The organism is Micromonospora sp. NPDC049004 (assembly GCF_040649315.1).
In the GTDB taxonomy this organism is placed as follows: Bacteria; Actinomycetota; Actinomycetes; order Mycobacteriales; family Micromonosporaceae; genus Micromonospora.
In genome coordinates this window covers 55,817-111,327 of the sequence record NZ_JBEZFG010000007.1, presented here as the reverse complement: position 1 = coordinate 111,327, position 55,511 = coordinate 55,817, and the positions used below count along the sequence as shown (strand labels likewise).

The 55,511-nt window shown below is 72.7% G+C and carries 58 protein-coding genes and 2 tRNA genes (1 of these 60 cut by a window edge); 27 read left to right on the top strand and 33 right to left on the bottom strand.

Translation table 11 applies throughout. From position 1 onward, the window contains the following. Positions 1-96 precede the first annotated feature (96 nt). Complete coding sequence (locus AB0B97_RS21645) at positions 97-1,215, bottom strand: NAD(P)/FAD-dependent oxidoreductase (protein ID WP_357495880.1); 1,119 nt, start codon at positions 1,213-1,215, stop codon at positions 97-99. Between the two features lie 101 nt (positions 1,216-1,316). Between AB0B97_RS21645 and AB0B97_RS21640 the strand changes: the two genes are divergently transcribed. The 3 genes from AB0B97_RS21640 (at position 1,317) to AB0B97_RS21630 (ending at position 5,279) form a co-directional block, all read left to right on the top strand. Further along, positions 1,317-2,009, top strand: coding sequence for a TetR/AcrR family transcriptional regulator C-terminal domain-containing protein (locus tag AB0B97_RS21640; protein ID WP_357495878.1), 693 nt, complete (start codon positions 1,317-1,319; stop codon positions 2,007-2,009). Between the two features lie 79 nt (positions 2,010-2,088). Next, positions 2,089-4,167, top strand: a complete 2,079-nt coding sequence (gene pta, locus AB0B97_RS21635; protein ID WP_357495876.1) for a phosphate acetyltransferase — start codon at positions 2,089-2,091, stop codon at positions 4,165-4,167. Next, complete coding sequence (locus AB0B97_RS21630) at positions 4,164-5,279, top strand: acetate kinase (RefSeq protein WP_357495874.1); 1,116 nt, start codon at positions 4,164-4,166, stop codon at positions 5,277-5,279. The genes pta and AB0B97_RS21630 overlap by 4 nt, the downstream gene beginning before the upstream one ends. Positions 5,280-5,333: 54 nt before the next feature. Here AB0B97_RS21630 and AB0B97_RS21625 read toward each other — a convergent pair whose 3' ends face one another. Continuing rightward, complete coding sequence (locus AB0B97_RS21625) at positions 5,334-5,507, bottom strand: hypothetical protein (protein ID WP_234588635.1); 174 nt, start codon at positions 5,505-5,507, stop codon at positions 5,334-5,336. A 157-nt stretch (positions 5,508-5,664) separates the two neighbouring features. On the opposite strand from AB0B97_RS21625, the gene AB0B97_RS21620 reads away from it, so the two are divergent. Then, positions 5,665-6,555, top strand: coding sequence for an alpha/beta hydrolase (locus tag AB0B97_RS21620; protein ID WP_357495872.1), 891 nt, complete (start codon positions 5,665-5,667; stop codon positions 6,553-6,555). 47 nt (positions 6,556-6,602) lie between these two features. Then, positions 6,603-7,148, top strand: a complete 546-nt coding sequence (locus tag AB0B97_RS21615) for an aminoglycoside adenylyltransferase (protein WP_357495870.1) — start codon at positions 6,603-6,605, stop codon at positions 7,146-7,148. Here AB0B97_RS21615 and AB0B97_RS21610 read toward each other — a convergent pair. Next, positions 7,030-7,491 carry a MerR family transcriptional regulator gene (locus tag AB0B97_RS21610; protein ID WP_357495868.1) on the bottom strand — a complete coding sequence of 154 codons (462 nt, stop codon included), beginning with the start codon at positions 7,489-7,491 and terminating at the stop codon, positions 7,030-7,032. The two genes, AB0B97_RS21615 and AB0B97_RS21610, sit on opposite strands and share 119 nt — an antisense overlap. A 90-nt stretch (positions 7,492-7,581) precedes the next feature. Here AB0B97_RS21610 and AB0B97_RS21605 point away from each other — a divergent pair, with 90 nt between their 5' ends. Continuing rightward, on the top strand, positions 7,582-8,631 hold the full coding sequence (locus AB0B97_RS21605; protein WP_357495866.1) for an aldo/keto reductase: 1,050 nt from the start codon (positions 7,582-7,584) through the stop codon (positions 8,629-8,631). Between the two features lie 98 nt (positions 8,632-8,729). Beyond that, complete coding sequence (locus AB0B97_RS21600; RefSeq protein WP_357495864.1) at positions 8,730-9,698, top strand: chlorophyllase; 969 nt, start codon at positions 8,730-8,732, stop codon at positions 9,696-9,698. A gap of 114 nt (positions 9,699-9,812) precedes the next feature. Here AB0B97_RS21600 and AB0B97_RS21595 read toward each other — a convergent pair whose 3' ends face one another. The 3 genes from AB0B97_RS21595 to AB0B97_RS21585 form a co-directional block, all read right to left on the bottom strand. Then, entirely contained in the window at positions 9,813-10,775 is a 963-nt protein-coding gene (locus tag AB0B97_RS21595; RefSeq protein ID WP_234588641.1) for a zinc-binding dehydrogenase, read from the bottom strand. A gap of 146 nt (positions 10,776-10,921) precedes the next feature. Next, positions 10,922-12,100: an NADP-dependent malic enzyme gene (locus tag AB0B97_RS21590; RefSeq protein ID WP_357495862.1), complete on the bottom strand. Its 1,179-nt coding sequence runs from the start codon at positions 12,098-12,100 to the stop codon at positions 10,922-10,924. Positions 12,101-12,244: 144 nt separating this feature from the next. Beyond that, entirely contained in the window at positions 12,245-12,595 is a 351-nt protein-coding gene (locus AB0B97_RS21585) for a S24/S26 family peptidase (RefSeq protein ID WP_357495860.1), read from the bottom strand. A gap of 84 nt (positions 12,596-12,679) precedes the next feature. On the opposite strand from AB0B97_RS21585, the gene sodN reads away from it, so the two are divergent. Genes sodN through AB0B97_RS21570 form a run of 3 tightly spaced genes read left to right on the top strand, consistent with a single transcriptional unit; the run spans position 12,680 to position 14,096 of the window. After that, positions 12,680-13,084, top strand: a complete 405-nt coding sequence (gene sodN / locus AB0B97_RS21580) for a superoxide dismutase, Ni (RefSeq protein ID WP_007464694.1) — start codon at positions 12,680-12,682, stop codon at positions 13,082-13,084. Next, positions 13,081-13,656, top strand: a complete 576-nt coding sequence (locus AB0B97_RS21575; RefSeq protein WP_357495858.1) for a GNAT family N-acetyltransferase — start codon at positions 13,081-13,083, stop codon at positions 13,654-13,656. Before sodN ends, AB0B97_RS21575 begins: the two co-directional genes overlap by 4 nt. Before the next feature lie 32 nt (positions 13,657-13,688). Beyond that, a complete protein-coding gene (locus tag AB0B97_RS21570) occupies positions 13,689-14,096 on the top strand; it encodes an ATP-binding protein (RefSeq protein ID WP_234588647.1) in 408 nt (135 codons plus the stop codon). 72 nt (positions 14,097-14,168) lie between these two features. Here AB0B97_RS21570 and AB0B97_RS21565 read toward each other — a convergent pair whose 3' ends face one another. Continuing rightward, positions 14,169-14,558 carry a hypothetical protein gene (locus AB0B97_RS21565; protein WP_234588649.1) on the bottom strand — a complete coding sequence of 130 codons (390 nt, stop codon included), beginning with the start codon at positions 14,556-14,558 and terminating at the stop codon, positions 14,169-14,171. Between the two features lie 43 nt (positions 14,559-14,601). On the opposite strand from AB0B97_RS21565, the gene AB0B97_RS21560 reads away from it, so the two are divergent. Further along, on the top strand, positions 14,602-15,552 hold the full coding sequence (locus AB0B97_RS21560) for a diacylglycerol kinase family protein (RefSeq protein ID WP_357495855.1): 951 nt from the start codon (positions 14,602-14,604) through the stop codon (positions 15,550-15,552). A gap of 447 nt (positions 15,553-15,999) precedes the next feature. Beyond that, on the top strand, positions 16,000-16,257 hold the full coding sequence (locus AB0B97_RS21555) for a WhiB family transcriptional regulator (RefSeq protein WP_007072794.1): 258 nt from the start codon (positions 16,000-16,002) through the stop codon (positions 16,255-16,257). Between the two features lie 87 nt (positions 16,258-16,344). Here the strand turns inward: AB0B97_RS21555 and AB0B97_RS21550 are convergent, their stop codons facing one another. The 5 genes from AB0B97_RS21550 to AB0B97_RS21530 form a co-directional block, all read right to left on the bottom strand. After that, entirely contained in the window at positions 16,345-17,133 is a 789-nt protein-coding gene (locus AB0B97_RS21550) for a CbiX/SirB N-terminal domain-containing protein (RefSeq protein ID WP_357496245.1), read from the bottom strand. Next, positions 17,130-17,891, bottom strand: a complete 762-nt coding sequence (locus AB0B97_RS21545) for a phosphoadenylyl-sulfate reductase (protein ID WP_357495853.1) — start codon at positions 17,889-17,891, stop codon at positions 17,130-17,132. The genes AB0B97_RS21550 and AB0B97_RS21545 overlap by 4 nt, the downstream gene beginning before the upstream one ends. Continuing rightward, entirely contained in the window at positions 17,888-18,049 is a 162-nt protein-coding gene (locus AB0B97_RS21540; RefSeq protein WP_234588653.1) for a hypothetical protein, read from the bottom strand. The genes AB0B97_RS21545 and AB0B97_RS21540 overlap by 4 nt, the downstream gene beginning before the upstream one ends. Further along, positions 18,046-19,758 carry a nitrite/sulfite reductase gene (locus AB0B97_RS21535; protein ID WP_357495851.1) on the bottom strand — a complete coding sequence of 571 codons (1,713 nt, stop codon included), beginning with the start codon at positions 19,756-19,758 and terminating at the stop codon, positions 18,046-18,048. The genes AB0B97_RS21540 and AB0B97_RS21535 overlap by 4 nt, the downstream gene beginning before the upstream one ends. A gap of 292 nt (positions 19,759-20,050) precedes the next feature. Continuing rightward, positions 20,051-20,962 (bottom strand): helix-turn-helix domain-containing protein, encoded by a 912-nt coding sequence (locus AB0B97_RS21530; protein ID WP_357495849.1) that lies wholly within the window; start codon positions 20,960-20,962, stop codon positions 20,051-20,053. Positions 20,963-21,024: 62 nt separating this feature from the next. On the opposite strand from AB0B97_RS21530, the gene AB0B97_RS21525 reads away from it, so the two are divergent. Next, entirely contained in the window at positions 21,025-22,050 is a 1,026-nt protein-coding gene (locus AB0B97_RS21525) for an aldo/keto reductase family protein (protein ID WP_357495847.1), read from the top strand. 36 nt (positions 22,051-22,086) lie between these two features. Next, positions 22,087-23,670: a glycosyltransferase family 39 protein gene (locus AB0B97_RS21520; RefSeq protein ID WP_357495845.1), complete on the top strand. Its 1,584-nt coding sequence runs from the start codon at positions 22,087-22,089 to the stop codon at positions 23,668-23,670. A gap of 168 nt (positions 23,671-23,838) precedes the next feature. On the opposite strand, the gene AB0B97_RS21515 is transcribed toward AB0B97_RS21520, so the two are convergent. Both AB0B97_RS21515 and AB0B97_RS21510 read right to left on the bottom strand, forming a co-directional pair. Further along, the gene (locus AB0B97_RS21515) at positions 23,839-25,431 is read right to left on the bottom strand and encodes a histidine kinase N-terminal domain-containing protein (RefSeq protein ID WP_357495843.1); all 1,593 of its coding nucleotides are present in this window, start codon (positions 25,429-25,431) and stop codon (positions 23,839-23,841) included. A 30-nt stretch (positions 25,432-25,461) separates the two neighbouring features. Continuing rightward, positions 25,462-26,493 (bottom strand): SIS domain-containing protein, encoded by a 1,032-nt coding sequence (locus AB0B97_RS21510; protein WP_357496243.1) that lies wholly within the window; start codon positions 26,491-26,493, stop codon positions 25,462-25,464. Positions 26,494-26,677: 184 nt separating this feature from the next. Here AB0B97_RS21510 and AB0B97_RS21505 point away from each other — a divergent pair, with 184 nt between their 5' ends. Further along, positions 26,678-28,507 carry a tetratricopeptide repeat protein gene (locus AB0B97_RS21505; RefSeq protein ID WP_357495841.1) on the top strand — a complete coding sequence of 610 codons (1,830 nt, stop codon included), beginning with the start codon at positions 26,678-26,680 and terminating at the stop codon, positions 28,505-28,507. A gap of 219 nt (positions 28,508-28,726) precedes the next feature. Here AB0B97_RS21505 and AB0B97_RS21500 read toward each other — a convergent pair whose 3' ends face one another. Beyond that, positions 28,727-30,307 carry an MDR family MFS transporter gene (locus AB0B97_RS21500; RefSeq protein WP_357495839.1) on the bottom strand — a complete coding sequence of 527 codons (1,581 nt, stop codon included), beginning with the start codon at positions 30,305-30,307 and terminating at the stop codon, positions 28,727-28,729. 112 nt (positions 30,308-30,419) lie between these two features. Here AB0B97_RS21500 and AB0B97_RS21495 point away from each other — a divergent pair, with 112 nt between their 5' ends. Further along, complete coding sequence (locus AB0B97_RS21495; RefSeq protein ID WP_234588662.1) at positions 30,420-31,022, top strand: TetR/AcrR family transcriptional regulator; 603 nt, start codon at positions 30,420-30,422, stop codon at positions 31,020-31,022. 10 nt (positions 31,023-31,032) lie between these two features. Here the strand turns inward: AB0B97_RS21495 and AB0B97_RS21490 are convergent, their stop codons facing one another. Together AB0B97_RS21490 and AB0B97_RS21485 are read right to left on the bottom strand one after the other, a co-directional pair. Then, positions 31,033-31,542, bottom strand: a complete 510-nt coding sequence (locus tag AB0B97_RS21490) for a GNAT family N-acetyltransferase (RefSeq protein ID WP_357495836.1) — start codon at positions 31,540-31,542, stop codon at positions 31,033-31,035. Continuing rightward, complete coding sequence (locus AB0B97_RS21485; protein WP_007464729.1) at positions 31,539-31,760, bottom strand: biotin/lipoyl-binding carrier protein; 222 nt, start codon at positions 31,758-31,760, stop codon at positions 31,539-31,541. Before AB0B97_RS21485 ends, AB0B97_RS21490 begins: the two co-directional genes overlap by 4 nt. A 165-nt stretch (positions 31,761-31,925) precedes the next feature. Between AB0B97_RS21485 and AB0B97_RS21480 the strand changes: the two genes are divergently transcribed. Then, a complete protein-coding gene (locus AB0B97_RS21480; RefSeq protein WP_255787660.1) occupies positions 31,926-32,057 on the top strand; it encodes a hypothetical protein in 132 nt (43 codons plus the stop codon). Positions 32,058-32,181: 124 nt separating this feature from the next. On the opposite strand, the gene rsrA is transcribed toward AB0B97_RS21480, so the two are convergent. From rsrA to AB0B97_RS21455, 5 genes are all read right to left on the bottom strand, one after another. Beyond that, complete coding sequence (gene rsrA / locus AB0B97_RS21475; protein WP_007464731.1) at positions 32,182-32,469, bottom strand: mycothiol system anti-sigma-R factor; 288 nt, start codon at positions 32,467-32,469, stop codon at positions 32,182-32,184. Position 32,470: 1 nt separating this feature from the next. Continuing rightward, positions 32,471-33,298 carry a sigma-70 family RNA polymerase sigma factor gene (locus AB0B97_RS21470; protein WP_354861333.1) on the bottom strand — a complete coding sequence of 276 codons (828 nt, stop codon included), beginning with the start codon at positions 33,296-33,298 and terminating at the stop codon, positions 32,471-32,473. Between the two features lie 216 nt (positions 33,299-33,514). Further along, positions 33,515-34,132, bottom strand: coding sequence for an alpha/beta family hydrolase (locus tag AB0B97_RS21465; protein ID WP_357495833.1), 618 nt, complete (start codon positions 34,130-34,132; stop codon positions 33,515-33,517). Positions 34,133-34,185: 53 nt separating this feature from the next. After that, on the bottom strand, positions 34,186-34,578 hold the full coding sequence (locus AB0B97_RS21460; RefSeq protein ID WP_234587627.1) for a WhiB family transcriptional regulator: 393 nt from the start codon (positions 34,576-34,578) through the stop codon (positions 34,186-34,188). A gap of 197 nt (positions 34,579-34,775) precedes the next feature. Then, positions 34,776-35,486, bottom strand: a complete 711-nt coding sequence (locus AB0B97_RS21455; RefSeq protein ID WP_357495831.1) for an SOS response-associated peptidase — start codon at positions 35,484-35,486, stop codon at positions 34,776-34,778. Positions 35,487-35,588: 102 nt separating this feature from the next. Here AB0B97_RS21455 and aroA point away from each other — a divergent pair, with 102 nt between their 5' ends. The 4 genes from aroA to AB0B97_RS21435 all read left to right on the top strand — a co-directional run bounded on the left by aroA (position 35,589) and on the right by AB0B97_RS21435 (position 39,948). Continuing rightward, complete coding sequence (gene aroA / locus AB0B97_RS21450) at positions 35,589-36,887, top strand: 3-phosphoshikimate 1-carboxyvinyltransferase (RefSeq protein WP_234587629.1); 1,299 nt, start codon at positions 35,589-35,591, stop codon at positions 36,885-36,887. 187 nt (positions 36,888-37,074) lie between these two features. Beyond that, entirely contained in the window at positions 37,075-38,187 is a 1,113-nt protein-coding gene (gene rsgA / locus AB0B97_RS21445) for a ribosome small subunit-dependent GTPase A (RefSeq protein ID WP_357496241.1), read from the top strand. Between the two features lie 28 nt (positions 38,188-38,215). Next, positions 38,216-39,034 (top strand): histidinol-phosphatase, encoded by an 819-nt coding sequence (gene hisN / locus AB0B97_RS21440; RefSeq protein ID WP_357495828.1) that lies wholly within the window; start codon positions 38,216-38,218, stop codon positions 39,032-39,034. Between the two features lie 59 nt (positions 39,035-39,093). Continuing rightward, entirely contained in the window at positions 39,094-39,948 is an 855-nt protein-coding gene (locus AB0B97_RS21435; protein ID WP_357496239.1) for a hypothetical protein, read from the top strand. Positions 39,949-39,976: 28 nt separating this feature from the next. Here the strand turns inward: AB0B97_RS21435 and AB0B97_RS21430 are convergent, their stop codons facing one another. After that, positions 39,977-41,176: a glycosyltransferase gene (locus tag AB0B97_RS21430; protein ID WP_234587631.1), complete on the bottom strand. Its 1,200-nt coding sequence runs from the start codon at positions 41,174-41,176 to the stop codon at positions 39,977-39,979. Positions 41,177-41,405: 229 nt separating this feature from the next. On the opposite strand from AB0B97_RS21430, the gene AB0B97_RS21425 reads away from it, so the two are divergent. The 3 genes from AB0B97_RS21425 (at position 41,406) to AB0B97_RS21415 (ending at position 43,868) form a co-directional block, all read left to right on the top strand. After that, entirely contained in the window at positions 41,406-42,401 is a 996-nt protein-coding gene (locus tag AB0B97_RS21425; protein ID WP_357495826.1) for an SDR family oxidoreductase, read from the top strand. Beyond that, the gene (locus AB0B97_RS21420) at positions 42,401-43,207 is read left to right on the top strand and encodes an ATP-binding protein (protein WP_357495824.1); all 807 of its coding nucleotides are present in this window, start codon (positions 42,401-42,403) and stop codon (positions 43,205-43,207) included. The genes AB0B97_RS21425 and AB0B97_RS21420 overlap by 1 nt, the downstream gene beginning before the upstream one ends. An 88-nt stretch (positions 43,208-43,295) precedes the next feature. Continuing rightward, positions 43,296-43,868, top strand: coding sequence for a DUF5709 domain-containing protein (locus AB0B97_RS21415; RefSeq protein ID WP_354861350.1), 573 nt, complete (start codon positions 43,296-43,298; stop codon positions 43,866-43,868). Between the two features lie 5 nt (positions 43,869-43,873). On the opposite strand, the gene AB0B97_RS21410 is transcribed toward AB0B97_RS21415, so the two are convergent. Next, on the bottom strand, positions 43,874-44,521 hold the full coding sequence (locus tag AB0B97_RS21410) for a response regulator transcription factor (RefSeq protein WP_357496237.1): 648 nt from the start codon (positions 44,519-44,521) through the stop codon (positions 43,874-43,876). A 20-nt stretch (positions 44,522-44,541) separates the two neighbouring features. After that, positions 44,542-45,657, bottom strand: a complete 1,116-nt coding sequence (locus AB0B97_RS21405; protein WP_357495822.1) for a DUF5931 domain-containing protein — start codon at positions 45,655-45,657, stop codon at positions 44,542-44,544. 118 nt (positions 45,658-45,775) lie between these two features. On the opposite strand from AB0B97_RS21405, the gene AB0B97_RS21400 reads away from it, so the two are divergent. Next, entirely contained in the window at positions 45,776-46,231 is a 456-nt protein-coding gene (locus AB0B97_RS21400; RefSeq protein ID WP_357495819.1) for an ATP-binding protein, read from the top strand. A gap of 23 nt (positions 46,232-46,254) precedes the next feature. Here AB0B97_RS21400 and AB0B97_RS21395 read toward each other — a convergent pair whose 3' ends face one another. Continuing rightward, the gene (locus AB0B97_RS21395) at positions 46,255-47,193 is read right to left on the bottom strand and encodes a ribose-phosphate pyrophosphokinase (protein ID WP_357495817.1); all 939 of its coding nucleotides are present in this window, start codon (positions 47,191-47,193) and stop codon (positions 46,255-46,257) included. A gap of 77 nt (positions 47,194-47,270) precedes the next feature. Between AB0B97_RS21395 and glpK the strand changes: the two genes are divergently transcribed. Further along, on the top strand, positions 47,271-48,755 hold the full coding sequence (gene glpK, locus AB0B97_RS21390) for a glycerol kinase GlpK (RefSeq protein ID WP_357495815.1): 1,485 nt from the start codon (positions 47,271-47,273) through the stop codon (positions 48,753-48,755). Between the two features lie 397 nt (positions 48,756-49,152). Here the strand turns inward: glpK and AB0B97_RS21385 are convergent, their stop codons facing one another. Further along, on the bottom strand, positions 49,153-49,986 hold the full coding sequence (locus AB0B97_RS21385; protein WP_357495813.1) for a phosphoribosylaminoimidazolesuccinocarboxamide synthase: 834 nt from the start codon (positions 49,984-49,986) through the stop codon (positions 49,153-49,155). A gap of 146 nt (positions 49,987-50,132) precedes the next feature. Here AB0B97_RS21385 and AB0B97_RS21380 point away from each other — a divergent pair, with 146 nt between their 5' ends. Next, positions 50,133-51,464 (top strand): extracellular solute-binding protein, encoded by a 1,332-nt coding sequence (locus AB0B97_RS21380; protein ID WP_357495811.1) that lies wholly within the window; start codon positions 50,133-50,135, stop codon positions 51,462-51,464. Between the two features lie 97 nt (positions 51,465-51,561). On the opposite strand, the gene AB0B97_RS21375 is transcribed toward AB0B97_RS21380, so the two are convergent. From AB0B97_RS21375 to AB0B97_RS21350, 6 genes are all read right to left on the bottom strand, one after another. Further along, a complete protein-coding gene (locus AB0B97_RS21375; protein WP_089019121.1) occupies positions 51,562-51,813 on the bottom strand; it encodes a hypothetical protein in 252 nt (83 codons plus the stop codon). Between the two features lie 205 nt (positions 51,814-52,018). After that, positions 52,019-52,095, bottom strand: a tRNA-Met gene (locus AB0B97_RS21370). Positions 52,096-52,231: 136 nt separating this feature from the next. Then, positions 52,232-52,305: transfer RNA gene (locus AB0B97_RS21365), tRNA-Met, on the bottom strand. Positions 52,306-52,365: 60 nt separating this feature from the next. Beyond that, a complete protein-coding gene (locus tag AB0B97_RS21360) occupies positions 52,366-53,307 on the bottom strand; it encodes a hypothetical protein (protein ID WP_357495808.1) in 942 nt (313 codons plus the stop codon). After that, positions 53,297-53,806: a SigE family RNA polymerase sigma factor gene (locus AB0B97_RS21355; protein ID WP_234587648.1), complete on the bottom strand. Its 510-nt coding sequence runs from the start codon at positions 53,804-53,806 to the stop codon at positions 53,297-53,299. Before AB0B97_RS21355 ends, AB0B97_RS21360 begins: the two co-directional genes overlap by 11 nt. Positions 53,807-53,993: 187 nt before the next feature. Beyond that, a protein-coding gene (locus AB0B97_RS21350; RefSeq protein ID WP_357495806.1) for a UPF0182 family protein crosses the window boundary here: on the bottom strand, positions 53,994-55,511 show its 3' portion. Its footprint extends 1,470 nt past the window's final position; only the last 1,518 of its 2,988 coding nucleotides appear in the window; its start codon lies beyond the right edge, outside the window; the stop codon is at positions 53,994-53,996.

Below are 55,511 nucleotides of genomic sequence, written 5' to 3'. Positions count from 1 at the left end.
AGGTGAGACGCCTACCGCACCGCCGACCGAGCGCCTGCTACCTGCCTGGCCCCGCCGGAACGACGCCGACGCCTGGGCCGCAGGCCGCAGGCCGCCTCAGCTTCCGGTGAAAGCCTTGATCAACGTGTCAGGTGTGCCGTCGCCAAGCATGTCCTGAAGGTCGGGGGCCTCGGCGTTGGCCGTGGCACTTCGCACGGACATGGCCTGCTCGTACGCGGTGAGCGCGGTCTCGATGTCGTCGGGGTGCGCGGCGATGGCCGTGCCGAGGTCGGCGCCGTCGAGAAGGGCCAGGTTGGCGCCTTCGCCGTTGGGTGCCGCCAGGTGCGCGGCGTCGCCGAGCAGGGTCACTCCGGGCCTCCGGTCCCACCGGTGTCCGGCGGGCAGGGTGAAGATGTGGCGCAGGACCGGCGGGGTCTCGCCGTCGGTGACCAGGGCGGTGAGCTCCGGCGCCCAGCCGTCGAACTCCCGCACGATCCGCGCGATGGCCGCGTCGGGGTCGGCGAAGTCGATGGCGGCGAACCAGTCCTGCGGCCTGGCGAGCATCACCCAGGTGTGGAGGTTCCCGTCGCGCTCCCGATGGGCCAGGATCCCCCTGCCCGGCTCCAGCACCATCATCGCTCCGCTGCCGACGGTTTCCGCGCTGGTCGGGTGCCGGGTGTCGCCGTCGAACAGGTGGGTCTCGATGAATGAGAAGCCGGTGTACCCGGGTGTGGCCTCGGAGAGCAGCGGTCGGACCCGGGACCAGGCGCCGTCCGCGCCGACCAGCAGGCTCGTGACGACTGCGGTGTCGTTGGTGAAGGCCACTTCGTGGCGGCCCTCGCCGAGGGCGCGCACGCCGCTGACCTTGTGACCCCACCGGACGGTGCCGGCCGGGAGTGAGTCGAGCAGCATCTGCCGCAGTTCGCCGCGCTGCACCTCCGGGCTGCCACCGGTGCCGTCGTCGGGCACGTCGAGCAGGACGTTCCGGTGCCGGTCCAACAGGCGCATCGCCTGACGCCCCTCGAGGACGAGCTTGCGGAACTCCTCGGTCAGGCCAGCCGTCTCCAACGCGGGCTGGCCGTTGTAGTCGCGGATGTCGAGCAGTCCGCCCTGCGTACGCGTCGCCGAGGACGCCTCCGCCTCGTACACGGTGGACGGGATGCCGTGCACGTGCAGCACGCGGGCCAGCAGCAGGCCGCCCAGGCCGGCTCCGATGATCGTGACCGGTGTCGTCATGGTGGTCCCCCAGGTCTACAGGACGAGCCGTTTTGGATCGCCGCTCCAACGAACGCTAGCACGGCTTTGGAGCAACAATCCAACCGTGCGACACTGGGCTCATGGCACAGCGAACCGCTCACGGATCCGGGCCGACCCCGCGCCGCACGGACAGCCTGTCCAGGGACCTGATCATTCGGACCGCCACCGAGATCCTGGACGGCGGCGGCGAGAGCGCTCTGACGCTGCGTGCGCTCACGGTGCGCCTGAAGACCGGATACGGCGCGATCTACCACCACGTCGCGGACAAGAACGACCTGCTCGCGGCGGCCACCGACGACGTCATCACCGGTGTGCTGTCCCGCACGGCCACCACCGGCGGTCCTCGCGAGACCCTGCGCCTGCTCGCCCTGGGCCTGTTCGACGCGATCGACGCCCACCCCTGGGTCGGTGCGGAACTCTCCCGGCAACCGTGGCGCCCCGCGCTGCTGGACTTCTACGAGAGCATCGGCAGGCTGCTGGACGCGCTCGCCGTGCCCGAGGGAGCGCGCTTCGACGCGGCCGGGACGCTCGTGAACTACGTCCTCGGTGTCGCCGTCCAGAACGCCGCAAACGCCCGGCACCTCAGCGGCGGCGGCACGGACCGCGGGACGTTCCTGGACACCACCGCCGCGAAGTGGGCGCAACTGGACCCCGCCAGGTACCCGTTCGTGCACGCGACAGTGACGCAGCTGCGCGATCATGACGACCGTGAGCAGTTCCTGGCCGGCATCGACATCTTCCTGACCGGCATCGCGGCCCTGCGCCCCGCGTGACCCACCTGCCGGAAGCGGCCGGCGGGGCCCGGGACGGAGGGCCGTAGGGCCCGGGTGGGGAGACTCGCGATCTTCTAGGGTGGGGGCTGTGGCTCGCAGCGTGTATCTGACCAGCGTCGGTTCGGGCGGAGGCAAGTCGACGATCGCCCTCGGGCTGGCCGAGTTGCTGTCCCGCCAGGTCGGGCGGATCGGCGTGTTCCGACCGCTGGTGGCCGACACCGGCCCGGACCCGATCCTCGCGCTGCTGAGCGAGCGGTACCGGGTCGAGGTGCCGCTCGCCGACCTGGCCGGCTCCACGTACGCCGAGGCGGCCCGGCTGGTCGCCGACGGCCGACGGGAAGAGCTGATCTCCGCTGTCGTCCAGCGGTACCGGGCGGTGGAGCGGCAGTGCCCGGCGGTCGTCGTGGTGGGCAGTGACTTCGACGAGCCGGGCGACCCTGCGCACCCCCGCGAGCTGGCCTTCAACGCCCGACTGGCCACCGAGTTCGGCAGCGTGGTGGTGCCGGTGGTCGACGGCTACGAGCAGGAGCCGGCGGCCGTCGCGGCGGCCATGCGCGGGGCGTACCACGATGTGGCCGACCTGGGCGCGACGGTGCTCGCGGTGATCGCCAACCGGGTGTCCGAGCCGATGACGCTGCCGGAGCTGCCCGTGCCGGCGTACGCCATCCCGGAGGTGCCGAGCGTGTCGGCGCCGACGGTGGCCGAGGTGGCGGCGGCGCTCGGCGCCACCCTGCTGGCCGGCGACGACGCGGCGCTCGGCCGGGACGTGCTGGACTACGTGGTCGGGGCGGCACACGTGCCGACACTGCTGGGCCACCTCACCGAGGGCGCTCTGGTGATCACCCCCGGGGACCGGGCCGACCTGCTCGTCGCGGCCAGCGCGGCACACGTGGCCGGGCAGGTGTCGGTGGCCGGGCTCGTGCTCACCCTCGGCGAGCAACCCGACCCCCGGGTGATGCGGCTGGTGGAGGGCCTGAACACCGGCCTGGCCGTGCTCTCCGTCGGCAGCGACAGCTACGACACGGTCGAGGCGTCCAGCCGGATCGAGGGGCGGCCCAGCGTGGCCAACCCGCGCAAGGTGGAGGCCGCGCTGGGCGCGTTCGAGCGCTGCGTGGACACCGACGACCTGGCCCGCCGGCTGCGGGTCAGCCGGTCGACGCGGGTCACCCCGCTGATGTTCGAGAACGAGCTGATCGACCGGGCCCGCTCCAGGCCCCGGCACCTGGTGCTGCCCGAGGGCGCCGAGGAGCGCATCCTGCGGGCGGCGGAGATCCTGCTGCGCCGGGGCGTCGCCGAGCTGACCCTGCTCGGGCGGCCGGACGACATCGCCAGGCGCACCCGCGAGCTGGGCATCGACCTCGGCGACGCGCGGTTGGTCGACCCGGCCACCAGCGGGTGGCGCGACGAGTTCACCGCCGAGTACGCGCGGCTGCGCGCCCACCGGGGCGTCACCGCCGAGCTGGCGCACGACATCGTGGCCCAGCCCAACTACTTCGGGACGCTCATGGTGGCGGCCGGGTACGCCGACGGCATGGTCTCGGGCGCCACGCACACCACCGCCGCGACCATCCTGCCCGCGTTCGAGATCATCCGTACCGTGCCGGAGGTCTCGGTGGCCTCCAGCGTCTTCTTCATGCTGCTCGCCGACCGGGTGCTGGTCTACGGAGACTGTGCCGTCAACCGCGACCCGGACGCCGCCCAGCTCGCCGACATCGCGATCTCGTCGGCCGACACCGCCGCCCGCTTCGGCATCGAACCCCGGATCGCCATGCTGTCGTACTCCACCGGCAGCTCCGGTGCGGGCGCGGACGTGGAGAAGGTCGCCGCGGCCACCGCGCTGGTCCGGGAGCGTCGGCCCGACCTGCTGGTCGAGGGGCCGATCCAGTACGACGCGGCAATCGACCCCGCAGTGGCCGCGACGAAGCTGCCCGACAGCCCGGTCGCCGGCCAGGCCACGGTCTTCATCTTCCCGGACCTCAACACGGGCAACAACACGTACAAGGCGGTGCAACGCTCGGCCGGGGCGGTCGCCGTCGGCCCGGTCATGCAGGGCCTGCGCCGGCCGGTGAACGACCTGTCCCGGGGCGCGACAGTGCCGGACATCGTCAACACGGTGGCGATCACCGCCATCCAGGCGGCCGCCGAGGAGGCGTCATGAGTCGGGTACTGGTGCTCAACTGCGGGTCGTCGTCGGTGAAGTGGCGGCACTACGACGGGGACCGGACCGTCGACCAGGGCACCGTCGAGCGGGTCGGTGAGCCCGGCGGCGGCCCGGCGGACCACGCCAGCGCCGTCCGGCAGATCCTGGCCGGACTGGACCTGACCGGACTGGCGGCGGTCGGGCACCGGGTGGTGCACGGCGGCCGGAAGTTCACCACCCCGGTCCTCATCGACGACGCGGTGCTGGCCGCGATCAAGGATCTGGTACCGCTGGCCCCGCTGCACAACCCGGCCAACCTGGCCGGCATCGAGGTGGCCCGCGCGGCGCTGCCGGACGTCCCGCAGGTCGCCGTCTTCGACACGGCGTTCCACCACACCCTGCCCGAGGCCGCCGCGACCTACGCGATCGACCTGGACACCGCCCAGCGGTACGGCATCCGCAGGTACGGCTTCCACGGCACCTCGCACGCGTACGTCTCCCGGCGTACCGCCGAACTGCTGGGCCGCCCGTACGAGCAGCTCAACACCATCACCCTGCACCTGGGCAACGGGGCCAGCGCCTGCGCGGTCGCGAACGGCCGCAGCGTCGCCACCTCGATGGGGATGTCACCCCTGCAGGGGCTGGTGATGGGCACCCGCAGCGGCGACCTCGACCCGACAGTCATCTTCCACCTGCGGCGGGAGGGCGGGATGTCGGTCGACGACATCGACGACCTGCTCAACCACCGCAGCGGGCTGCTCGGGCTGACCGGCGTCAACGACATGCGCGAGGTGCTCCAGCGCCGGGCGGCCGGGGATCCGGCCGCCGCGCTGGCCTTCGACGTGTACTGCCGGCGGATCACCGGGTACGTCGGCGCGTACTACGCGCTGCTCGGCCACGTGGACGCGATCGCGTTCACCGCCGGCGTAGGCGAGCACGCCGCGCCCGTCCGGGCCGCCGCGCTGGCCGGACTGGCCCGGCTCGGCATCACCGTCGACGAGGCGCGCAACAACGGCGACGGCGACCGGCTGATCTCGCCGGACGACGCCGAGGTGAGCGTCTGTGTCATCCGTACCGATGAGGAACGGGAGATCGCCCGGCAGACCCGGGACGTGGTCGGGGCGCACTGACGTCGCCCCGACCACGTGGAGTCGGGCCCGCTCAGCGCATCGCCGCGCGCCGGCTCAGCGCATCGCCAGCCAGGCGACGAGGGCCACCAGCAGCACGACGACGACCGCCGCACCGACGATGAGCGGCAGGCGGGACGGCGCGTCGGCCGGACCGGCGGCCTCCGGCGTCTGGGTGAAGGCGCGGAACGCCTCGGTGTTGCCGCTGGGGTCGGTGTAGTTCTCAGCCATGTCGGTGACCCTAGCGAAGCCGGTCGCGGAGCACCGCCCCCGTCTGTGCCGTCCCACCGGGTCGAGCCGGCCGGCGGAGGCGACCCGACCGGGTGGCGGCCAGAGCCGGGCCGGACGGCGGGGCCGCTGGACATGTCCGGGCACCTACGGTGAAACGGTGGGGGTTCGACGGCTGGTCGCCGTACTGGTGACGGCGCTGCTGGCCGGTTGTGCGCCGGCAACCGCCGTGGCGGGTGGGTCCGCCGGGCCGCCGTCCGCGCGCCGGGCGCCCGAGGGGTCGTACGTCGTCGGCGTGCGTACGCTCACCCTCGATCCGCGCTCGGCGCGTCCCCTGCCGGTGACCATCTGGTATCCGGCCGGCACCGACGGGGTGGCCGCCGGGCGGTTCCCGGTGGTGATCTACAGCCACGGTCTGCACAGCCGACCCGAGCTGCACGCCGGGCTGACCACCCGCTGGGCGGCGGCCGGTTTCGTGGTGGCCGCGCCCGCGTACCCGCACACCCGTGCGGGTGCCGCGCACTTCACCCGGGCCGACGTGCGCAACCAGCCCGCCGACGGTTGGCGGCTGATCCGGCACCTGGGCCGCCTCGACGGCGACCCGGCTGATCCGCTCGCCGGCCACCTGGACCTCACGTCGATCGCCGCCGCCGGTCACTCGGCGGGCGGCTTCACCACCTCCGGCATGTTCACCGAGGGCCACCCGGCCCGGCTGCGCGGGGGCATCGTGATCGCCGGCGGCGGGCTGCCGGGCAGCTTCGCCGGACCGACCGCACCGGTGCTCTTCGTGCACGGCACGGCCGACCCGGTGGTGCCGGTGACGGTGGGCCGGGCGGCGTACGCGCGTACCCCGGGACCTGCGGTGTTCGTCAGCGTGCTCGGCCAGGACCATGGCGCGTACCTCACGCCGGGCAACCCCGGATTCGCCGCCGTTCTCGCCACCACCACCGACTTCCTACGCTGGACCCTCTACGGCGACCGGACCGCCGGCGCCCGCCTGCCCGCCGACGCGCGCACGCCCGGCACCCGCTACGAGTCCCGCCCGGCCTAGGGTCTTCGCCCGGGTGTCACGGCGGTGCCCCCGGCTAGAGTGCCCGGGTGGACGACCTCGCGCGCCGCCAGTTGGCGAGCATCGCCGACGTGGTCGAGGTGGCCGGGTCGGCCGGCATCGCGGTGTGGTTGCGGGGCGGCTGGGCGATGGACTTCCAGCTCGGCGAGGTGTCCCGACCGCACGTCGACGTCGACTGGTACTGCTGGCGCGAGGACGCGGCCCAGCTGGCCGCCCTGCTGCTGGCCCGGGGCTGGCGCCCCGATCCCCGGATGCCTGTGGAGTTGCAGCTCGACCTGTTCGCCGACGACGTGGAGGTGAGCGTCGCGTACCTGGGTCGGGACGACGCCGGTCGCCCGACGGTGGGCGCCGGGTCCTGGGCCGGCACACCACTGCCGGCCGGGATGCTGGACGCGCCATCCGGCCGGATCGGCCCGTTGACCGTGCCGACGATCTCGGTGCCGGCGCAGATCGAGTTCAAGCAGATGTACCCGGTGTGGATGCCGGAGCGGCCTCGCCGTCCGAAGGACGCGGACGACCTGGCTCGACTGCGGGCCGCGCCTCGTCGAGCAGGTCCTCGTACACCCCGACCTTGAAGCCGATCAGGTCCAGGCACTGGGTGAGCCTGCCGATCTGGCCGGTGACGCGCTCCTGGTGCTCGCGCATCAGGGCGAGACGTTCCTCCTCGTTGCCGGCACCCTCCCGGACGAGGTTGGCGTACCGGCGCAGCGCGGGCAACGGCATGCCCGAGGTACGGAGAATGATGCAGACGGTCAGCCAGTCGACGTCGTCCTGGCTGTAGACGCGACGCCCGCCGGGCCCACGGCGTACCGGATCGACGAAGACGCCCTCCTGCTCGTAGAAGCGCAGGGCGTGCACGCTCAAGCCGGTGCGTTCGGCGACCTGCCCGATGCTCAGACTCACGATGTCCTCGGCCATGCCGAGCAGGGTAACGAGGCTTGACCTAGAGCCGACTCCAGCTCCTAGGGTCCCCCGTGATCGTCACGACATCGCCAGAGGAGCATCGGCATGCGCTATCGCACACTCGGCGGGACCGGCATCGAGGTGAGCACCCACTGCCTCGGAACCATGATGTTCGGTGCCGTCGGAAACCCGGACCACGACGACTGCGTCCGCATCGTCCACGCGGCCCTGGACCAGGGCATCAACTGCGTCGACACCGCCGACATGTACGGCCAGGGTGAGTCCGAGCAGATCGTGGGCAAGGCGCTGCGGGGGCGCCGGGACGACGTCGTCCTCGCCACCAAGGTGCACTTTCCGATGGGTGCGGGACCCAACCAGGGTGGCAACTCGCGGCGCTGGATCCTCAAGGCCGTCGAAGGGAGCCTGCGGCGTCTGGGCACCGACTGGATCGACCTCTACCAGGTCCACCGCCCCGACCCCGCTACCGACATCGAGGAGACGCTCTCGGTGCTCACCGACCTCGTCCGCGACGGAAAGATCCGCGCCTTCGGGTGCTCGACGTTCCCCGCCGAGGAGATCGTCGAGGCGCACCAGGTCTCCGAGCGTCGCGGCCTCGGCCGGCTGCGCACCGAGCAGCCGCCGTACTCGATCCTGGCCCGTGGGGTCGAGGCGTCGACCCTGCCGGTCTGCCAGCGCTACGGCATGGGGGTCCTGGTCTGGAGCCCGCTCGCCTTCGGGTTCCTCAGCGGGAAGTACCGCAGGGACCGGCCCGTCGACCTGTCGACCGGGCGTGCCGTGCTCCGGCCGGCGCAGTTCGATCCCACGCTCGCCGAGAACGCCGCCAAGCTCGACATCGTCGAGCAGCTCGTCGACCTCGCGGCGGGCATCGGCTGCACGCTCCCGCAGCTCGCCATCGCCTTCACGGTGGCCCATCCGGCGGTCACCTCGGCGATCATCGGACCGCGGACCATGGCGCACCTGGAGGACCTGCTCAAGGGCGCCACGCTCACCCTGGACGACGCGACCCTCGACCGGATCGACGAGATCGTGCCGCCCGGAACCAACCGGTACGACCCCAACGCCGCCTTCCCGCCGCGCTCCCTGACCGACACCGCCCGGCGGCGACGCCCGCTCCCCGAACGCGCCGCGGCCTGAACGACCGGTCACGCCCGGTCCGGGCAGCCGGTCACGGCGTGGGCACCGCGCGTCGAACCGCGCCGAGCCGGCCGGCGCGGCAGGGCACAATTGGCTTCATGTCGCGTCGCGTCACCCCCACGCTGCTGGCCAGCGCCCTGCTCATGGCCGGCCTGGTCGGCTGCTCCGCCGACGCCCGCAAGACCGAGGGCTGGCAGGCGCCCGCCGAGCCACCGCCCGCCGCCGCCACGCCGACGCCGCAGGTACCCTCCGGGACCGCCCCGAAGAGCGCCTTCGGCGTCGGCGTACGCCAGCTCAAGCTGAACCGGGACGGCCGTGCGCTGCCGACGACGATCTGGTATCCGGCGGCCGGGAAGGCCGGCGGCGCGGTCAAGCGGTCCGCTGCGGCGGCGCAGGGCCGGTTTCCGGTGGTGATGTTCAGCCACGGTCTTACCGGGCTGCCGGAGGACTACGCCACCCTGCTGACCCGCTGGGCGGCGGCGGGCTTCGTGGTGGCCGCGCCGACCTTCCCGCACACCTCCAAGGGCGCCGACGGCAACATCCTCGACGTGCTCAACCAGCCGGCCGACGTGTCGTACGCCCTGACCCAGGTGCTGGCGCTCGACGGCAAGGCCGGCGACGGGCTGCGCGGCCGGTTGGCCACCGACCGGGTCGGCGCGGCCGGGCACTCGGCCGGCGGGGTGACCACCATCGGCCTCTTCACCGCCAGCCGGGACGAGCGGCTGGACGCCGGGGTGGTCTTCGCCGGTACGGCAGTCGGCGTGGGTACGGCGTTCGCGGGCGCGACCGCGCCGCAGCTGTTCGTGCACGGCGAGCTGGACGAGGTGGTCGACTACGCGGCGGGCAAGGCGGCGTACGACAAGGTGCCCTGGCCGAAGGCGATGCTCAGCCTGCCCAAGGGCGACCACGGGCGGGCGCTGCTCGGCGACGCCAAGACGTTGCGGGTCGTCTCGGACACGTCCGTCGAGTTCCTGCGCTGGTCGCTGTACGGCGACGCGGAGGCCAAGAAGCGCATCTCCACCGACGCGACGCGCAACGACATCGCCACCTTCGACAACCACCTCTAACCCACGCCCCCACCCCCTCCCCCCTCCGCGATCTTGCACTTACTGTCGGGGCATAACGGGATATTTTCCGTGAATCGTCGACAGAAAGTGCAAGATCGCGAGAGGGAAGCGGGGTCAGGCGGTGTGATCGATGACGATCTTGCCGAAGGCGTCGCCGGAGTGCAGGCGGGCGAAGGCGTCCTCGACCCGGCTGAACGGGACCACGGCGTCGATCACCGGACGGACCTCGTTCTCGGCGCAGAACGCCAGCAGCTCGTACAGCTCCCCCGGCGTGCCCATCGAGGTGCCCAGGATCTCCAGCTGCATGGCGAAGACCCGGCGCAGGTTGACCGACGGCTGGTGGCCGGCCGTGGCGCCGGAGACCACGATCCGGGCCATCGGCGCGGCCGACTTCAACGAGTGGTCGAACGTCGCCGCGCCCACCGTCTCGATCACCACGTCGACCCGCTCCGGCAGCCGGGCACCGGACTCCAGGGCGGTCGCCCCGAGGGCGGTGATCCGCTCCCGCTTGGCGGCGTCCCGGCTGGTCGCGTACACCCGCTTGCCCATCGCGAGGGCGAGCGCGACGGCCGCGGTCGCGACGCCGCCGCCGGCGCCCTGCACCAGCACGCTGTCGGCGTCCGCGACGCGGCCCTTGGTGGTCAGCATCCGCCACGCGGTCAGCCAGGCCGTGGGCAGGCACGCCGCGTCGGTCGCCGCCATGCCGTCGGGCAGGGGGATCAGGTTCGACCGGGGTACGGCGACCCGCTCGGCGAGCGTCCCGGCGAAGTGCTCGGACAGGATGGAGACCCCGCGCGGGTCACCCGGCGTGACGACGACCGGGTAGACGACCATCTCGTTGCCGTGCTCGTCCACGCCGACCGCGTCGCAGCCGAGGATCATCGGCAGCTGGGCGTCGGTGAGGCCGACCCCGCGCAGCGACCAGAGGTCGTGGTGGTTGAGCGAGGTGGCCCGCACCTGCACGGTCACCCAGTCGTCCTCCGGGTGGGTCGGCTCGGGCCGCTCACCGACGGTGAGGGCGGCGAGCGGATCGGCATCGTCGAGGCGGGAGGCGAAGGCGGCACGCATGATCGGCACGGTAACAAGCTGAGCGCCCGTTAAGAAGGGGCCCGCCGCCGGGCCACGCCGTCACGCGTACCCCGGGCCACCGCGCCGCGCCTGGCGGCGGGGCTCCTGCCGTCGCGCCTACCGCCGCGCCACGCCGGCGGGCCGCGCTGTCGCGTTCACCGGCGGGCTACTCCGTCGCGGCGGGCCGCTTCGGCGACGGCCTCGGCGACGGCCGGGGCGACCCGCGGGTCGAGCGGCGACGGGACTATCGCGTCGGCGGTCAGCGACTCGGCCACCACGCCGGCGATGGCGTCGGCGGCGGCGACCTTCATCCCCTCGGTGATCCGGGTGGCCCGCGCATCCAGCGCGCCCCGGAACACGCCGGGGAACGCCAGCACGTTGTTGATCTGGTTGGGATAGTCGCTGCGGCCGGTCGCGACCACCGCGACGTGCCGGGCGGCCACCTCGGGGTGCACCTCAGGAGTCGGGTTGGCCAGGGCGAACACGATCCCGCCCGGGGCCATCTGAGCGACGGCCGCCTCGGGGATCTGCCCGCCGGAGACCCCGATCAGCACGTCCGCGTCGCGCAGCGCCTCGGTGATGTCGCCCTGGCGGCCGTCGGCGTTGGTGCTCGCCGCCAGCTCGGCCTTGGTGCCCGTCAGCTCGTCGCGGTGCCGGCCGATGATCCCCTTGGAGTCGCACACGACCACCTGGTCGGGGTTGACCCCACCGGCGACAAGCATCTTCGTCACGGCCACGCCGGCCGCGCCCGCGCCGCTCACCGCGACCCGCAGGTCACCGAGCTTGCGGTTGAGCAGGGTGGCGGCGTTGCGCAGCGCGGCGAGCACCACGATGGCGGTGCCGTGCTGGTCGTCGTGGAAGACCGGGATGTCCAGCGCCTCGTCGAGTCGCCGCTCCACCTCGAAGCAGCGCGGCGCGCTGATGTCCTCCAGGTTGATGCCGCCGAACGACGGGGCCAGCGCCCGCACCACCGCGACGATCTCGTCCACGTCCTGGGTGTCCAGGCAGACCGGCACCGCGTCCACCCCCGCGAACTGCTTGAACAGCACCGCCTTGCCCTCCATCACCGGCAGCGCGGCGCGCGGCCCGATGTTGCCGAGCCCGAGCACCGCCGAGCCGTCGGTCACGACGGCCACGGCGTGCGACGCCCAGGTGTAGTCGTCGGCCAGGTCGGGGTCGGCGGCGATCGCCTCACACACCCGGGCGACACCCGGGGTGTACGCGAGGGAGAGGTCCTCGCGGCTGGTGAGCGGGACCGTCGAGGCGACGGCCATCTTGCCGCCGCGGTGCAGTTGGAAGACGGGATCAGCAGGGTCCACGGAGGACGAAGACATGGCGGTGACTCCAGGATCTGTCGAGCAGACGGGGCGGCCGGGCCCGGCCGCGAGGTGGGCGGCGAGCGGTGGCACGCGGTGCGGGGGGTCACCCGGGCACTTTCCGAGCATAGTGTCGGCACTGCCCCTCGGATGTGAGCAGGGTCATAACGGCCGACGGGGCACCCGTCCGGGGCGGGGCCAGTAGCGGAACACCACCCTCGCGCGCACGTCCGCCACCCCGTACGCACGGGAGTCGTCGGTGACCAGATCGTTGTCGCCGCGCAGCCACCAGCCGCCGTCCTGCGGCCGTACCGCCCGCTTCACGACCAGCAGCTCGGGACGCGTGCGGAACACGGCGACCACCACGTCACCGGGCCGGATCGGGCGCCCGCCCGAGCGGACCAGCACCGCGTCGCCGTGCCGCAGCGTCGGCGCCATGGACGGGCCGGTCACCGAAACGGGCGTCAGCGGCCCGCGCAGGTGCGGCGTCTCCGCCGGGTGATCGGCTCGCACTGGTTTCACCTCCACCCGGTTCGGGGAGCCTTCCCAGGAGTAATGTCGCCTTTGATCATCGCAAACTTCCCATGGAGGATCCCGATGCGACTTCCGCGCATCCTTGCGCCCCGCGTCACCGCGAGCGCTCACTGCGACCTGCCGTGCGGCGTCTACGACCCGGCCCAGGCCCGGATCGAGGCCGAGTCGGTCAAAATGATCTGCGAGAAGTACCAGGCGAACACCGACCCGGAGTTCCGTACCCGGGCGGTCATCATCAAGGAGCAGCGCGCCGAGCTGGTCAAGCACCACCTGTGGGTGCTCTGGACCGACTACTTCAAGGCGCCGCACTTCGAGAAGTACCCGAACCTGCACACCCTGTTCAACGAGGCCACCAAGCTCGCCGGCGCCGGTGGCGTCAAGGGCAGCCTCGACCCGGCCACCGCCGACAAGCTCCTCGCGAAGATCGACGAGATCGCCAAGATCTTCTGGGAGACCAAGAAGGCGTGACCGACCCGGTCATCCCGACGATCCGGCCGGTACGTCCCGAGGACGTGCCGGCCGTCGTCGCCATGGTGCACGAGCTGGCGGAGTACGAACGCGCTCCCGACCAGTGCCACCTCACCACCGAGCAGCTCACCTCGGCGCTGTTCGCGACTACTCCAGGTCGAGGCGCGGCGTCAGACGCGCCGAACTGGAGTAGTCGTACGACCGCTCCGGCGCTCTTCGGCCACGTCGCGGTCGACGAGCGCGACCGGCCGATCGGCTTCGCCCTGTGGTTTCTCAACTTCTCCACCTGGGCCGGCGTGCACGGCATCTACCTGGAGGATCTCTACGTCTCGCCGGCCGCCCGGGGCACCGGCGCGGGCCGGCTGCTGCTCGCCACGCTTGCCGACATCTGCGTACGACGGGGTTACCGGCGGCTGGAGTGGTGGATGATCGAGTGGAATCCGGCTGCCGGTTTCTACGCCTCGATCGGCGCCGAGCAGATGAGCGAGTGGGTCCCCTACCGGCTCAGCGGTGACGCGTTGCGCGACCTCGCCGCTCAGGCGGAGGCCACCGACACGCGCCCGAACGACTGACCGGGTAGAGTCCCCGACCGGGGGGATGAGGCGTGACTCAACTGACCGGCCAGCCAGCGACCGACGACGACGTGGTGCACCTCACGGTGCCCGCCGACGGCGGCTATCTCGGCGTGCTCCGCACCGCCACCGCCGGTCTCGCGGCCCGGTTGCAGTTCGCGCTCGACGAGATCGAGGATCTGCGGATCGCTGTCGACGAGGCGTGCGCCATGCTGCTCGCCATCGCCACCCGCGACGCCGAGTTGGAGTGCCGGTTCTCGGTCACCAACGACGCGCTGACCGTCGAGGTGACCGTGCCGACCGTGCGCGGGGCGACGCTGCCCGCCGAGTCGTCCTTCGCCTGGAAGGTGCTCACCGCCCTGACCACGTCGGCGTCCGCCGGTGCCTCCGACGGCCGGGCGACGATCTCGTTGCTCACCCGCCGCTCCGGCGGCTACTGACCGACACGCCCCGCCGGCCCCGCCCGGCCGGGGCCGCGGGCGAACCCGTTGCCCTGCGGCCGTGCGGCGGGGTCACTCGAAGCCGAGGGCCTTCGTGGTGGGCGGGCTGACGAGCAGCCAGCCGACGCCCAGGCCGAGCGCCATCAGCGGTACGCCCAGCCAGCCCAGCCCGGCCTGGATCATGAACCAGCCGATCGGCAGCAGCATGAGCTGAAGGACGATCGCGGGGGCCCGCGCGCCGGCCTGTCGGCGCAGCAGCGCGCGGCCCAGCGCCCAGAGCGCGACGGCCGCCCCGACGGCGAACGCGGTCACCAGCAACGCCGACGCCAGGTCGGTGGTGGTGGCGGTGAGGTCGGCCCAGACCAGCCAGACCGCGATCAGCCCGACGGCGACCGCCTCCGCCCAGAGCAGCCGCACCGCCCAGCGGAGTGTGACGGGAACCGGGGCCGAGTCGATGGTCACGCGCGCCACGATACCCGGGCTACCGAGAGGTACAGTGCCGCCCATGCGGGCCGTCCTGGTGGTCAATCCGAAGGCCACCACCACCAGCGAACGCAGCCGGGACGTGCTTGTCCGGGCGCTGCGCAGCGAAGTCGACCTCAGTGTGCGCTACACCCGTCGCCGGGGGCACGCCATGGCGCTGGCCCGGGAGGCCGCCACCGAGGGGGTCGACCTCGTCGTCACCCTGGGTGGCGACGGCACGGTGAACGAGGTGGTGAACGGCCTGATGTCGGCCGAACCGCCGGCCGGCGCCGAGGGCGCGTCGAATGCGGAGCGACTGCCCGCGCTGGCCACCGTTCCGGGCGGTTCGACAAACGTGTTCGCCCGCGCGGTGGGCCTGCCCCGGGAATGGCCGGAGGCGACCAGCATGATCCTCGAAGGGCTGCGCCTGGGCCGGCACCGCACGGTCGGGCTGGGCCGCGCTGACGACCGCTACTTCACCTTCTGCGCCGGGTTCGGCCTGGACGCCGCGGTGATCCACCGGGTGGAGCAGGCACGGCGCAAGGGGCGGGTCTCGACGCCGGGGCTCTACCTGCGCTCGATCATGAACCAGTACTTCTTCGCCTCGGACCGACGGCATCCGGCGATCAGCCTGGAGCGACCGGGTGAGCCGGCGGAGGAGGAGCTGGCCACAGTCATCATCCAGAACACCGCCCCGTGGACGTACCTGGGCGACCGCGAGGTCAACCCGAACCCGGAGGCGTCGTTCGATCTCGGCCTCGACGTGCTGGCACTGCGTCAGCTCCGGGTGGCTAGCACAACACGGACAGTCACTCAGTTCCTGTCCCGGCGCCCAGATCCGAGCGGTCGTCAGGTGTTACGACTCCATGACACGGCGGAGTTCACCCTGCTCTCCAGCCGTCCGCAGGCGTTCCAGCTGGACGGCGACTATCTTGGCGAGCGGGAGAAAGTCAGATTCACATCCATTCCGGCCGCACTCAGAGTAATCTGCTAGGTCTCGGGTACTGCCCTTGGTCGACGCGGCACCGCAACCGCAGCGACAGGCGCCGCCACACCGAGGGGCAGGTGCCGGAAATGTCAGCAATGTCACGCGGACTGTACTATATTGATCCTCGGCTGTGGCACGGCGGGTAACCAGGAACGCACTGGAACCCGGACAAATGGGTTGTGGGCTTGCTCACCGCTTGGAGTTTTTCCGAGCGTCACCCTTGACATCACGAGCGTTCGTGAAAGTATTCACAAGCGAACTTGAGTTACCGGGACATTGCCTGGATATGCTCGTCAGGTTGAGCTGTTCCAGCAGGTCTCCGAGGCTAACCGCCTGCTCACGCACTGCCGAATGGTCAGACGCGAACGGTCACCATAGGCAATGCGGATGCATATAGGAAAAGCACTACCCGCAATAAATTGCCACCCATCCAGAATGAGGAGTGTTGCCGCCATGGACTGGCGTCACCATGCTGTCTGCCGCGACGAGGACCCGGAGCTGTTCTTCCCGATTGGGACGTCCGGACCGGCTCTCCTGCAGGTCGAGCAGGCCAAGGCCGTCTGCAGGCGCTGCTCCGTGACCGACCAGTGCCTGCAGTGGGCGCTCGAGTCCGGTCAGGACGCTGGCGTCTGGGGCGGGATGAGCGAGGAGGAGCGGCGCGCTGTGAAGCGGCGCGGCGGCCTCCGGGTGCTGCGCGCTCACTCCGCCTGATTCCCCCAACGACACAGCTGCACGCCCCGGCAGGTCCGCCTGCCGGGGCGTACTGCTGTCCCGTGCCTGGCCAAACCGGCTGAGCCGTCAACCTGTCGGTGCCAGCGCGCCCCGGCCGTCGACCCGGCGCAGCACCAGCTCGGCCAGCTCGGGCGCGTCCGTCAGCGGGGCCGCGACCGCCACCGCACCGGCCGCCCGTGCCGAGTCGGCCACCGCGTCGTGGAACAGGCCCGGCGCGAGGAAGTACGCGGACACCGCCACCCGGCGCGCGCCAGCCGCCCGCAGGCGGGCCACTGCCACACCTGTCGCCGGTGGGGCCGCCGAGGCGTACGACACCCGGCAGGGCACCCCGAACTCGACGCCGAGCGCGTCCGCCACCCGGCCCACCGAACCGCGCGCCCGCGCGTCCCGGGTGCCCGCGGCGGCCAGCACCAGCGCGTCGAAACGCCCCGGTCCAACCTCGCCGAGCCGCCGGCGCAGCCCCGCCAGCAGCGCCGGCGACACCGTTCCGTCCGCCGGGCCGAGCACGTCGGTGACCCGTACCGACAGTGGGGGTCCGGCCTGCGTCGCGGCGGCGACCGCCGCCGGAATGTCCACCCGGTGGTGGTACGCGGCGGTCAGCAGCAGCGGCACGACAACCGCACGCGGATGCCCGGCCTCGGCCAACTCGCGCAGCACCTCGGTAGGTCCCGGTTCGGTGTGGTCCAGCCAGCTCGCCCACACCGACAGGCCGGGCCGGGCGGCCGACACCGCCCGGGCCAGCGCCCGGGTGGCCTCGGCCGCTCGTGGATCCCGGCTGCCGTGCGCGACAAGCACCACCGGGGCCGCCCCGCCGGCCGCGTCCGGGCCGGTCGGGGTCGTCGGTGACGGGGTCAGACGTGCAGCCCGCACTCGGTCTTCTCGAACATGGCCCACCGCCCGGCCCGCGGGTCCTCCCCGGCCTTCGTCCGCCGCGTGCACGGCCAGCAGCCGATCGAGCCGTAGCCCTGCTTGAACAGCTCGTTGACCGGGACGTTCCAGCGGGCGATGTAGGCGTCCACGTCCCCCTGCGACCACGCCGCGATCGGGTTGACCTTCACCTTGCCGCGCCTCGCGTCGAACGTCACCACAGGCGTGTTGGCCCGGGTCGGCGACTCGTCCCGGCGCAGACCGGCGGCCCAGGCGTCGTACCCGGACAGCGCCCGCTCCAGCGGCTCCACCTTGCGCAGCTGGCAGCAGTCGTCCGGCGACTTGTTGAACAGTCGCGGGCCGTACTGACCGTCCTGCTGCCCCACCGTGAGCCGGGGCCGGATCGACCGGACGTTCACCGGGAGCGTCCGGGCCACCTCGTCGCGGACCCGCAGCGTCTCCGGGAAGTGCAGACCGGTGTCGAGGAAGACCACGTCCACCCCCGGGGCGACCCGGGACACCAGGTGGGCCAGGACGGCGTCGGCCATCGAGCTGGTGACACAGAAGCGGTCACCGAAGGTCTGCGCAGCCCAGCGGGCGATCTCCAGGGCGGGGGCGCCCTCCAGGTCCCGGGCCGCCTGCTCGGCCAGCGTCCGCAGCTCGTCGGGGTTGCGCCCGGCCGGCTCGGTCGACGTCTGAGCGCCCGGACCGACCAGGCGCAGGTTGGCAGCGGAGACGAGGCTCATCGGGTCACCGCCCGGGAGAGCAGCCCGGTGAACTTCACCGCGAAGACCCGTGCGCAGGCGTGGCACTCCCAGGCGCCGTGCCCCGCCTCGTGCGGCCGCAGGTCCTCCTCGCCGCAGTACGGGCAGTACAGGGGTGCCGCTCGGTTCTCGCTGCTCATCGCAGTTCCTCCTCGTCGACTCTGATCACCCAGTTGGCGAACGTCTCGCCCTCGCTCCGACCGGCCAGGTAGCGGCGGGCCAGCCGTTCCACGTACTCCGGAAGCTCGTCGGCGGTGGTCTTCAGGCCGCGCAGCTTGCGGCCGAAACCGGCCGTCTGACCCTGGGCCATGCCCAGGCCGCCGCCCAGGTGCACCTGGAAGCCCTCCACCTGCCGGCCGTCCGGGCCGACCACCAGCTGACCCTTGAGGCCGATGTCCGCGACCTGCGTGCGGGCGCAGGCGTTCGGGCAGCCGTTGATGTGGATCGAGATGTCCGCGTCGAAGTCGCGCAGCCGCTGCTCCAGCCGGGCCACCAGCTCCTCGCCGCGGGCCTTCGTCTCGACGATGGCGAGCTTGCAGTACTCGATGCCGGTGCACGCCATCGTGCCGCGCCGCCAGGCCGACGGCCGGGCCTCCAGCCCGATCCCGCGCAGCGCGTCGACAAGCGACTCCGTCCGCTCCGACGGCACGTCGAGCACCAGCAGCTTCTGGTACGGGGTGAGCCGCACCCGGTCGCTGCCGTGCGCCTCGGCCACGTCGGCCAGTTGGGCGAGCTGCCCACCGGAGACCCGCCCGACCACCGGGGCGGCCCCCACGTAGTGCCGCCCGTCGGCCTGCTCGTGCACGCCCACGTGGTCGATCGGCTTCGCCGGCAGCTCCGGGGCGGGGCCGTCGAGCAGCGTACGGCCCAGGTACTCCTTCTCCAGGACCTCCCGGAAACGCTCCACGCCCCAGTCGGCCACCAGGAACTTCAGTCGGGCCCGGTTACGCAGCCGGCGGTAGCCGTAGTCGCGGAAGATCCCGACCACGCCGGCCCACACGTCGGGAATCTCGGCCAACGGCACCCAGGCGCCGAGCCGCTGGGCCAGCATCGGGTTGGTGGAGAGCCCGCCACCGACCCAGAGGTCGAAGCCGGGGCCGTGCTCGGGGTGGTCGACGCCGAGAAGGGCGATGTCGTTCGACTCGTACGGGGTGTCGACCAGCCAGGAGATGGACGTCTTGAACTTGCGGGGCAGGTTGGAGAACTGCTTGTCCCCCACGTACCGGGCGACGATCTCGTCGATCGCCGGAGTCGGGTCGACCAGCTCGTCGCGGGCCACCCCGGCGACCGGGCTGCCCAGCACGATCCGTGGGCAGTCGCCGCAGGCCTCGGTCGTCTGCAGGCCTACCGACTCCAGCCGGCGCCAGATCTCCGGCATGTCCTCGACACGGATCCAGTGGTACTGGATGTTCTGCCGGTCGGTGATGTCGGCGGTGTCCCGGGCGAACTCCCGGGAGATGTCCGCGACCACGCGCAGCTGAGCCAGGTTGAGCTGGCCGCCGTCGATGCGGACCCGGAGCATGAAGAACTCGTCCTCCAGCTCGTGCGGCTCCAGCACCGCGGTGCGCCCGCCGTCGATGCCGGCCTTGCGCTGGGTGTAGAGGCCCCACCAGCGGAAACGGCCACGCAGATCCTGCGGGTCGATGGAGGCGAAGCCGCCGCGCGCGTAGATGTTCTCGATGCGCGCCCGGACGTTGAGCGGGTCGTCGTCCTTCTTGATCCGCTCGTTGGGATTGAGGGGCTCGCGGTGGCCGAGCGCCCACTGACCCTCACCCCGGGGCCGGCGTGGCGCCCGGGCCGGGCGGGTCGTCGGGTCCTCGGAACGGGGCGGGATGCTGCTGACCGCCATCGCGGCGACCTCCGTTGTCTGCTGTGCCTCGGGCTACGCGGGGCGCGACGGCCGGCCCGCGAGGCGGGCGGGACAACGGTGTCTTCAGACAGCCGGCGCGGAGCGCGCCCGAGACGGATTGGTCGGGCGTCGTCAGTAGGCCGGACAGATCGCGCTGCGCACGCGGCCGTAATCGACGTGGCGACGAGCCACGAAGCGGCGGACGACTGCGGCGGTCATGGGGCCCATGCTGCCACACCCCATGGGGGCCGGCCAATGTCCGCGTGCTGGATCCCACATCACGGGCCGGAGGTCAGCCGACCAGGCGGTCACCAAGGACAGTTCGGGCATAGCGCACCACCCGCCCCTGCCGTACGCCAGCGATCAGGCCGTTGTCCCGCAGCGTGGTGAGGTGGTGCGACGCGGTCGCTGGCGCGAGACCCAGCATCGCGGCCAGCTCACCGGTGCTCAGCGGCGAGTCGAGCAGCGAGAGCGCCGCCGCCCGCGTAGCGCCGAGCAGGGCGCCCAGCGCGGTGCTGGGCGGTGGCGAGTCCCACAGCCCGCCCAGCCCGGTGGGCGGATAGCAGAGGGCGGGGCCGGCGTCGCCCTCCATGATCGCGTGCACCGTCGGTCCGGAGAACGAAGTGGGCAGCAGCGTCCACGGGCGGCCGTCCAGACCGGCCGGCCGGGTCGTGCCGACGGCGACCCGCAGCGCCGCGCCGTCCCACCTGATCAACGGGTGCAGCTCGCGGAGCAGGGTCCGCCCACCCTGCTCCGCGGCGAGCAGCGCCCGCCGCCGGATGTCGGCCAGAGCGAGCGCCCGCAGCCGGGGCCAGTCCGGTGCGATCAGCAGGGTGAAGTACCGGTGGAGCTGCGCGACCAGCTCGTCCGGGGGCAGCCGGGGTGCGCCGGCCCGGTCCAGTTGCCGGCGCACCAGGGACGGGTCGGTGCCGGCGACCGCCCGCAGCTCGGCGGCCAGGTTCGGTGCCACGCCGATCGGGGTGAGGAAGTCCGGCACGTAACCGTTGGACGGTGTGAGCACCGCCAGCAGCGGCTCCAGGCCGGCGTCCGGCAGCAGCCGCTGCGCGCGTTCCCGCCACGGGCGGTGCATCCAGTACTTCGCCGGCTTGCGCAACGCCCAGGAGCTGGCCACCAGCTCGGCCAGCGGCGAGTGCACGAACCGAACCCGGCTCAGGTCGTCGGGCGAGAACCGAACCTCGATCACTCACGGATTCGACCACGGTCGAACGGTTCGGCGACAGGGCGGGGCGACCCGAGGATCCCGGTATGGAGTACAGGCAACTGGGCCGGTCGGGCCTGCGCGTCAGCGCGGTCGCGTACGGCAACTGGGTCACCCACGGCAACCAGCTCGACGACGACGCGGCGGCCGGGTGCGTGGCCGCCGCCCTGGACGCGGGCGTCACCACGTTCGACACCGCCGACCGGTACGCGCAGGGACGAGCCGAGGAGGCGTTGGGCAAGGCGCTGCGTGGCGTCCGACGCAGCTCGATCGAGCTGTGCACGAAGGTGTGCCTGCCGGTTGGGCCGGGGGCCAACGACGCCGGGCTGTCCCGCAAGCACATCATCGAGGGCTGCCACGCCTCGCTGAGCCGGCTGGGCACCGACTACGTCGACCTCTATCAGGCGCATCGGTACGACGACAGCGTGCCGCTGGAGGAGACGATGCTCGCCTTCGCCGACCTGGTCCGCCAGGGCAAGGTGCTCTACGTCGGCGTCTCCGAGTGGACCGCACCGCAGTTGCGGGCGGGTCAGCGGCTCGCCGCCGAGCTGCACATCCCGTTCGTCGCGAACCAGCCGCAGTACTCGATGCTGTGGCGGGTGGTGGAGGCCGAGGTGTCGCCCGCCTGCGCCGACCTCGGCCTGGGTCAGCTCGCCTGGGCGCCACTCGCGATGGGCGTGCTGACCGGTCGGTATGAACCCGGCCGGCGTCCGCCCGCCGGATCCCGGGCCACCGACGGCTTCGGGGGCTCGTTCGTCGCCCGCTACTCGGCGGATCTGCTGCTCTCCCGGGTACGCCAGCTCCGACCCGTCGCCGAGGCGGCCGGCTGCACGATGGCCCAATTGGCGGTGGCGTGGGTGCTGGCCCGTCCGACCGTGGCGAGCGCGATCGTCGGCGCGTCCCGGCCGGAGCAGCTCGTCGAGACGGCCAAGGGCGCCACGGTACGGCTCGACGACGAGCTGCTGGCCCGCATCGACGCCGTGCTCGACGAACTCGTGGAGCGTGATCCGGCGAAGACCGCTCGGCCGAACGACGTGATGCCCGCATGGCGCCCACCGCCTCCCGCCGGCTGACGCCCACGCAGGGAGTGGTCGTGGCAGGCTCGGACCGTGGGGCAATTGTCCGAGAGGTCGGCCGGGACGGCGTGGGAGCGTCTGCGTCGTCTGCCGGTCTGGCTCGCCCCGACGCTGCTCACCCTGGCGGTGACAGGGACCGGGCTGGGTTCCGCCCAGCTCTGGCGCGACGAGCTGGCGACGTGGAGCGCGGCCACCCGCTCGCCCGGCGACCTGGTCCGGCTGGCCGGCACCATCGACGCCGCCACCGGGCCGTACTACCTGCTGATGCACGTCTGGACCACTGTCGTCGGCGACTCCACAATCGCCCTGCGGATACCGGCCGTGGTGGCGATGACAGTGGCCGCCGGGCTGCTCGCCGTGCTCGGCGCGCGGCTGGTCGACAGACGTGCCGGCCTCTTCGCCGGGCTGCTGTTCGCGGTGCTCCCCGGCACCTCCCGCTACGGGCAGGAGGCCCGCCCGTACGCGCTGGCGACCATGCTCGCGGTGCTCGCCACAGTCCTGCTGGTGACCGCGCTGCGCCGACCGAGCTGGGCCCGGTGGGCCGGTTACGCGGTCGCCGTCGCCGCTCTCGGGCTCATCCACCTGATCGCGCTCACAGTGCTCGCCGCCCATGCGCTTGTCGTCCTCATCGCCTGGTGGCGCGGACCCGCCGAGGCCGGCGTCACCAGCCCGGACCGCCCCACCGCCAGCCCGGACCGCGTCGCCGCCAGCCGAGAGCGTCCCACCCTCAGCCCGAACCACCTCACCGCCAGCCGGGACCGTCCCGCCGTCGAGCGGGACCGGCGGGTGTGGCGATGGCTGGTCGCCGTGCTGCCGGCCGCACTGCTGGCCGGTCCGCTGCTGCTCAAGGCCCGGACGCAGCAGTCCCGGCAGTTGAACTGGGTCCACCTGGCCCGGCTGGACGACCTGACCGCGCTGCCGGGCGGCGTGGCCCAGAGCAGCGTGGTGGGCGGACTGCTGGTCGGGGTCGCCGCGTTGGGCGCGGCCCGGCTCGGGCGGCGCGCTCTGCTGCCGGTGAGCGCGGTGCTGCTGCCCGTGCTGCTGCTCTTCGCCGCCGGCACGGTCGTACCCCTGTGGGTGCCCCGGTACCTGGTCTTCGTGGTGCCGTTCGCGTGTCTGCTGGCCGGTGCGGCGCTGGCCGCCGTGACCGCGCCGGCCGCGGTCGTCGTGGTGGTCCTGGCCGCGCTGCTCGGCCTGCCCGACCAGACCGCGCTGCGGCGGACCCACGAGTGGCCGCGCAGCGCGCCCGTGGACTACGCGGGGGCCGCACGGGTGATCGCCGACGGCCAACGCCCGGGGGACGCGGTGGTCTACTCGCCCCGGCACAGCTGGCTCTTCCTGGATCTCGGCATCGACTACCACCTCGACGACCCACCACGCGACGTGCTGGTCACCGAGGACGAGGTGCGCCGGGGCGACCTGTGGGCGGCCGAGTGCCCCCAGCCGGCGCAGTGTCTGGCCGGTACGACGCGGGTGTGGCTCGTCGTCGCCGGCCGGCACGCCGAGCCGCTGGCCGCCGTGCCCGGCGCCAAGGGCGACGCGCTCCGCACCGACTTCACCGTCACGCAGGTCTGGCAGCGCCCCGGCCTGACCGTCGCGCTGTTGACCGGCCGCTGAGCGATCGGTCAACGGCCGGACCGCGTCGGTCGTCGGTCTGATCGCCCACGAGGCGAGGCCGGCCCGCGGTGAAAAGGCTGATGCCTGTGAGTCATCTAGATGACTCACAGGCATCACGCTCATTCGGCCAGCCGCGCCCATCTGCGACAACACCGAACGGACGGCGGCTCAGCCCTGCGAGCGGCCATCCGGGGCGTTGCGGGCCAGTGGGACGACGAGCAACGCCTCGGTGCCGCCCTTGGCGCCCGCGCGCAGCTCGATGGTGCCGCGCAGCTCGCCGGTGACCAGTGCCCGCACGATCTGGAGACCGAGTCGGCTGCCGCGTTCGGCGTCGAATTCGGGGGGCAGGCCGCGCCCGTTGTCGGTCACCGAGACGTGCAGCATCTTGCGGAACCGGTGCGCCGAGACCACCACCTCCGGCCGCGCCGACGGATCGCCCTCGGCGACGACGGCCGGCACCACGCCCGAGGTCGGCGGTACGGGCACGTCGTCCGACTCGTCGGCCGGCGGGAAGCCGTGTTCGACGGCGTTGAGCAGCAACTCGTTGAGGACCATCACCAGCGACGTGGCGATCTCCGCGGGCAGTACGCCGAAGCTGCCCTTACGGCGCATGCCGACGCTCACCTCGGTCGCCGCGACCTCGGTCGCCGCGCTGGCGACCCGGTCGACGATGCCGTCGAACTCGACCGCCTCGTCGCTGGACATCGAGAGCGTCTCGTGCACGAGAGCGATCGAGGCGACCCGGCGGACGGACTCCTCCAGGGCGACCCGGGCCTCCGGCATGGCCACCCGGCGGGCCTGCAAGCGCAGCAGCGCGGCCACCGTCTGGAGGTTGTTCTTCACCCGGTGATGGATCTCCCGGATGGTGGCGTCCTTGGTGATCAAGGCCCGGTCCCGACGACGGACCTCGGTGATGTCGCGCACCAGCACCAGAGCGCCGATCGGCACGCCGGCGGGCATCAGCGGTAGGGCCCGGGTGAGCATCGTGGCCCCGCGGGCGTCGATCTCCCGCCGGGGCGGCGCCTCGCCGCGCAACGCCGCCAGGATGCCGTTCGCCGCCTCGGTGCCGTCCAGCGGGTCGCCCGCCAGCCGGCGGTGCAGCGCGGCCAGGTCCTCCCCCACCAGGTGGGAGGCGTAGCCCAACCGGCGGTACGCGGACTGCGCGTTCGGGCTCGCGTAGGTGACCTTGCCACCGGCGTCCAACCGGACCAGGCCGTCGCCGACGCGGGGGGCGGAGGTGGTCTCGCCCGGGTGCCGGGGTGGCGGGAAAGTGCCGTCGGCGATCATCTGGGCGAGGTCGTCGGCGGTGGTCAGGTAGTTGAGTTCCAGCTGGCTGGGCGTCCGCGCGGTGGAGAGGTTGGTGTCCCGGCCGACCACGGCGATCACCTCGCCGGCCTCGCCGTCGGCGGTGCGCAGCCGGACCGGGATCGCCTCGTGCCGGGCCGGCACGTCGCCGTACCAGACCGGGTCGCCCTCGCGCCAGATCCGCCCCTGGGAGTAGGCGACCCCCAGGTGGGCCACCTCCGAGCCGCCGATGATCCGGCCCACCTGGTCGTCCTGGTACGCGGTGGGCGCGGTCGTCGGGCGGACCTGGGCGACACAGAGGAACGTGCCCTCGGCGTCGACCGGCACCCAGAGCAGCAGATCGGCGAAGGACAGATCGGAGAGCAGCTGCCAGTCACCGGCGATCCGGTGCAGGTGGTCGATGTCGGCCGGACGGAGGCGGGTGTGCTCCTCGGCGAGGTCGCGCAGCGTGGACACGGTGACCAGGGTGCCACGCCGCGCCGTGCCTCACATCGTCGCGGTGACCTTCTTCAGGCCGCGCGGCGCGTCCGGGTCCTCGCCACGGGTCAGTGCCAACGCCAACGCCAGGCGCTGCAACGGCAGGATGTCCAGCAGCGGCGCGTACCGCTCGTCGACCTCGGGGACGGCGAGCCGGGTGGCGCCCGGCACGTCGGCGGAGCCGACGACCACCACGTCGGCGCGGCGCTCCCCGAGGCGGGGCAGCACCTCGCCCATCGACCGGCCACCCGGACCGGAGCCGACGACGGCGAGCACCGGGACCTCCGGGTCGGTCATCGCGAGCGGGCCGTGCAGCAGGTCGGCGCCGGAGAAGGCGAGCGCCGGCAGGTACGAGGTCTCCATCAGCTTCAACGCGGCCTCGCGGGCGGTCGGGTAGGCGTACCCGCGGCCGGTGGTGACCAGTTGGCGGGCGAAGCGGTAGCGCGGCGCGAGCTGGGCCGGGGTGTCGTCGGCGAGCGTCCTGGTGGCCAGGTCGGGCAGCGCGGCGAGCGCCTCCCGCTCGGCCGCCGGGAGCACCCCGTCGCCGGCCCGGATCCCCTCGACCAGCATGAGCAGGGCGAGCAGTTCGGCGGTGTACGTCTTCGTCGCCGCGACCGCCCGCTCGTGCCCGGCGGCGATGTCGATGCTCAACTCGGCAGTGTCGGCCAGCGGGGAGTCGGGGGCGTTGGTCACCGCGAGGGTGAGCGCGCCGGAGGACCGCGCGGCGCGCAGCACCTCGGCGAGGTCGGGTGAGCCGCCGCTCTGGCTGACCCCGACGACAAGCGCGTCGGACAGGTCGGGGCGGGCGCCGAACAGGGTGACGACGCTCGGCGAGGCGAGACCGGCGGGCAGGCCGAGCCGGATCTCGGTCAGGTACGCCCCGTAGAGGGCCGCGTGGTCGGACGTGCCCCGGGCGGTGAAGACCACGTGTCGCGGTCGACGCTCGGCCACGACAGCGGCCACCCGGGCGATCGCCGCGGTGTTGGCGCTGTCGAGCAGGCGCGCGTAGCCGGCGGGCTGCTCGGCGATGTCGGCGGCCATTCCGGACCCTGCACGTGTCACGAAACACTCCCCTCGTGCGCGATTGCCGCGCGTTTCCTGCTCAGTCTTGCACGCAGAAGTCGGCAGCAGCAATTATTCGAGCAGCAGTGCGCAGTTGATCACTTGATCAACTCAACATCAACTACGCTGGCCCCGCTGTCTGCAGCTGCGACGAGAGGACACCGTGCCAGAGGGAAGGGACGAGCCCGCGCTCTCCGCGACGGAGGAGCTGGCGCTGGCCCGGCTGGCACTGGACGAGGGAGACCTCCACCACGCCGCCGGCCACCTCGCCGGCGCGCTCGCGCGGGCGCCCACCCTGCCCGAGGTGCACGAGACGCTGGCCCGCCTCGCCGCGGCCGACGGAGGAGGGCTCGACCTCTTCCCGATCAACCACCACACCTTCGTGGGCGCGGTCGTCGCCCGCGCCCACCTGCTGGCCGCCGCCGGCCGCCCCGCCGAAGGGCTGGAGCTGCTGGCCGCGGCGACCGGTCACGCGCCCGGCACCCAGTGGGCGGGCGTGCCGTGGGTGACCGCCTCCGAACTGGTCGAACGGCTGGAGCCGGACCACATCGCCCGCGTCCTCATGCAGGTCTGCGCGGCGCTGACCGATCCGGTGCCGCGGGCCGGCCGGGACGCCCTCACGCCGTACCTCACGCTGGCCCGCAACGCCGCCACCGTGCACCCCGAGCACGGTCTCCTGCTGGGCGCGGCGTCCGCACTGGCCCGGCGGCTCGGCGAGGTCGCGCTGGCGATCCGCTGGGCCAGCCGGGGCGTACGGTGCCAGCCGTCGAAGATGGGCGAGGTCTGGCTCGGGTACGCGTACCGCAGCGCGGGCCGGACCCGCGACGCCCTCACGGCGCTCGGTCGAGCCGTCGAACTGGACCCGGACGACCTGGCCATCTACGCCGACATCGCCGGCACCCTGGCCGAGATCGGCCGGCTCGACGAGGCGTTGGAGTGGACCGAGCGGGCGCTGGCCCGGGACCCGTCGTTCGACTGTGCGGTGCACACCGCCCACCGACTGCGGCACCTGCGCGACGGCGACCTGTCCCACCTGGTAGCGCTCGCCGACTTCATCCGTGACCACCCCGACGACAGCCACGAGCACGGCGATCTGGCCCAGTGCTGCCGGGGCCGGCCCTGGCTCGGGCAACTGACGCCGGCCGGCGGCCCCCTGGTCGACGCGCTCCGACAGGCGGTCGCCGACGACGACAACGGCATCGGCGGCGCCGTACGCCTCGCGGCGGCAGCCCCACCGAGCGCCCTGCGGACGGCGACGGCGGTGGCGCCCGGACTGCGGATCGAGGTCGCCGGGGTCGCGGAGCCGGACCCGCGCGAGCCTCGACGCCCGTCCGCGCAGCGGCTGTGGCACTTCGCGGAGAACGTGCCGACACCGGCGCTGCCGGCGCCCTCGGCGGTGGCTGTCGAACGGATCGGACAGGTGGCCCACCCGGCGTGGCCGCACCCGCCGGCGGCCTACGACGCGGCGGTGAGCCTGGCCGGCCTCGACGTCGACGACCTGCTCGGGCTGCTGGTGCACCCGCCCGCGGCGCCGGCGAGCGGGCTGGGACGACTGCTGGCCGCCCAGGATCCGTCGATCTGGGTCCGCGGGGTGCAGGTCTGGGCCTGTCTGGGGCTGCTGCACCAGCGCACCGACGAGCCCTGGGCGGAGTCGACCCGACGCCGGGTGCTGGTGGACCTGGTCTGGGGTGTGGAGGACTGGGTCACCGAAGCGGCGCTGTTCGCCCTGATCACCGCCGCCTGGGTGGACCCGGAGGTGCGGCCGGACGTGGCCTGCGTGGTGGCGGAACGGTTGGCCGACGCGGCGGCGGTGGCCCAGGCCCGGCCGGTGCCGATCGCGGTCTCACTGGCCCACCTCGCGCTGGCCGCCCCCGCCCTGGACCCGGACAGCGCGGCACTGGCCACCCGGATGATCGGCGAGCGGGCGGCCGGGCTTCCCCGCCCCCGCAACCCGCTCCGCCGTCTCTGGCAACGGCTGACCCGCCGCCCCTAAACAACCCCGCGCACCCCGCCCCGCCCCGCGCACCCCGCCCCGCCCCGCGCACCCCGCCCTGCCCGCCCCGCCCCGCCCCGCCCCGTCGATCTTGCACTTGCTGTCGTGGTTTTGTCGGGGTGTGGGGTTTTTGCCGGGACAGAAAGTGCAAGATCGGCGGGAAGGGGGCGCCGCACCGACCTTGAGGTCGGTGCGGCGCGGGGTTGGGGTTGGGGTGGCTCAGGCGACCGGGGCCTTGCCGAGGGCGACCTCGGCCTCCTCCTCCGGGGTGGCCTGCGGCGGCGCCTCGTTGGCGGTGCGCAGCGGGATCTCCTTGATGAACCAGGCGAGGACCGGAATCACGATGGTGAACAGCACGGCCCAGAGGAACACGTGCGAGATGGCGTCGGAGAGACCGGTGAGGACCAGCTCACGCGCCTGGGCCGGCAGCTTCTTCAGCTGCTCCAGGTCCATCCCGCCCTCGCCGCCGCCGCTGAACGCCCGGCCGGCGGACGAGTCGGCGAGCCGGTTGGCGAAGATCGCGCCGAACAGCGAGATGCCGAACGAGCCGCCGATCGACCGGAAGAAGGTGGCCGCGCCGCTGGCCGCGCCGAGGTCCTTCTGTTCCACGCTGTTCTGGGCGATCAGCATGGAGGTCTGCATGAGGAAGCCCATGCCGGCCCCGAGCACGACCATGTAGAGCGAGGACTGCAGCTTGCTGGTGTCGGTGTCGAGCATGGAGAGCAGCGCCATGCCCCCGGTCATCACCACGCCGCCGATGATCGGGTACGCCCGGTACTTGCCGGTCTTGGTGATCGCCCGCCCGATGACCAGCGAGACGACAAGCATGCCGAACATCAACGGCAGCAGCAGCAGACCGCTGTTGGTGGCCGAGGCACCCTGCACGGTCTGCTGATAGAGCGGCAGGAAGTTCATCGCGCCGAACATCGCGAAACCGAGCAGGAAGCCGATCACCGAGATCAGCGCGAAGTTGCGGTTGGCGAACAGCGCCAACGGCAGGATCGGCTCCGGAACCCGGCGCTCCACCAGGCCGAACGCCACCAGCGCCACCAGCGCCAGCACGGCCAGGCCGAGGATCTGCGGCGAGGCCCAGTCGTACTCGTTGCCGCCCCAGGTGGTGATCAGCACGATCGCGGTGATGCCGACCGAGAGCAGCGCCGCACCGAGCCAGTCGATCCGGTGCTCGGTGCGGTACTTCGGCAGGTGCATCGTGGTGATCAGCACGAGCAGCGCGATGCCACCCAGCGGCAGGTTCACGTAGAACGCCCAGCGCCAGGAGAGGTTGTCGGTGATGAAACCGCCGACCAGCGGGCCGGCCACCATGGCGATGGCCATGATGCCGGCGATCATGCCCTGGTAACGCCCGCGCTCGCGCGGCGGAACCAGGTCGCCGATGATCGCCATCACGCCGACCATCAGGCCTCCGGCGCCCAGGCCCTGCACGGCGCGGAAGGCGATGAGCTGCACCATGCCGTCCTGCGGGCCGCCGAACATCCCGGAGCCGGCCATGCCGCACAGGGCCGAGCCGACGAGGAAGACGACGACCGAGGTCAGGAAGACCGACTTACGGCCGTAGAGGTCACCGAGCTTGCCCCAGATCGGGGTGGAGACGGTGGTGCCCAGGACGTACGCGGTGACCACCCAGGTGAAGTGGTTGAGGCCGCCGAACTCGCCGACGATCCGCGGCAGCGCGGTGCTGACGATCATGTTGTCGAGCATCGCGAGCATCATCGCGATCATCAGTCCGAACAGCACGACCCGTACGTTGGGTCGTGCGCCGGCCTGGGTTGCCTGAGTCATGGGTAAGCTCCCCCCGAGGATTGCCTTACTTACTTGCCGCCCGGCTAGTCACCTTACTAGCCGCACGGTAAGTTGGGTACCAACTGACGGTCAAGTGAATTGGGGGGCGTAGGTGAGGGAGAGCACAGGCGGCACCCGGGAGCGGATCAAGGCCGTCGCGTTGGAGCTCTTCACCGAGCAGGGGTACGAGAAGACCTCGCTGCGGGAGATCGCCGAACGCCTCAACGTCACCAAGGCGGCGCTCTACTACCACTTCAAGAGCAAGGACGACATCGTCGCCAGCTTCGTCGAGGATCGGCTGGATCAGATGGACGCGCTGACCGCCTGGGCCGACTCCCAACCGGCGACCCTGGCCACCCGCCGCACCCTCATCTCCCGCTACGCCGACACGATGTTCGGCGGCGACATGCCGTCGGTGATGCGCTTCTTCGAGCAGAACCAGACAGTGCTCAAGAGCCTCTCCTCCGGCCAGCAGATGCGGGGCCGGATGATGCGGCTCGCCAGCGCCCTCTGCCGGGGCGACGACTCCCCCGCCGCCCAACTGCGCGCCACCCTGTCCCTGTTCGCCGTGCACACCAGCTGGTTCGCCGTGCGGGCACCCGGCATCACCGACGCCGAACGCCGCCGGCTCGCGCTGGAGGTGGCCGACGAGTTGCTGGCCGCGATCGGCGCCGAGCCCGACGAGGACGCGGCCCCGGCCAGCAGCCGGGCCTGACGCGCCGGTCTCAGGCGCGGGGCAGCTCCAGCCGCAGGCCCAGCAGGGCCACGCCCTCCACCGGCGACCAGTCCATCTCCGGCATACGGACGAACCCCAGGCGCTCGTAGAGCCGGTGGGCCGACGCGGCCATCCCCGCGCGGACGCAGATCACGACGGCCGTACAGCCCAACTCGGCCGCCCGGTCGACGCACGCCTGGGCCAGCGCCGCGCCCACACCCCGCCCCTGGGCGCCCGGGTCGACCGCCAGCATCCGGAACTCCGCCTCGCCCGGCCCGGACAGCTCGGCGAACGGGGTGCCCGGCAGGACGAAGGTGACCGAGCCGAGCACCGCGCCCGTCGCCTCGTCCACCGCGACCAGCACCTCGCCGCTGCCGGCCCGGGTCGAGACGTCGGCCAGCACCGCCCCGTACCCGTGCTCGCCCTTGAGCTGACCGTCCGCCTCGTACGCGGCCACGGTCAGGCGGGCGACGGCCGGGAAGTCGGCCGTGTCGGCAAGCCGGACCAGCAGGCCGCTCAACCGATCACCGCGATCAGGTCGCCGTCCTGCACGACGTCGCCCTCGTGCACGGCGAGCTGCTGGACCACGCCGTCGGCCTCGGCGACGACCGGGATCTCCATCTTCATCGACTCGAGGATCACCAGAGTGTCGCCCTCGGACACGGTGTCGCCCGCGGACGCGACGACCTTCCAGACGTTCGCCACCATCTCGGCGCGGATCTCCTCGGCCATGTCCACGGCCCTCCCTTTTCGCGATGTGCCTGCCGACGTATCCAATCACGCGAGGGTGGGGCGCGGGAGCGGAGCGGTGCGGCCGACCGGCCGCCGAGGCCCCGGGGGAAGGCACCGGGTGTCGAGCGCACTACCATCAGCGGGTCGGACCCGACGCCGGGCGGCCGGTGGGTGCACCGGCGCGAGGCCGCGCGCAGCACGGATCCGACCCATCACGAGGAGGTCAGCATGGCGAAGAAGTCCCGCAAGAAGAAGGCCCGCAAGAAGAGCGCCGCGAACCACGGCAAGCGTCCCAACTCCTGAACGCGCCGGCGGGCGATGCGCCCGTCACCGGTCAGTCCGACCCGGCGCAGGCCGGGTACACCGGTGGCCCGGGTCGAAGATCGACCCGGGCCACCGGTGTTTCGCCGTTTCGGTACGCCGACGCTCAGTCGGCCAGCTCACGGGAGTCGCTGGTCTCGAAGACCACCAGCTCGGTGAGCTTGACCCGCAGCCGCTCGCGCAGCTGATCGGGCGCGGTCTCGTTGCCGCAGCAACGGGCGACCAGTGCCCGCACCTCCTGTTCGAGCCCGTACTCGCGCAGGCACGGCCCGCACTCGTCGAGGTGGTGCCGGATCAGCGAGCGGCGCTCGTCGGCGCACTCGAGATCCAGGTAGAGGTAGACCTCCGCGAGCACCTCGCGGCAGTCCGTCTCGTGCGGCTTTCCGCAGCTCACGTCACACCTCCCGGCCGGCAGCGGCAGCGGCAGAGCCCTTCGCGGACCGGGCCGGGCTGAAGCCCCGCTCCGCGGCGTACTGCTCGAGCAGCTTGCGCAGATTACGACGGCCGCGGTGCAGACGCGACATCACGGTGCCGATCGGCGTGCCCATGATGTCGGCGACCTCCTTGTAGGAGAAGCCCTCGACGTCGGTCAGGTAGACGGCCAGGCGGAACTCCTCCGGCAACTGCTGGAGGGCCTCCTTGACGTCGCTGTCCGGCAGCCGGTCCAGAGCCTCGGTCTCGGCCGAGCGCAGCCCGCTGGAGGTGTGCGACTCGGCCTCGGCGAGCTGCCAGTCGGTGATCTCCTCCGTGGGCGCCTGGATCGGCTGGCGCTGCCGCTTGCGGTAGGAGTTGATGTAGGTGTTGGTCAGGATCCGGTAGAGCCAGGCCTTCAGGTTCGTGCCCTGCTCGAACTGGTGAAAGGCCGCGTACGCCTTCAGGTAGGTCTCCTGGACCAGGTCTTCGGCATCCGCCGGGTTGCGCGTCATGCGCAGCCCAGCAGCGTAGAGCTGATCGACGAATGGCATCGCGTCCCGCTCGAACCGGGCCCTGCGCTCGTCCGTCTTCTCGGTGGTCAACCGCACATCCCCTCGCGTCGGATGCTTTCCCGCCGAGGATACGCGCACGGACCTGCCCACAGATTCACTTCCGGCTGGTGTGCCCGTGCTCACCGCACCCACCCCGCCCGGTCCCGCTGTCACGGGCCAGTCCGGACCATCCAGCAGCCGCTGCAGCTGCCGGGCGTCCCGCTCGTCCCGTTCCAGGCTTCGTGTCTCGGTCGGCACCGGTCACCCCCCTCGCAGAAAAGTCGTCCGGGGTTAGTAACGCGAGATGACCGGTGAGGCATTCCGCCCGGCTCTCCCGTTCCTGGTCCCGGCCCCGGTGGCGCCGGCGCTGGGACCAGGAAGGGCCTGGGAGGACTGGCGCCGTCCGTCCGAACCGGGCCGGCGGCACCAACCGATGCAACGACCCGCGCCCGGCAGCGGAAACGGTCGGACGGTTCAGTCGGCCGCCCAGCCGTGCCGGCGCAGCCAGTCCCGCACCACGTCGGCCGTGCCGGCCGGGTCGCGCCGTAGGTCGTGCGTCTCACCCGGCCGGGTCACGACCTGCACGCCCGGCTCCGACGCGGGCACCCCGAACGGGTCCCGGTCACCGTTGACCACGAGCGTCGGCAGCCCGGTGGCCAACTCGGCGGCGCGGGAGCGTTCCGGCCGGCCGGGTGGGTGCAGCGGAAAGGCCAACGCGACGACCCCGGCCGCGCCCACCGCGCGGGCCGTCCGGCAGGCCACCCGCGCGCCGCTGGAACGACCTCCGACCAGCACCGTGGCCACCTCGTCGTGGCGAGCGCGCAGCGCGGCGAGCACTGCCGTCCACGCCTCGTCGAGGTGCCCGGCGGGGGCCGGCGCGCGACGGCCGGCGACCCGGTAGGGCTGGGTCACCCGGATCACCGCCAGGCCGGCCCCGACCGCCGAGTCCCGCACCGCGAGCAGGTCGGGCGCGTCCACGCTGCCGCCCGCCCCGTGCCCGAGCACCAGCAGGGCGGCGGCCGGCCGGGCCGGCAGGTCGGTGTCGATCCGCGCCGGGCCGCGGGGTGTGTCGATCTCTTCGCTGGGCAGCACCGACCCATTCTGCGCCGACCTCGGCGGTCACCGGGATGGTTCACTCCCGGCGTTCAGCTCAGCGGCACCAGGGTGAGCAGACGGTCGCGGACCGGAGGGCCGGCGTCGTCGGCCGCGTCCGGATCGGGCTCGACCTCGCCGCGCCAGGCGACAAGCATCGCCCGCCGCTCGCGGGGTGTGGTCGCGCCCCACACGCCGTGGCAGTCGCCGACCTCCAGCGCCCAGGCCAGGCAGGAACCCTGCACGTCACAACTGCGGCACAGCGCGACGGCGGCATCCGCCGGTTCGTTCGGTGCCGGAAAGAACGTCTCCGGATCGACGTTCTGGCACGTCCCTCTGGTGCGCCACGCGTCGTCCTGTCGGCGTTCTCGCAAGGCCCGCAGCAGCCGCGGATCTCTCCGTGCCGCAGCCACCTCGTGCGGGCGGGGCATACGCGCCCGTGTCATTCCACCCACCTCCCCCGTGGGACCGGCAAGATCGGTGGATGTCGTCCGCCCCGTGCGAATCGACAGCCACTACCGGCGCTGTGTTGTATCGCACTTCCGGACACCGAGACAAGGGCTTACGGAGAACATGGCTGAACGGCCAGGCGACGAATCGAGCAGAACCCTGGCAAATCGGTGCTCGACGATGCCTGTCATTTTCAGAACAGAGTCAGCTCCGATGGGACCGGCTGCGGCGGGACGGACACCCGGGCGGTCAACTCCGGGCCGTCGTTGCGGACGTCGCCCACCGCCGGCCCGACCGGGCGGATCTCCAACCCGGCCAGCCGATCGGGCGACGCGGGCACGAGCAGGCGGTCGGGCTCGTCGCACGGCCCCAACCAGGACGACCACCGATCGGGCGGCAGCAGCACCGGCATCCGGTCGTGCACCTCGGCCAGCTCGCCGAGCGCCGCGGTGGTCAGCACGCTGAAGGTGAGCCGGCTCTCGGCCCCGGACTCCCAGACCGACCAGATGCCGGCCAGGGCGAGCACCGAGCCGTCGGCCGGGGTCATGAAGTACGCCTGCCGGCGGCCGTCGGACTGGCGGACCCACTCGTACCAGCCGTCGGCCGGCACCAGGCAGCGGCGGCGGGCGAACGCCCCGGCGTACGCCCGGCTGGTGGCCACCGTCTCGGCCCGCGCGTTGATCATGCGGGCCGCGCCCGCGGCGGACCGGGACCAGTGCGGCAGAAAGCCCCAGCGGGCGACGCAGAGGCTGCGGTGCCCGTGCGGGGTGAGCCGCACCAGCGGCACCCGATCGGTGGGCGCGACGTTGTGATCCGGCCGGATCGCGCCGTCGGTGTCGTCGGCCGACTCGAACAGCGCGCTCAACTCACCGGAACCACGGGTCGTCGCGTACCTGCCGCACATGCGCTCACGCTAACCCGTCGGGGGCCCTGCCTGCTGTCCCGCCAACCGGGAGTACGACCGCCGGTCGGCGTCACCCACCGGCCGACACGGCAGAATGTAACCGTGGGGAATCTGACCGCGACCCGGCCGCCACAGCCGTGGAGCGCACCGACCGCGTCCGACCCGGTGGCAGCGACACTGCGCCTGCCCGGCTCCAAGTCGATGACCGCCCGCGCCCTGGTGCTCAGCGCCGTGGCCGCCGGCCCGTCGACCCTGGCCGAGCCGCTGCGCGCGCGGGACACCGAGCTGATGGCCGCCGGCCTGCGCGCGATGGGCACGCACGTGTCGATCAACGACGACGAACGTTGGCTGGTCCGGCCGCACCCGCTGGTCGGCCCCGCCCACGTCGACGTGGGGCTGGCCGGCACCGTGATGCGGTTCCTGCCACCGGTGGCGGGGCTGACCGACGGGCAGGTCACCTTCGACGGCGACCCGTACGTCCGCACCCGTCCGCTCGGCCCGCTTGTCGACGCGCTGCGCTCGCTGGGCGTGCGGATCGACGTCACCGGCACGGGCAGCCTCCCGCTGACCGTGCTCGGCACCGGTGGGGTCACCGGCGGCGAGGTGGTGATCGACGCGTCCGCGTCCAGCCAGTTGGTCTCCGGTCTGCTGCTGGCAGCCCCGCGCTTCGACCGGGGCCTGGTGGTGCGCCACGTCGGTGCGCCGGTGCCCTCCGCGCCCCACCTGCGGATGACGGTGCGGATGCTGCGGGCCGCCGGCGCGGCGGTCGACGACAGCACCCCCGACGTCTGGGCCGTCGAGCCCGGCCCGCTCACCGGGCGCGGCTGGGAGATCGAGCCAGACCTCTCCGGCGCCGTGCCGTTCTTCGCCGCGGCCCTGGTCACCGGCGGCGAGGTGACCCTGCAGGGCTGGCCGCACAGCAGCGCCCAGCCGGTCGAGCAACTCCGGTCGCTGCTCCAGCGGATGGGCGGCGAGGTCACCCTCTCCACCAACGGGCTGACCGTCCGCGGCACCGGCGTGGTGCACGGTCTGACCGCCGACCTGTCCGACGTCGGCGAGCTGACCCTCGTGCTGACCGCGCTGGCCATGCTCGCCGACTCACCGTCGGTCTTCACCGGCGTCGGGCACATCCGGGGCCACGAGACCGACCGGCTCGCCGCGCTCGCGCGGGAGTTCGGCGGGCTCGGGGCCGACATCACCGAGACGCCGGACGGGCTGGAGATCCGGCCGCGCCCGCTGCGCGGTGGCGTCTTCCGCACCTACCACGACCACCGGATGGCCCACGCCGCCGCGGTGGCCGGGCTCGCCGTCCCCGGCATCGAGGTGGACGACGTGGGGTGTACCTCCAAGACCATGCCCGAGTTCCCGGCACTATGGTCAGCGATGGTGACCGGAAAGTGAGCGTCCGGAAACCCCGTGGCGAGCGAGGCGGAGTCCAGGCGGCGATCCGGCAAGGCGGAGTGTGGTCCGGATACCGGTGTTGTATCCGGACCACACTCCAACGCCGCCGGTCGTCGGCTGGGCCCGCCGCAGCCGCTGCGGGGTTTCCGGACGCTCACTGAGAGCTGACGCGAGAAGAGGACAGGTCCTGGCGACCAGACGGCGGGAGTACGACGAGGACGACGTACGGGTCCGACCCGGAAAGTCGTCGCGCCCGCGTACGCGCACCCGCCCGCAGCACGCCGACGCGGTGGACGGCTTCGTCATCGCCGTGGACCGGGGGCGCTACCAGTGCGTGCTGGCCGGGGCCGAACGCGGCGTGGTGGGGGCCGAGCTGCCCACGGTGACCGCGATGCGGGCCCGGGAGCTGGGCCGCAAGTCGGTGGTCGTGGGTGACCGCGTCAGCCTGGTCGGCGACACCTCCGGCGCCCAGGGCGCTCTCGCCCGGATCGTCCGGATCGCCGAGCGCCGCTCGGTGCTACGTCGCACCGCCGACGACGACGAGACCACCGCGGAGGGTCGGCTGGAACGGGTGGTGGTGGCCAACGCCGACCAGTTGGTGATCGTCAGCGCCCTGGCCGACCCGCCGCCGCGGACCGGGTTCATCGACCGCTGCCTGGTGGCCGCGTACGACGCGGACGTCGAGCCGCTGCTCTGCCTCACGAAGGCCGACCTGGCCGGGCCGGAGGAGGTGCTGGGCTACTACACCGAGCTGGAGCTGCCGTACGTGCTCAACCGCCCGGACTCCGACCTCGCCGCGCTCCGCGCGCTGCTGAGCGGCAAGGTGTCGGTGCTGGTCGGGCACTCCGGGGTGGGCAAGTCGACGCTCGTCAACCGCCTCGTCCCGGAGGCGCTGCGCGCGGTCGGCGTGGTCAGCGCGATCGGCCGGGGCCGACACACCTCGACAAGCGCGGTGGCGCTGCGGCTGCCACCCGTGCCGGGCGTCGACACCGACCCGGGCTGGATCATCGACACCCCCGGGATCCGCAGCTTCGGGCTGGCGCACGTCTCCGCCGACAGCCTGCTGCACGGCTTCCCGGACCTCGTCGAGGGCACCGTCGACTGCCCGCCCAACTGTCAGCACACGGCCGACGAGACCGACTGCGCGCTGGACGCCTGGGTGGCCGCCGGCAAGGCCGACCCGCGCCGGCTGGCGTCGTACCGCCGGTTGCTCGCCTCGCGCGCCGGCGACGGCGACGCGCGCGGCGACAGCGACCAGCGCGGGCCCGGCGAGGGTGACCGGCGCGGGCCCGACGAGTGACAGGCGGGGCGTCGGCTAGGTTGCCGGCATGACCGGGTACGCCGACGACCTCGCCCTCGCCCACCTGCTCGCCGACCGGGCCGACGCCATCGCCATGGCCCGGTTCCGGGCGCTCGACCTGCGGGTGGAGACGAAGCCCGACCTGACCCCGGTCTCCGACGCGGACACCGCCGTGGAGCGGGAGATCCGCGCCCTGCTGGCCGAGCACCGGCCCGCCGACGGGCTGCTCGGCGAGGAGTACGGCGCCGAGCCGTCCACCGATCCCAACGGCCGGCGGTGGATCGTCGACCCGATCGACGGCACCAAGAACTTCGTCCGTGGCGTGCCGATCTGGGCCAGCCTGATCGCGCTGTACGACGGCGACCGGCCGGCCGTCGGCGTGGTGTCGGCGCCGGCGTTGGGCCGACGCTGGTGGGCGAGCGCCGGCGCGGGCGCGTTCGCCGGGCCGGGTCCGGCAGCCGGCGACCGGATCGGGGTCTCGGCGGTGCGCGAGGTCGCCGACGCGAGCGTCTGCTACTCGTCGCTGACCGGCTGGGAGGACGCCGGGCGACTCGACGCGATGCTCGACCTGCTGCGCGCCGGTTGGCGCAGCCGGGCGTACGGCGACTTCTACGGCTACATGTTGTTGGCCGAGGGCGCACTGGACGTGATGGCCGAGCCGGAGTTGTCGCTGTGGGACGTGGCGGCGCTGGTACCGATCATCACGGAGGCGGGTGGCACGGTCACGGATCTGGGCGGTCGACAGTCCCCCACCGGCGGGCCGGGCACCGAGAGCAGCGTGGTGGCCACCAACGGTGTACTGCACGCCGACATCCTCGCCCGGCTGGATCGACCAGCCGAGCGCTGACCCCCGGCAACCTCTATCCTCGCCAGGTGGTCTCCTCCGGCTGGTGCTTCCTCGCGGCGATGATCGTCGCGTACGGCTTCGCCAACCTGCTCCAGTCGGTGGCTGCGGCGCGCACCACAGTGCACCACACCTTCGATCCGGGTCTGCTGCTGCGCCTGGCCGGGCACCGGACGTACCTGGTGGGGCTGTGCTGTCAGATCGGCGGGTTCGTGCTCGCCTTCCTGGCCCGACGGGACCTGCCCCTGTTCCTGGTGCAGGCGAGCGTGGCGGCCGGGCTCGGGGTGACCGCCATCATCGGCGTTCTGGTGCTGAAGTGGCGGATGCCGGTGGCGGAGGTGGCCCTGCTGGCCCTGCTCTTCGCCGGGATCACCGCGCTGGTGCTGGCCGCGCGGCCGGCGCCGTCGAAGCAGCTCGGCACCGCCGGCTCGGTGGCCCTGCTGGCGGCGCTCGGCGTCATCGCGGTGCTCGGTGTCTTCGCCGTCCGGCTGCACGGAGCGCCCGGGTCGGTGGCCCTGGGCTCGTTGGCCGGGCTGGCGTTCTCGTCGGCGGCCGTGGCGGCCCGGCCGCTGGCCTCCGCGCCGTCGGCCGAGGCGTTCCTCGCCAACCCGCTGTTCTACCTGCTGATCGCCCACTCGATCGTCGGCCAACTGCTGCTCGGGCTGGCCATGCAGCGCGGCTCGACGACCGCGGCGGTCGCCGCCATGGACGCCGCCGGAGCGGTGCCGGCGGCGATCGTCGGCCTGCTGCTGCTCAACGACAAGATCTGGCCGGGTCGGGAGTGGCTGGCCGCCGCCGGATTCCTGGTCACCCTGGCCGCCGTGATCGGCCTGACCCGCTACGCGCAGCCGCAGCAGCACCGTTCGGTGGCGCACCGCCACGACCGGGCCATGGTCAGCGCGGGCCGGTCCGTCTGACCGACCCGCGCATCCGGCGGCACCCCGCTCACGCCTCGACCGGCTTGCGGCGGCTCACCACCCGCTCGTAGAGGCGTTCCAGGGCACCGGCGGTCCGTTCCCACGTGTAACTGCTGCGAACCCGGTCCACCGCGGCGTGCCCGTACGCGAACCGGCCGGCGTTGTCGGCGAGCAGCCGGCGCAGGGAGACCCCGAGCGTGCGTACGTCACCGGGGGGCACCAGGCGGCCGGTGACCTCGTCGACCACCGCGTCCGCCAGGCCGCCCATCGCGTAACCGACCACCGGCACCCCGCAGGCCATGGCCTCCAGGGAGACCCGTCCCGCCGAGGAGTAGTGCGGCGTGCAGGCCACCACGTCGGCCGACCGGTACCAGGTCGCCATCTGGTCGTGCGGCACCGCCCCGACCAGGCGCACCTGCTCGGCCACCCCGGCCCGTTCGGCCAGCTCGCGCAGGCGACGCGCCTCCGCGTGGTTGGCCAGCTGGCCGGCCGGTGGGCCACCGGCGATCACCAGTTCGGCGTCGCCGACCAGCCGCATCGCCCGGATCAGGTCGTCCTGGCCGTGGCCCGGGGACAGTCCGCCGACGGAGAGGATCCGGGCCCGCTGTTCGCGCGGGGCCGCCTCGCCGTCCGGGTGGAACTGCGCGGTGTCCACCCCGGCCGGCACCATCGCCACGGAGGTACGTTGCAGACCCATCCGGGTCAGCTCGTCCACCTCGTCGTTGCACTGGGCGACGGCGATGTCCACCGCCCGGGTCAGCGCCCGCTCCAGCGGGATCCGCTCCCCCGGGCCGTCGTACTCGCCGCCCAGGTGGCGCAGCTGCTCCACACCGAGCGAGTGGAAGGTCTGCACGACCGGGATGTCGGTCTCCCGGACGGCGTGTGCGGCGGCCAGGCCGCCGATCCAGTAGTGCCCGTGCACCACCTCGGGGCGCCAGGCACCGCCCCACTCGTCGGTCAGCCAGCGCCCGAACTCGGTGACGTGCGGGATCAGACCGGCGGTGGGCAGGGCGGTCGCCGGGCCGACGGGCACCCGGTGCACCCGATAGCCGCCGACATCGGCCGTCGCCGGCAGGTCAGGGTCGTCCCGACGTTCGTAGATGCGGACGTCGTGGCCTCTTCCGGCCAGTTCGGCGGCGACCCGCGCGATGTGTTGTTGGGTGCCGACCGGCGGGCCGTCGGCATGCCGGTACGAGCTGGTGTGCGCGCAGACGAGGCCGACGCGCATGGGTCACCTCCCTGCGATCTTTTCCTCGGCGGTCCCGGTCAGAGCGTCCCATTAACCTCAGAGCCCCGAGCCGAAACCTGGCAGATCGGGAACAGTCACCGCAGGTGCCACCGACACTTGCGCCACGGCAACCACATGAGCCCCGATTTCGCCCGGTGCACCGGGCGGATCCGATGATCGTCGGGCGGCGATTGGTATGACCGGGCCCGACCGGGGGTACCGCTGCAGAATGCCGCTGACCCGCACCCTCGACGATTCGACCGTGGTGATCACCGGCGCCTCCAGCGGGATCGGCACGGCCACCGCGTACGCCCTGGCCCGCCGGGGCGCGGCGGTGGTGCTCGCCGCCCGCAGCGGGCCCGCGTTGCGACAGGTCGCGCAGCGCTGCCGGGAGCTGGGCGGCCGGGCGGTGGCCGTCCCGACCGACGTGACCGATCTGGAGTCGGTGCAACGGCTGGCCGACCGCGCGGTGGGCGAATTCGGCCGCATCGACGCCTGGGTGAACAACGCCGCCGTGAGCGCGGTGGGCCTGTTCGACGAGATCCCCGTCGCCGAGTTCCGGCGCGTGCTGGAGGTCAACCTGCTGGGCACTGTGCACGGCATCAAGGCCGCGCTGCCGTACCTCGGCGCGGCCGGCGGCGGCGTGCTGGTCAACAACGCGTCGGTGCTGGCCGAGGTGGCGATGCCGTACCAGTCGGCGTACAACGCCGCGAAGCACGGCATCCGTGGGCTGGCCGACACCGTCCGGCAGGAGCTGCGGGTGACCGGTCGGGGGCAGATCTCCGTCTGCACCGTCCTGCCGGCCACCATCGACACCCCGTTCTTCCGGCACGCGGCCAACCACAGCGGTCGCGAGCTGGTGCCACCCCCGCCGATCTACCCGCCGGAAGTGGTCGCCGAGACGATCGTGCGGCTGCTGCGCCGGCCGCGCCGCGAGGCGTACGCCGGTGGCGCCGCACGGCTGCTCGGCCTGCAGTGGCGGCTGGCGCCGGCCCTTGTCGAACGCACCCTCGGCTGGTACGCCCACCGCACCCAGTTCGGCCCCGGCGCCCGGCTCGACAGCACCGGCAACGTGTTCCACGCCGACGGGCAGGCCAGCCGCAGCGGTGGCTGGCACGGTCGACGGCGTCAGCTGGTGCGGATGACCGCCGCGTTCGGTCTCGCCGCGGCCGGCACCGCTGTCGGCACCATGGCCATGAACCGCCGATCCCGATCGGTTCGCTGATGACAGGCGTCGACCGACCGCAAGCGCCGTACGTCAGCGGGCCGCACCCCGAAACGACCATCGGAGTGAACGAGCGCTGCCGGGTGGAGGTCGACGAGTCGTCCCCGGTCATCCGGTTGAGCGGGGTGCTCGACACCGCCGCGGCGCCCCGGGTTCACGACGCGTTGCTGGCACGGCTCAGCGACCGGCCCGGCCCGGTGGTCGCCGACGTGACCGGGTTGCGGGTCACCGACCCGGCCGGGCAGGGTGTCTTCGCCGAGGTCCGCCGGGAGATCGCCGACTGGCCGGCCGCGGACCTGCTGCTGTGCGACCCGGCGGTCTCCGGACCCGGTCGCCCCGACGCCGTCCTGGCGGGTGTGCCGGCCTGGCCCACCCTCGACGCCGCGCTGGCCGCTGTCGCGGCGGCCCCGCTGGCGGCGGTGCTGACCGCCGAGCTGCCGCCGACTCCGGAGTCCGCCCGGCAGGCCCGCGAGCTGGTCGCCACCGGTTGCGTGCGCTGGGGCATGCCGGCCCTGACCGAGCCGGCGCAGATCGCGGTCACCGAGATGGTCAACAACGTGGTCACGCACGCCCGGACTCCGATGAGCGTCCGGTTGGCGCCGCAGGACGACACCCTGCACCTGGCGGTTCGGGACCACTCGTCGCGCCGGCCCACATTCGAAGGTCTGTCCCCGCCGAACCGCGTGGGCGGCCGGGGTCTGCTGCTGATCGACACCGTGGCCCGCCGGTGGGGCACCAGCATGGTGCCGGACGGCAAGGTCGTCTGGTGCGTGCTGCACCCGGACGACGAGGCAGCGCAGGGCTGACGGACCTCCCGCACCCGGTGTCCGGTTCGCCGCCGCATGACCGGCGGTGCTCCGGTTACGGCGGGAGGGCAGCGGGTAGTGATCAGACATGCGCGACAACGAGTACCCGACCCCCGTGTCCGACACCGAGGCGGAGGGGCTGCCCGACACCGCCGATGACGACTCGAGCGCCAACGACGACGTGCTCACCGGCCGCGAGGCGGACGGCCCGGAGCCGGCCCAGCTGCCCGGCGACCGGACGCCGGTGGCCGTTGACCGCTTCGGGACGACCGCCGAGGAGCAACTCGACGGGGAGTCGTTGGACTACAAGCTCGATCGGGAGGTCTACGAACGCCCGGTGGACGACCCACTGGCCGGCCCGGTCGACCCGAAGATCGCCTTCGAGGCGGAGAACGAGGCCGCGGCGGCGGAGGCCCAGCTGGACGCCGACGTGATGGACCCGGGGCCGACGTCGGATCCCAACTCGCCGGTCTCCCTCTATGACCACGGCCAGCTCGGCACGGTCGCCGACGCCACAGTGGGCCGGCTCGTGGAACCGGACGAGGGAGCGCACACCGACCAGGAGACCGACTCCGTGGCGTACGACGCCGGGTCGGCGGGCGGCGGGGCGACCGCGGAGGAGCTGGCCATCCACGAGACAGAGCCGCCGCGCTCGGTCTGAGCCGATCAGTCGTCCAGGCCACGCTCGATCGCGTAACGGGTCAACTCGACCCGGTTGTGCAGTTGCAGCTTGCCGAGCGTGTTCTGGACGTGGTTCTGCACCGTCCGGTGGGACAGGCCGAGCCGCTGCGCGATCTGCTTGTACGACATTCCCTTGGCCACCAGGCGCAGCACCTCGGTCTCCCGGTCGGTGAGGCGGGGCGTTCCCGGCTCCGCGTCCCCGGTCGCGTCCTGCCCCGGCCCGGCGGCCATCCGCCGGTACTCCCCCAGCACCAACCCCGCCAGGCCGGGCGTGAAGACCGGGTCACCGGCGGCGGTGCGGCGGACCGCGTCGAGGAACGCGGCGGGCGCCGTCGACTTCACCAGGTAGCCGGTGGCGCCCGCCTTGACCGCGTCGAGCACGCTCTGCTCCTCGCCGCTGGCGCTGAGCATCAGCACCCGGACCTCGGGCAGCGCGGCGCGCAGCCCGACGACCACCTCGACCCCGGAGATGTCCGGTAGTTGCAGGTCGAGAATCACCACGTCGGGGCGGGCGGCGGCGGCCACCCGGATCGCCTGTCGCCCCTCGCCGCTGGTCGCCACCACCAGGAAGCCAGCCTCGGCCAGGTCGCGGGCCACGCCCTCGCGCCACATCGGATGGTCGTCGACCACCATCACCCGCACCGCCGTCACCGCTACGTCCTCGGCACGATCAGCTCGATCTCGGTGCCCGCGTCGGGGGTCGACATGATCCGGACCGTACCCCCGAGGTCGGTCACCCGGCCACGGATCGACTGGGCCACGCCGAGCCGTCCCTGCGCGGCGGCCTCGACCAGCCGGCCGGCCGGGATGCCCGGCCCCTCATCCCGGATCGACACGGTCACGGTCTCCCCCTCGTCCTCGATCAACACCCAGGCCCGCCCGCCGGCGTGGCGGCCCACGTTGTCCAGGGCCGCGCCGGCCGCGGCCGCCAACTCGCCGGCCACCTGCCGGGGCAGGGTCACCGGGGTGGCGGGGGCCGAGACCGACACCGCCGCCGACGCGTACCGGCCGAGCAGACCGCGCAGGTCCACCGCTTCCGCCCCGGCGTCGGCCGGTGCGGTGCCGGCGATCAGCGCCCGCAGCGCGGCCTCCTGCTCACCGGCGAGCCGGGCCAGTTCGCCGGCCTCGCCGGGCAGGTGCGCGCCGCGCCGCTGCACCAGCGCCAGCACCTGGAGCACCGAGTCGTGGATGTCGCGTGCCAGTCGTTCCCGTTCCCGGGTGGCCGCCTCCAACTCCACCGCGTGTTGCAGGCGTTCCTCGGCGGCCACGGCGAGCCGGGCGACGTGGCCGACCACCACCCCGGCGAGCAGCAGCAGGATCACTCCGGTGAAGGAGGACTGGCTGATCCGTTCCCGGGTGGCCACGTCCGCGCCGGCGACCAGCAGCGCGGCCACCGTGCCCCGCCGCCGGCCGCCGGAGACCGCCCAGGCCAGCACCGGGCCGGCCATCCAGGCAACCCCCAGGGTGGGTACGCCGTGGGCGAGCGCCTCCCGTCCGATCACCCAGGGGGTGGACAGCACGATGGCGACCACCACCCCGAGGTCGGCCAGCAGCAGCGGCCAGCGGCGCCAGGCGGAGCGGGCGTACCCGACGGCTGTCACGCCGGTCCAGAGGATCATCGCCAGGACCAGGGCGCCGACGGCGAACGGGTGGTCGTACCGGTCGGCGTCGCGTACGGCGAGCGCGCAGACGTACCCGAGGGAGGTGACCCGGAACACCGTGAGCGCCCGCCAGAGCGGCACCTCGAAACCACCCGACGGCGACGGCATGGCGGTCAGGATGCCACAGCGGGGCCGGCGGCGCGGGGCCACGGAGTGCACATCAAGGAACCCTGACGTACGGTTGAAAAGCCGCGAAATACTCCGAGATCCGCTGTCGGGACGGGCCATGACGAATGCAGATCCGCACGCACCGCGTACGGTTGTGCCCATCGAACCCTCCCTCCTGATCGCCGAGGCCTTCGAGCAGGCCCAGGTGACCGAGATTCGACACTCGGTCACCTCCTGCGCGCACGCCTCCGGCCTCGACGGCCAACGGCTGGACGACTTCGTGCTGGCGGTCAACGAGTTGATCACCAACGCCGTGCGGCACGGCGGCGGGCGCGGGTGGCTGCGGCTCTGGCGGGAGCCCGGCGGGCTGTTCTGCGAGGTGGCGGACCACGGCCAGGGCATCACCCCGCAGCGGCTGGGCGACCGGAGCCGTCCCGCCCCGGACACCGCCGGCGGGTGGGGTCTCTGGCTGGCCCGGGAGCTGACCGACGCCATGGAGATCGCCACCAGCGCCGCCGGCACCACCGTCCGCATCGCCGCCACCCTCGCCGCCACCGACCGCACCAAGCGCTGAGACCGGGCCCGGCGCGGGCGGGCTCACCCGAACAGGGCCGAGACCGACTCCCCGTTGTGAATCCGGCGCATGGCCTCGGCCAGGGCGGGAGCCACCGAGAGGACCTGGAGTTTCCCGACCCGCTTCTCGGCCGGGATGGGGACGGTGTTGGTGCAGACGATCTCCAACACGCCGTCCTGGTCACTGAGCCGCCGCAGCGCGTCGCCGGAGAACAGGCCGTGCGTGCAGGCCAGCCGGATCGAGCGCACCTTCAGGCCGCGCAGATGCTCCATCAGCTCGACCACGGTGCTGCCCTTGGCGATCTCGTCGTCCAGCACGATGACGTCCCGGTCGGCGACCTCGCCGATCACGGCACTGATCTTGACCAGGTCGTCGCTGAACCGCTGCTTCGCACCGGCCGCCACCGGCGTGCCGAGCAGCCGGGCGAAGGCGGCGGCCTCCTTGGCGTTGCCCAGGTCCGGCGAGACCACCACCGTGTCGCTCAGGTCGTAGCGCCGGAAGTGGGTGGCCAGCTCGCGCAGCGCGTGCAGATGATCCACCGGGACGCTGAAGAAGCCGTGCACCTGCGGCGAGTGCAGGGTCATCGCGAGCACCCGGTCCGCACCCGCCGAGGTGAGCAGGTCGGCGACGAGCCGAGCCCCGATCGAGATGCGCGGCGCGTCCTTCTTGTCCGAGCGGGCGTACGCGTAGTGCGGCAGCACCACGGTGATCCGGCCGGCGGACGCGCCCCGCGCCGCGTCGATCATCAGCAGCAGCTCGACGAGGTTCTCCTGCACCGGGGGGACCAGCGGCTGGATCAGGAAGACGTCCCGCTCCCGGCAGTTGGCCTGCAACTGCACTTCCAGGCAGTCGTTGGCGAACCGGGAGACCCGCACCGGATGCAGCGGCACCCCCAGGTGGGCGCAGATCTCGGCAGCCAGGTCGGGATGGGCGGTTCCACTGAAAACGGCGATGTCGCGCACGTTCGCACATCGTAGGCGAAGCCCCGGCCAACGTGACGTCTGTCGCTCCGCGCCGCCGGTTTGGGTACGGTGCTGCCGTGAGGACCGAGTACGTCGCCGCCATCGACCAGGGCACCACCTCCTCGCGGTGCATCGTCTTCGACTCCGCCGGGGACATCGTCGCCTCGGCCCAGCGCGAGCACCGGCAGATCTTCCCCCGGCCCGGCTGGGTGGAGCACGACGCCGAGGAGATCTGGGACAACGTCCAGCAGGTGGTCGCCGAGGCGCTGCAGGCCGCCGGCACCGACGCGGCCGGGCTCGTCGCCGTGGGCATCACCAACCAGCGGGAGACCACAGTCGTCTGGGACCGGGCCACCGGCCGCCCGGTGGCCAACGCCATCGTCTGGCAGGACACCCGCACCGGGCCGCTGCTGCGCGAGCTGGCCTCGGCGTACGGCGAGGAGCGCTTGCGGGCCCGCACCGGCCTGCCGCCGGCCACCTACTTCGCCGGCCCGAAGCTGCGCTGGCTGCTCGACGAGGTCGACGGCCTGCGCGAGCGCGCCGAGCGTGGCGAGGTGCTCTTCGGCACGATGGACAGCTGGCTGATCTGGAAACTCACCGGCGAGCACGTCACCGACGTGACCAACGCCAGCCGGACCATGCTGATGGACCTCGCCACCCTCGACTGGGATCCGGAACTGCTGGACGCGCTGGGCGTGCCGGCGGCGATGCTCCCGGAGATCCGCTGCTCCGCCGAGGTGTACGGCACCGCCACCGGCGTGCTCGCCGGCGTGCCGGTGGCCAGCGCACTCGGCGACCAGCAGGCCGCCCTGTTCGGGCAGACCTGCTTCCAGCCGGGCGAGGCGAAGTGCACCTACGGCACCGGCAGCTTCCTGCTGCTCAACACGGGCGCCAGCCCGGTGCCCTCCACCCACGGCCTGCTCACCACCGTCGCGTACCAGATCAAGGGCCAACCTCCGGCGTACGCCCTGGAGGGCGCCATCGCCGTCACCGGCTCGCTGGTGCAGTGGCTGCGCGACAACCTCGGGCTGATCTCCAGCGCCGCGGAGGTGGAGGACCTGGCCCGCACCGTGGACGACAACGGCGGCTGTTACGTGGTGCCGGCGTTCTCCGGGCTCTTCGCCCCGCACTGGCGCAGCGACGCGCGCGGCGTGATCGCGGGGCTGACCGGCTACATCACCAAGGGGCACCTGGCCCGGGCGGTGCTGGAGGCGTCGGCGTGGCAGACCCGCGAGGTGGTCGACGCGATGAACGCCGATTCCGACGTGGCGCTGCGCCGACTCCGGGTGGACGGCGGGATGACCGCCAACGGCCTGCTCATGCAGTTCCTCGCCGACGTGCTCGACGTGCCGGTGGTCCGCTCCCGGATCACCGAGACCACCTGCCTCGGCGCGGCGTACGCGGCCGGCCTGGCGGTGGGCTTCTGGCCGGACCTGGTTACGTTGCGCGCGCAGTGGCGCTCGGACGCGCAGTGGGAGTCGACGATGGCACCGGAGCTACGCGACAGCGAGCTGCGCCAGTGGCGCAAGGCCGTGCAGCGCACGCTCGACTGGGTGGAGTGACAGAGGCGACCAGGTGAAGCGCCGCGCAGGCGTCCGGACGAAGCGGCGCGCGGACGCCCGGACGAAGCGGCGCGCGGACGCCCGGCTGGAGTGCCGTAGGCCCGGTGCCGGACCGGCCAACCGTCCCAGCCAACCGTGCCCGGCCAAGCACCCACGTGTGCGTCCTTTGCTCTGCTTCAGCGGAGGCAACAGAAAGGTGCCCTGAGTGTTGCGCCGGTTGAAGCAGAGCAAAGGACGCACAGTGGTGCCCCGGCCCAGCGAGCGACCCGGCCCAGCGAGCGACCCGGCGCAGCGCGCGACCCGGCGCAGCGCGCAACCCGGCGCAGCGGGCGACCCGGCGCAGCGGGCGACCCGGCGGACCGAGAGACCCGGCGGACCGAGGGGCCTGGCGGCCCGCTCAGCTCCAGCGGTTGCCGGTGAGCTTCTCGTAGACCTCGACGTAGCGGGCGCGCGTCGCCTCGACGACCTCGGCGGGCACGTCCGGCGCCGGAGGCAGCTTGTTCCAACCGCTGCCGGTGGCCCAGTCCCGCACGTACTGCTTGTCGTAGGAGAACTGCACCCGGCCCGGCTGGTACGACTCGGCCGGCCAGAACCGCGACGAGTCGGAGGTGAGCAGCTCGTCGGCGAGCACCAGGGTGCCGTCCGGCGCCCAGCCCAGCTCGATCTTGGTGTCGGCGATCAGGATGCCTCGGTCGGCGGCCAGCTCGGCACCGCGCCGGTAGACGTCGATGGTGATCTGTCGCAGCCGTTCGGCGGTCTCCTCGCCCACCTTGTCCACCACGTCGGCGTACGTGATCGGCTCGTCGTGCTCACCGGCCGGCGCCTTGCTCGACGGCGTGAAGATCGGCTCGGGCAGGATCGACGCCTCGACGAGCCCGCGCGGCAGCGGTACGCCGGACACCGCGCCGGTGCGCTCGTACTCCCGCAGGCCGCCGCCGGTGAGGTAACCCCGGGCGACGCACTCGACCGGGACCATGTCCAGCCGCTGGCAGCGGATGGCCCGCCCGGCGAACTCGGCCGGCACGTCGGTGGCCGAGATGACGTGGTTCGGCACCAGGTCGGCGAGCTGCTCGAACCACCACAGCGAGAGGGCGGTGAGCAGCCGGCCCTTGTCCGGAATCGGTGTCGGGAGGGGCACGTCGTAGATCGAGATGCGGTCCGAGGCGACCAGAATCAGGTCGTCGCCGTCGGCGTACACGTCCCGGACCTTGCCCGAGTGCAGAAGTTCCACGCGCCCTAGTACACCACGCGACGACGAGGGGCCCGTTCCGGCCACCCATACCACCTGCGGGCTGCCGGGTGACCGGACGGACGTTGACACCCTCCTGCGCCGCCTGCGTGAATGGTCCGACCCGTCCGTACGTGCCAGGAGACCTCGTGCCCGTTGCCCGTCCCCCGATCGCCCGCTTCGGTGCCGACCCGGGCCGACGCCGAGTGCTCACCGCGCTGCTCGGCGCACCCCTGCTGGCCACCGGCGGGCTGGCCGGATGCAGCGACGGCGCCGACACCTCGACCCAGGACGGGCCGATCGAGCTGTCGGTCTTCTGGTGGGGCGGGGCGAGGCGGGCCGAGTTGACGGAGAAGGCCCTCCGGCTGTACTCGCAGCGCAACCCGCAGGTCAGCTTCCGGGTCACCTGGCAGGGCGCCGACGGCTACTACGAGCGGTTGGCCACCCAGGCGGCCGGCGGCAACGTTCCGGACCTGATCCAGCTCGACGACGCCATGCTGACCGAGTACACCGAACGCCAGATCGCCCTCGACCTCACCGAGGCGACCGCCGACAACCGACTGGACCTGCGTGGCCTGCCGGAGGGTCTGATCCGCTACGGCACCGTGGACGGGCGGACGATGGCGGTGGCCGCCGGGCAGACTCTCGCGGCCGTGGTCTTCAACCGTGACCTGCTGCGCGAGCTGCGGGTGCCGGAGCCGCGCGGCGGGATGCCCTGGGCGGACTACATCGCCTGGGCGCAACAGGTCACCGAGGCGAGCAACGGCCAGGTGGCCGGCACGATGGACGCGTCCGGCGACTACCGCGCCCTCTGGCTCTGGCTGCGGTCCCAGGGCGGCGAGTTCTACCGCGGACGGCAGCTCGGCTTCGGCGCCGAGGAGCTGATCGCCTGGTTCGAGCTGTGGCAGCGCGCCCGCACCGGACGCGCCACGCCGGGCGCGGCCCTCGTCGAGCAGGCCGACAGCGGGGAACCGGCCCGGCAGTTGGTGGTCACCGGGTTGACCGCCGCGTCCTTCGCCTGGTCCCACCAACTGCCGGAGATGCAACGACTCAGCGATTCCGAGTTGGGTGTCGTGGGCTTCCCCGGCCCGCCGGGCGCCCAGTGGGCGCGGGCGTCGATGTACTGGGCGGGGTTCCGGGGCACCCGCCACCCGGACGCGGTGGCCGACGTGATCAACTTCCTGACCACGAACGGAGAGGCGGGCACCATCCTCGGCCACGAGCGTGGTCTCAACGCCAGTCTCGCCGTGCGCCGCTACACCGAGGGCAGCATCACCGACCCTGCTCAGAAGCGCGCCGCCGCGTTCGGCGCCAGCATCGCCGACCAGCTGGGGCCGGCCCCCGCGCCACCGCCGAAGGGCCACCCCAAGGTGCGTTCCCTGCTGGTCACCGCGGCGGAGAGCCTCCGCGCCCGGCGTACCGGCACGCGGGCGGCGACCTCACGTTTCCTCGCCCAGGCCAACGCCGCCCTGGCAGCCTGACCCACCGGCGGACCACCGCCGCCCGCCACGCCTGCCAACCGGCCCGGCCGGCCGTCGTCGACAGGTGGTCGTCGACGGCCGGCCCGATGGGCGACGGTCAGCGCGGGGGGCCACCTCGCCGGTTGCGCGTCAGACGCAGCACCAGGAACACGATGATCGCCACCACCACGAGGCAGCAGAGCAGACCGAGAAAACCGAAGCCGCCGCCACGGGAGCGCCGCCGGGCGGCCTCCACCACCAACTCGCCGGTCCCCGTGGACGCCCAGGCCGCGACCGGCACGAAGACCGCCAGGACGACCGCACCGAGGACCGCGCTGAGCCGGCCCCACCACTTCCCGAATGAAGACATGCGCCCATCCTCGCCGAAGGACGCAACCTCGGCACGACGGTCCACGCCGAATTCACGCCGTTCGGACGGAGCAGATCGAAATCCACAGAGGTGATCGGATTCGGCGAGCACCTCGCACCCATCGCGCCGGTGGTGGGCGGCCTTCGGCCGGAAACAGAAGACCCGGCCCCACGATCTGGGGCCGGGTTCCGGTGTGCACTTTCCGTGGTAGCGGGGACAGGATTTGAACCTGCGACCTCTGGGTTATGAGCCCAGCGAGCTACCGAGCTGCTCCACCCCGCGTCGACTGGTTAACCCTAACCCATCCGCCCCGACGATGATCAGCGGGGGCCTCGGCGGCCCGGACACGGGCTCCGGACACGGGCTCCGGACATGGCGAAAGCCCGCCCCCGGATCTCCGGAGACGGGCTTTCAGTCGTAGCGGGGACAGGATTTGAACCTGCGACCTCTGGGTTATGAGCCCAGCGAGCTACCGAGCTGCTCCACCCCGCGTCGGCTCGTTAACCGTAGCGCACCGACCCGGGGCACCGCAAAACGACTCCGATACCGCCGTCAGCCCAGCCATTTCTCGATCGCCGCCACCGCCCGCCGGCTGTCCGCGTCGACCTGCGCGCGCTCGGCGGCGGTGTACTCCCAACCCTGCTCCCAGAGCACCGTCACCACGTCATAGACCCGGACCGCACGGACCAGTCGCACCTCGTACGCGCCCGGGTCGCCCATGCCCTGCGGGTACGGGGCTCGCAGCTCGAACAGCACCGACTCGTCGCCGTACGCCCCCGGGTCCAGCAGTCGCTGCCGCCAGATCCTGGTGTCGTCGGGCATCGTCTGCTGCGGGCAGGCGCGGACGGCCTGCCGCAACTCGCGCAGCGCGTCGTCGGCGCGACCGGGACGGTAGATCGCGATGCTGTGCCGGTAACTGCCGTCCGGCACGTTCCCCTGCGGGGTCTCCGGTCGCTTGTAGGCGATCGACCGGGCGCGGCGCTGCACCACTGCCGATTCGCTCCGATAGCGGGTCCCACACAGCGGCGGCAGGACCGGGCCCGGCGCGGTCGACTCCAGGCCGGTCCGGTTGGCGGCCGCCAGGACGAAGAAGGCGCGGTCCGGGATCGAGGTCGGTGGGTGGGCGCTCGCTCCGCCGGTGGGCTCGGCCGACCGCGTACCGCTCGGGGTCGCGCGCGACGGCGTCGGGGACGAGGGTGCCGTCGACGGCGAGGCGGACGGGGACGAGGAGGGCGCACGAGCCGACCCCGTCGGCAGTGGGGAGACCGGCGTGGCGGCCGGTGGTGGCAGCGGCGCGGGCCGGTCGGCGGAGAACGCCAGCCGCCCCCCGACGGCCACCCCGCCGAGCAGCACCGCCACCGCCAGCGCACTGCCGGCCACCCGGACCCGCGCCCGCCGGTCGGCGTGCCGCCGGACCAGCTCGGGGTGGGCCACCTCCACCCCGTCGGCCACGACGGTGAGCGACCGGTACAGGTCGGAGAGTTCAGCTGACATCGTTCGCCTCCAGCTCCTCGATGTGGACGTCGGGCAGCAGCACGGCCAGCCGGGACCGGCCGCGGGCCAACCAGGACTTGACGGTGCCGAGGGGTACGCCGGCCTCCCGGGCGATCTCCTCGACCGGCAGGTCGAAGAGGTAGTGCAGGGCCAGCGCCTGTCGCTGCGCCGCCGGCAGTTGGCGAAGCGCGTGCACGAGCAGCACCCCGTCTTCGCTCGGTGGGGGCGCGGTCGGTGGCGGCCCGCTGCGGCTCACCATCGCCCGCGAGCGGTGCAGGCGCCGCCAGCGGTCGTTCGCCAGCCGGGACACCACCAATCGCAGCCATGCTTCGGGCGCCGGATGCTCCGACAGTCGCCCCCACTGCCGCCAGGCCCGCGCGAACGCCTCCTGAACGAGGTCCTGCGCCTCGGTGTGGTCACCGGTCACCGCGTAGCCGTAGCGCATCATCCGCCGGGCGGTGCTGCGGTAGAACTCGTCGAAGCTCTGTGCGTCCCTCACGCCTGCCCCCTTGTCCGCGCCCCGTTGCATCACTGACGGCGGCGGGCGGTCGCGGGTTGCGGTTCAGCCGGACAAAGCATGTCGGAGAGGCGACAGGCCGGCATAACGTACGGACGCGACGGAGCCCCCGACGCCAGGACCGGTCAGGTCCGACGACGAGGGCTCCGTGGTGCTCCTCGGGCGCTGGTCAGCCGCCCGTGCCGGCGCTCGGGGTGGCGCTCGGCGCCGGCGGCGCACCGCCGCTCGGGTTGTTCGCCTGCTGCGCCTGCTGGAACGCGGTGAGCGCCTCGTCCAGCGCCTTGAGCGCGCGACCGTACCGCTCGAAGTCGCCGGAGGCCTGCGCGGCGCGGACCTCGGTGATGGCGGCCTGCACCCGGTCCGCGGCGGTGGCCAGCTCGCCGGTCGGCGGCGGGTTGGTGCCACCCGGCGTCGGGGTCGCGGTCGGCGACGGGCTGGTGGGGTTGCCGCCCGTGGTCGGCGGCGGCGACGTGCCCTGCCCGGCGCGCTTGCCCTGCTCCACCAACTGCTTGATGCCGTCGTTGATGTTGTCGGCGAGCGCCACGAACGAGCCGCCGTCACCGTAGGAGAGCAGCACCTTCTGCAGCAGCGGGTACGCGTCCTGCTGGTTGCTCTTCACGTAGACGGGCTCGACGTAGAGCATGCCGTCGGCGAAGGGCAGCGAGAGCAGGTTGCCGTACTGCACCTGCGCCTGGTTGCTGGAGAGCAGGTTGAGCTGCTGGCGGATGTTCGCGTTGTTGGTCATCTGCTGGTGCACCTGCACCGGGCCGGAGATCCGGGTCTGGTCCGGCAGCTCCAGCACCTCCAGCCGCGGCTTCCCGTCGACGTACGACCCGGAGATCAGCGCGGCCAGGTTCTGCCGGCCGTTCGGGGTGACCGCCGAAGTCAACTGGAATCGTGGGCCCTCCTGGCCCGGGAACTGGGTGAACAGGTAGTACGGCGGCTGCTTCTGGCCGCTGTCCGGCGCGTCCGGCACATTCGGCACCTGCCAGAAGTCCTGCGCCGAGTAGAAGTCACCCGGGTTGGTCACGTGGAACTTGGTGAGCAGGTTGCGCTGCACCTTGAACATGTCGGCCGGGTAGCGCAGGTGCTCGGTCAGCTCGACCGGGATGTCCGCCTTCGGCTTGATCAGGTCCCCGCCGAACGCCTTGTTCCATGCCTTGAGCACCGGGTCGGTGTCGTCGTACTCGTAGAGCGTCACGGTGCCGTCGTACGCGTCGACGGTGGCCTTCACCGAGTTGCGCATGTAGTTGACGTCCTCCCGGGCCAGCTGGAAGGTGCCCCGGTTGGTCAGCTCGTCGGTCGTCTCGACCTGGAGGTTGACCCGCTCGGCGTACGGGTAGGTCGCCGCCGTCGTGTAGCCGTCGACGATCCACTGGACCCGGCCGTCGACCACCGCCGGGTACGGGTCGCCGTCCAGGGTGAGGAACGGCGCGACCTTCTCCACCCGGTCCCGCGGGTTACGCACGTACAGCAGCTTGGAGTCCTTGTTGACGGCCTCGGAGAGCAGGAAGTTCGACTCCTGCTCCTTGATGGCGTACAGCAGTCGCCGGGTGAAGGAGCCGATCTTGACGCCGCCCTCGCCGGTGTAGGTGTAGGACTCGCCGCCGCCCTCGCCGACCGGCCTGTCGAACTCGGCCTTCTTGTTCGGGTCGGACTGGCCGACGATCGCGTAGTCGTCGGGCGC

Coding starts and splice junctions, on each gene's coding strand:
- AB0B97_RS21645 (WP_357495880.1), bottom strand. CDS start 1,215: ATGACGACACCGGTCACGATCATCGGAGCCGGCCTGGGCGGCCTGCTG.
- AB0B97_RS21640 (WP_357495878.1), top strand. CDS start 1,317: ATGGCACAGCGAACCGCTCACGGATCCGGGCCGACCCCGCGCCGCACG.
- AB0B97_RS21630 (WP_357495874.1), top strand. CDS start 4,164: ATGAGTCGGGTACTGGTGCTCAACTGCGGGTCGTCGTCGGTGAAGTGG.
- AB0B97_RS21625 (WP_234588635.1), bottom strand. CDS start 5,507: ATGGCTGAGAACTACACCGACCCCAGCGGCAACACCGAGGCGTTCCGC.
- AB0B97_RS21610 (WP_357495868.1), bottom strand. CDS start 7,491: ATGGCCGAGGACATCGTGAGTCTGAGCATCGGGCAGGTCGCCGAACGC.
- AB0B97_RS21605 (WP_357495866.1), top strand. CDS start 7,582: ATGCGCTATCGCACACTCGGCGGGACCGGCATCGAGGTGAGCACCCAC.
- AB0B97_RS21600 (WP_357495864.1), top strand. CDS start 8,730: ATGTCGCGTCGCGTCACCCCCACGCTGCTGGCCAGCGCCCTGCTCATG.
- AB0B97_RS21590 (WP_357495862.1), bottom strand. CDS start 12,100: ATGTCTTCGTCCTCCGTGGACCCTGCTGATCCCGTCTTCCAACTGCAC.
- sodN (WP_007464694.1), top strand. CDS start 12,680: ATGCGACTTCCGCGCATCCTTGCGCCCCGCGTCACCGCGAGCGCTCAC.
- AB0B97_RS21560 (WP_357495855.1), top strand. CDS start 14,602: ATGCGGGCCGTCCTGGTGGTCAATCCGAAGGCCACCACCACCAGCGAA.
- AB0B97_RS21555 (WP_007072794.1), top strand. CDS start 16,000: ATGGACTGGCGTCACCATGCTGTCTGCCGCGACGAGGACCCGGAGCTG.
- AB0B97_RS21545 (WP_357495853.1), bottom strand. CDS start 17,891: ATGAGCCTCGTCTCCGCTGCCAACCTGCGCCTGGTCGGTCCGGGCGCT.
- AB0B97_RS21540 (WP_234588653.1), bottom strand. CDS start 18,049: ATGAGCAGCGAGAACCGAGCGGCACCCCTGTACTGCCCGTACTGCGGC.
- AB0B97_RS21535 (WP_357495851.1), bottom strand. CDS start 19,758: ATGGCGGTCAGCAGCATCCCGCCCCGTTCCGAGGACCCGACGACCCGC.
- AB0B97_RS21525 (WP_357495847.1), top strand. CDS start 21,025: ATGGAGTACAGGCAACTGGGCCGGTCGGGCCTGCGCGTCAGCGCGGTC.
- AB0B97_RS21510 (WP_357496243.1), bottom strand. CDS start 26,493: ATGGCCGCCGACATCGCCGAGCAGCCCGCCGGCTACGCGCGCCTGCTC.
- AB0B97_RS21500 (WP_357495839.1), bottom strand. CDS start 30,307: ATGACTCAGGCAACCCAGGCCGGCGCACGACCCAACGTACGGGTCGTG.
- AB0B97_RS21460 (WP_234587627.1), bottom strand. CDS start 34,578: ATGACACGGGCGCGTATGCCCCGCCCGCACGAGGTGGCTGCGGCACGG.
- AB0B97_RS21455 (WP_357495831.1), bottom strand. CDS start 35,486: ATGTGCGGCAGGTACGCGACGACCCGTGGTTCCGGTGAGTTGAGCGCG.
- hisN (WP_357495828.1), top strand. CDS start 38,216: ATGACCGGGTACGCCGACGACCTCGCCCTCGCCCACCTGCTCGCCGAC.
- AB0B97_RS21435 (WP_357496239.1), top strand. CDS start 39,094: ATGATCGTCGCGTACGGCTTCGCCAACCTGCTCCAGTCGGTGGCTGCG.
- AB0B97_RS21430 (WP_234587631.1), bottom strand. CDS start 41,176: ATGCGCGTCGGCCTCGTCTGCGCGCACACCAGCTCGTACCGGCATGCC.
- AB0B97_RS21425 (WP_357495826.1), top strand. CDS start 41,406: ATGCCGCTGACCCGCACCCTCGACGATTCGACCGTGGTGATCACCGGC.
- AB0B97_RS21420 (WP_357495824.1), top strand. CDS start 42,401: ATGACAGGCGTCGACCGACCGCAAGCGCCGTACGTCAGCGGGCCGCAC.
- AB0B97_RS21415 (WP_354861350.1), top strand. CDS start 43,296: ATGCGCGACAACGAGTACCCGACCCCCGTGTCCGACACCGAGGCGGAG.
- AB0B97_RS21410 (WP_357496237.1), bottom strand. CDS start 44,521: ATGGTGGTCGACGACCATCCGATGTGGCGCGAGGGCGTGGCCCGCGAC.
- AB0B97_RS21405 (WP_357495822.1), bottom strand. CDS start 45,657: ATGCCGTCGCCGTCGGGTGGTTTCGAGGTGCCGCTCTGGCGGGCGCTC.
- AB0B97_RS21400 (WP_357495819.1), top strand. CDS start 45,776: ATGACGAATGCAGATCCGCACGCACCGCGTACGGTTGTGCCCATCGAA.
- AB0B97_RS21375 (WP_089019121.1), bottom strand. CDS start 51,813: ATGTCTTCATTCGGGAAGTGGTGGGGCCGGCTCAGCGCGGTCCTCGGT.
- AB0B97_RS21360 (WP_357495808.1), bottom strand. CDS start 53,307: ATGTCAGCTGAACTCTCCGACCTGTACCGGTCGCTCACCGTCGTGGCC.